Genomic DNA, 56,191 nt, shown 5'->3' on the forward strand with positions numbered 1-56,191 from the left:
AACTATGTCCCGGGACAGGCGTCAACTATTTCGTGGAATCAGACACTGCCGGGGCACCACACGTTTTCGCAGTTCAGACGCTATTTTCCGGCTGGCTGTGGACGATGCGCAGGCTCCTCGTCGCGGCCGTGGTCCGCAGATAGTCCGCAGAGCCTCAAGAGCGAACCTCCTGTAGGCGCTCAGCAACGAGGTCCAAGTCGCCGTCGGGTCAAGTCCGGATCGGTGGTGTACGACGGTGATCGGTCCGGGCAGCGAGTTCGCCACGAAGACTGTTCAGTGGCGTTTAGGCGTCGAAGGCCCGAGCGAAGGGGGCAAGGAATCGGCGGTCGCGGGACCAGCCCACGACGGCGAACACGACGTGCTGCAACGAGCCCGCCCGGTCGTCGAGGTGTCGCCTGAAGCTGTTGGCGGTCCGGTCAGGGTCGTTGCCGAAAGCACCGCAGCCCCACGCGCCGAGCACGAGCTCCGTGTAACCGTGGGCGTTGGCGACATCGAGCACGCGAGCGATCCGGGCGTCGAGCAGGTCTCCCGCTCGGGGCTGCCCAACGATGGGTGCGTAAGGTGCTGCGGCCGTGAGGAACGCCGCGGGCCAAGGCATCTCGATCGGGGTGCCGTCGTCGTCTCGGAACACTGGCGCGTCCGGGGAGAGTATGGCCCAGTCCGTCGAGTCGGGCTCGGGCCTCGTGGCGTGGCGCTGGTACATCGCGTCGCCTTCGAGGGTGGCCACCGGCGCAGTTGACCGGCACAGGTACTCCTCCTGTTCTCGTGCCCCGGCGAGGTACCCGCCGCCGGGATGCAGTCCATTGGCCATGTTGAGCACGAGGGGACGCAGACTCTGCTGAGTGAGTCGACGTGCCGCACCCAGGGACGCCTCGTTGGTGACCTCCACGACGCTGCCGGGCGAAGTCACGACCTGAAATACTGGCAGCTCGACCTCTGGTGGAATCGACACCTTGGCGCGGCGAGCATGATCGATCGCCTCACTCCAGCGGACCTGGCCGCCCGTGATGCCGGGGTATCAGCCCTGCCGGATGAACTCGCGTGCCTCGTTGCCCAGCCGCCGGGCCGTGTCGCGGTCGATGTCCAGCTCGCTGCGGCGGGCCTGGGCCATCTCGGGGGAGTCGATGACTCGGACGGAGAGACCGCGTGAGGCAGCTGTCGTCGCGGGTCGAAGCCTGCCTTCGAGGGGTGGCCGGTCATCGGGTCGGGCACCGGGGTGGGTCGAGATGCGCTCGAGCACCGCGTTCCATTCGTCCAGCTTCGCCCCGCCCTCGCCGAGGTCGTATCCGCCGCCGTGCCGGTCAGCTCGCGTGATGTAGAACGCCCAACCTCGAAGGAGATCGAGCCCGCACCACTCGGGCACTCGTTCGCTGGCCTGGTACTCACGCCAAGCCGGGTCCAGCAGCCGGGCCAGGGCGGCTGGGCTTGCTCGCCTCCGGCCAGTCGCTCGTACCCGTTGTAGGTGTGTGCCCACTCGATCTGCCGGTAGATCAGGGGCTCGGACTCGCCTGCCATCAACTCTCCTTCTTGGTAAACCCATCAGGCCCACTATTGCCGCAACTGAGCCACCGGGGCTGCCGGGGCTCGGTGCCAGCGCAGGGATCTCACGCAGTCGCACGCCTGATTCACCTGAATCGACCGCGGCCTCGTACTCCTTGGTCACGACCTGCAGCAGCTCGCGGTGACCTCGTCGGTGGTGTGGTCACAGTCCCGGTAGCCGCTCTCTGCACGCGGGCCGTGTCGGGGATCACGGGACTTAAGACTCTGGCGCGGCCCGGCACCTCCGACGCACGCTGAAACACCATATGGCCGGGGAGGCATGGACTGGCCGGCCTTGTCACGTACCACGAAGGCGTTGAGGCTCCACGAGTACGTCAGTCGGGCCGCCGCGAGCCCCGAGGGTCCAGAGCGGCCATCGAGCCAGATTGAAGCGAAGGGGCAAGCCCCGACCGCCGAGGCTGCTCCTGGAAGGACTGGAGAGAGACCATGAAAGGGACCAGCTCGCTCTCACGTCGCCTTCTGCACACCCTCGTCGTCGTTGCCGTAGCGCTCACGATGACGATTGGGACTGCGGGCGCCGCAGGAGCCCAGATCATCGACCAGCAGAACGACACGTTCGTCGTGGATGAATACGGATTCGCCCCGTCTTGCGTTCAGAATGTGGCGCCGTTCCTGCACCTCACCGGCGTCATGCACTACATGGTGAACTACGTTCAGGACGCCCAGGGCACTTTCCATTTCACCTCCACCGTGAATCTGCAGGGAGTAAAGGCAGTTCCTGCTGTGCTTGTCGGCACAGAGTTTGTCGACCTGACCACTGGACCCACCTGGGTCTCAACCAGCGCATTCAGCGCCACAAGCTCGAACACGTGGCCCCTGGGCAGCCCGGTCACGTTGACGCAGATCAGCCGCGGTGTGCTGGTCAGCCAAGGCGCGGAGCCGAATTTGCTCACGACTTTCACTATCCACACGACCATCAACGCGAACGGCGTGACCACGGTGGATCTCTTCACGGGAGATGCTGTCTGCCGCGGGTAAGAGGGCGCTGCTCTGGTCGCTGGGGTCCTCGGTCATGCCGGTGAACCCAGCGTCGAAGTGGTCGCGGGCATCGGCTGCAAGCCAGCGCGCGAGTGCCCCGCACCAGCTCCGCGCGCCTCCCAACTCTGCAAGCCAGACCCCTCCCGTAGGCCTCCGGCGCAGCTGCACGCGAAGAGCGGTAGGTTGCCGACTGGTGGCCGTTGCGCGGCACATTGATCCCAGTCGTAGTCGGCCCGCTCCTTCTCGTCCTGTTCCTCTGGGGTGGGCTTCGTCGCGCTGCTGTGGCGCGAGCGCCAGTGGGTCACCGCGGCCGCCCAGCGCGGCGGCGCCATAGCCGCCGGCCGGCACACCAGGCTGCCGACGCCGCCCAGCGCCGAGGGGTCGTGGCCGCAGACCGCGCGCCAGGCTGCCGTCTCCACCGTCCGGGCGAAGTACACCGCCGCCCGCGAGCAGGCAACCGGTGCCGTTCGTGAAGCCGACCGGCGCTGGAAGGCACGACGCAATGAACTGTCCCAGACAGTCGCACGCTGGTCCCGCCTCGGCCGCTCCCGGTCGTGAGTTGCGTCGCGGGCGGCGGCGATATTCAGGCGGCCGTGAACCTGGGTGCCGCTTCGCAGAGGGCCGCCACGTCGCGGCCGGCCCGCAGCACCGTGAAGTCGGGTCGGATGAGTGCTGCCGCACTCTTGCCGTCGGCAAGCCACCTGTGCAGCGGCGAACCAGGTCCCACCTCGAGCACCTCGGTCCCGCGGCCCGTCAGCAGCGCCCGTTGCCCGGGCGAGATGGGTATGCCGCTCACCAGCACGAACCCGCCACGGGTCACGTCGTCGTACCGGAGGTCGTCGGCGATGACCGCGTTCGGACACAACCGTCCAGTGAGGGCCTTTCGGGGTCCACGTCGATCCACCAGTGCGGACCGGCCCAGCGGCGGGGTCTCGCTGTCGACGAGTCGGCGACGCAAGCCGGGGACCCGGTGCATTCGCGGGGCAATAGCCCTGCGAAGGAGGTCACCGGCCCTGCCGCCCCGCGTCATTGAGGCACCGACGAGCTTGGCGAGCTGGATGAGGGCCCGGGCGTGCGGTTTGCGCTCCGCCTCATATGTGTCGAGCACCGACTCGGGCAGGTCCCCGGACAGGACGCCGGCCATCTTCCAGCTGAGGTTCATGGAGTCCCGGAGTCCCGCGCACAGCCCTTGACCGATGAAGGGCGGGGTCAGGTGGGCTGCGTCGCCGAGAAGGAACACATTGCGATCTCGCCAGCGGTCCGCCAACTGGGCCCGGAAGGTGTACTCCGCGACGCGCACCAGCTCGAGCTGATCGCACGGGATGCCCTCGACCCACGGCCCGACGAGGGGCAGGAGGGCTTCGATGGACTGGAAGTCAGTGGCGGTCTCCCCGTCAAGCAGCCGGAACTCCCAGCGGTAGCGCGTGTCCCCGATGCGCATGTAGGTCGCCGCGCGTCCGGGGTCGCAGAGCTGGTGCACGCCTTCCCACTGGTCGAGCTCGACCGCGCTGGCCACGTCGATGACCAGCCAGCGCTGCTCGAACTTGAGGTCCTCCATCGTCGAGCCGATCGCCGTTCGCACGACGCTGTTGGCTCCGTCGCAACCCAGCACGAAGGTAGCCAGCACGGACTCGGGCTCCCCGGTGAGCCGGTCGGTGAAGTCCACCCTGACCCGATCCTGGCCGTCCTGGGCGACGTCGGTGACCTCGACGTTCCCGCGCAGGCGGACTGTGGTCTGGGCCTCGAGGTTGGTGCGCATCAGCTGCTCGAGCTCGGGCTGGTCGAACATGTTCGCCCTGGGATGCCCGTGCCGGCCATGGTCGCCGGACCGGTCGAACACGGCGAACGCCCGGTGGTTCCGGTCGACCAGCTGCAGCCCCCGGGTGGGCCGCGACACCGCAGCGAACTGCTCGGCGATGCCGAGCCGGACGAGGACCCGGTACACCTCATCGTCGAGGTGAACGGCCCGCGGTTGGGGGTAGACGCCGTCCCAGCGGTCCAGGACGAGGCATTCGACGCCGTACTGCCCGAGGAGGGTGGCTGCGGTGACGCCGACGGGTCCACCGCCCACGATGACGACGGGAATCGTCTCCGCGCCGGTCGGCTGAGCCCGTTTCATCGCAGGTCACCGACCACGAGCAGGATGTAGCTGAGGGTCAGCACGCCCAGGACGACGGCCGGGGCCATCTCGCGTATGCCGTCGCCGTTGCGCACGTGGGCCACGACTGCCCCTGCGAGGAGCATCAGGAGTCCCGCGCCGGCCACGGCGCCGATCACCGGAACGAACGAGCCTGCGAGCAGGCCGACAACGCCGAGGACCTCGAGGAGGCCGATCCGTCGGTATGCCGCGACGCTGAAGCCGACGTGTTCGGCCTTTGCGCGCATGGCGGGCACGGCGGCGAGCTTCGCCGTGCCGACGACGGCGAAGACCACGACGAGGAGGGCGGCAAGGATCGAGGTGGGGTTCATGAGAGTTCCAATCTCCAGGTGATCGCGAAGCGGTCGAGTGCTTGCCTGACCGGCGCCTGGTCGGCGCCACGGGCCAGAGTGACGACGGCGACGACCGCACCGTCCTCGATGGTTCCTCGGACGCCGGTGACCGAGGCGATGTGGCCGAGCGCGTCGGCGACGGCCGCTCGGGTGGCCTCGGCGCGCAGGGCGGGTTTGAAGTGTTTGCCCACGAGGGTGACTGGGAGTGCGTCCAGTACGGTGACGGACTTGGGCGCCGCCGCCTGTTCAGGAACGTGGTCGGCGGTCCAGGCACGCAGTTCCTCGGGTGACGGGCTGGCGCCCGGGGCGAGGGTGACGAACGCGACGGGCACTTCGCCGGCGTGCAGGTCCGGGCGGCCCACCGCCTGCGCGGCGGTGACTGCCGGGTGTGTCAACAGCACGCTCTCGATGACTGCCGGGTCGATGTTGTGACCGCCGCGGATGATGAGGTCCTTGGCTCGACCGGCGAGGTGGATGAAGCCGTCCGGGTCGACCAGGGCCAGGTCTCCGGTGTCCAGCCAGCCGTCGCGCAGCTTGCCCAGCCCGTCCAGCATGGGCCCGTCGGCACTTCGGCCGGTGACGTAGCCGGGGAACACAGTTGGCCCGTTGACGGCGAGCACGCCGACCTGACCGGGCGGCAGGTCGACCCACTCTCCGGAATCGGTGGCGTGGACTGCCTTCACCTGCTGGTACGGCAGTCGCTGGCCGACGGACCCGGGACGCGGGCGGTGGGGAAAGCTCAGTGCGCTGACACAGGTGGCCTCGGTGAGGCCGTAGCCCTCGACCAGTCGGATGCCGGTGGCGGATTCGAAGCCGTCCCGGACCGCCTGCGGCAGGGGGGAGGCGCCCACCACGGCGAAGCGCAGGCTGCTGATGTCGGCGTCCACGGGACAGCCGGCGAGGACGGAGTAGACGGTGGGCACGGCGCTCATCGTGGTGACCCCGTAGCGCTCGACGAGCTTCCAGAAGTGTGCGTAGAGCCCCTGGTCCCGGTAGCCGTGGGGGCCCGCCCAGACGACGTGCAGTCCCCTGAACAGGGGGCCCAGAACGGTGACGAGGAGTGCGTTGACGTGGAAGAGCGGCAGGGCTGCGAACACCACCGCCTCGTCGTGCAGCAGGTTGCTGGCGGCGATCATCCAGGCGTCGGAGACCTCGTTGGCGTGGGTGTGCGCGGCGAGCTTCGGCGTGCCCGTCGTGCCACCGGTGTGGAAGAGCGCGGCGAGGTCGGTGGCGTTGGGCGCTTCACCCACGAAGGCGTCGTGCGGCTGCTTCGCCGCCATTTCGGATAGCTGGCCGACCCGGACTCCGTCGATCGGCCGCAGTCCTGCCTGCGACGAACCCGTGCCCGTAGGGCCCAGGGCCAGGAGGGCCTCGATCCCGGCATCGACGGCGATCTCTCGTGCACTTTCCCAGACCTGCGGCGCGAGGTCGGGGCCGGCGGCCACGAGGACCCGGGCGCCCGACCGGCCGAGCAGCTCGGTGATGTGCTCGCCGGAGAGGCCGACGTTCACCGGGGCCGCGATCCCTGCAAGCTCTGCAGCCAACGTTGCAGTGACGAGCTCGTCGCAGTTGGGGGCAACCAGGGCGACACTGTCGGTGCGGCGGACCCCCAGCGTGTAGAGCTCGTTGGCGTAGCGATGCACATCCATCAGCAGCTCGGCGAAGGAGCGCTCCGTCGGGCGCTCCCACCCTTCGCCGTCGGGGAGCACGGACAGGGCCACGCGGTCCGGCCACAGGCGCGCGGCGCGGACGAGGAGCTCGTACGTCGTGCCCGGAAGGCAGCGGTCGCTCAGCGGCACGGCCTCGATCGCGGCGAGGTCGCCCGGGCCGTCGTACGTCGGCCAGACCAGGTCGCCCATCAGGTGGTCCTCACTATCGTGCGCTGCCGACCGAGGTCGATCGCTCCGTCGTCAGTGCCGATGGATGCCTCGACGATGTCGCCATGCTTGAGGTACTTGGGGTTCTGCGCCTGCCGCTTGAAGAACATCTTCCACTTCAGTGCGGGCGGCAGGAACGCAGCCATGATCTCGACCGGCCTGGGGGGCGCGCTCAGGGCGGTCCCCTTCGGGGTCCCGGTCAGGAGCAGGTCACCCGGGTCGAGCTGCTGGAACCGGCTCAACGCCTTCAGCGCCTCGAGCGGGGAGTAGATCATGTCGCTGTCGACCCGTGAGTCCTGGCGCAGCTTGCCGTTCACCCAGAGGCGCAGGCGCAGGTCGCCCAAGCGCTTGAGCTCGTCGTCGTCGAGCAGGACCAGGGCCGGACCGACCGGCGTGAACGTCGGGTACGACTTGGACTCGTAGAACTGGGTCTTCGGAAGCTGCAGGTCCCGGGCCGAGATGTCGTTGGTCACCACCAGACCGGCCACGAACGACGTCCAGTTGTCTGCAGTCACCTGCGTCCCCACCGGCAGCTCCCGGCCGATGACCAGGCCGATCTCGACCTCGTAGTCCAGGAAGTGCACGTGGCTGGGCCGGCTGATGTCGTCGAACGGGCCGCTGATCGAGCCCGACGTCTTGCGGAAGAACGTCAGCGGGATGGTGTCCGGGTCGAGACCCGAGTCCTTCACGTGGCTGGCGAAGTTCGTCATCTGCGCGACCACCCGGCAGCGCGTCGTCACCGGGGACACCAGGTCGAGGGTGACCGGGTCCACGGTGTTCGTGCTGGCCCGGGCGGCCTCGATTGCCTCGCGGTCGGCGAGCAGCCCGGCGGAGGTGGCGGCGTCGGTGTCGATCCGTGCGGCGCCACCAGGAGTGCGGACCCACCAGGCGTCGGACGTACGAAGGATCGTGGTGCTCATGAGTTCGTCACTTTCAGCAGGCCGCGAAGGCGGGTCAGGTCGAACTCGTTGTCGTCATGCAGCGAACGAGCCATCGACACCAGCTCGTGCAACGCGTCTCGTCCCGGGGCGAGGCCCAGGAAGTCCTTGGTGGCAGGCGGCCCCCACTGGGCGAGCCCGGACGCCGTCATCGGCGACCAGCCAGGCTCCAGGGTGCAGTCGAACAGGTCACCGTCCGCGAAGTGCTCGACCAGGAGCCCGTCCGGATCACGCCAGTAGTCGAAGATCTGGCTGCCCTCGATGTGTCGACCGATCCCCCAGGAGCGGTAGAAGCCCAGCTCGCGCAGGTGCTCCCCGCCCGCGGCCAGCGCGTCGAGGTCACCTACCTGATAGGCGGAGTGGACGTATCGGTTGCTGGGCCCGAGCATCATGGCCAGCGTGTGGTGGTCGGTGGGCGTCGATCCGCGGTCACAGCGGATGAAGCTCATCGTGGGGCCCCGATCACGCTGCCCCTCGAAGTACTTGAAGTCGCTGACAATGAGACCGAGATGCTCCAGGTACCAGTTCAGGGTCTCGACGTACCTCGGCGTCTGCAGGACGACGTGGCCCAGTCGCTGGATCTTCGCGGGCTCATGCGGCGGCCGCTGCGTGGCGTTGGCGCGTCGCACGTCGTGCCCGAAGTTGAGCACCTGGGTCGGCTGGGAGGGCAGGGTCGCCAACTCGTGCGTGTCGGCCACCACTCGGACCATGACCCCACTCGGGTCGCTCAGGTCCACGGTGAGCCCGCCCAGGCTCTCGGGCAGCATCTCGACGTTGGTGCCGGTGGCACCGGCCAGCCGCACCAGGTCGGTGGTCTCCGCGGCCCGGAAGGCCGCTCCCACATACCGCGAGCGTGGTCCGCGACGCACGATCACACAGGGGGCGCCGGCGTCGGTCCCGCGAAGCTGGAGCTCGTCCGCGGTACGGCTCACGGTCGTGAACCCAAACGCCTGCGCGAAGCGCTCCGATGCGACCAGGTCGGGCTTGGCGAACTCGAGCCAGGCCAGGTCGAGCACCTTGATGACGGGGTTCCTTGCACGTCCCGGGTGCTCGGCGGGCAGCGCACCCTGCTCGCTGTGCAGGTCGTTGTGAGTCCCGCGGTGACTGCTCATTGTCGCTCCTCAGTTAGTCGCTGACGTAATCGTCACTCATGACCTATTACTCAGTCAAGGCATTTCTGAGGGAATCGTCATCCCTGAACGGAGCGCGCTAGGGTGGAGACACACCACCTGTGACGAAGATGCAGAGGAGCGCCCGTGAGCAACGCACCAGCGCAGCAGCAGACCAACCGACTGGATCGTCGCAAGGCCCGGACGCGTGCGGCGCTCATTCGCGCGGCGCAGACCCTCATCGCCGAGGGCAGGACGAATGTGCCGATCCTGGAGATCACCCAGGCCGCTGACGTCGGGATGGGCTCCTTCTACAACCACTTCGAGACCAAGGAGCAGCTGTTCGAGGCCGCCGTCGAGGCCGTGATGGACGCGTACGGCCAGCTGCTCGACACGCTGACGGCCGACATCGAGGACCCCGCGGAGGTGTTCGCCTGCAGCTTCCGGCTGACCGGGCGGTTGCACCGCAGGGAGCCCGAACTCAGCCGGGTCCTCCTCAACAACGCGCTCCGGCTGCTCACCACTGACAACGGCCTGGCACCGCGCGTCCGCCGGGACATCGCGGCCGCCGTGGATGCCGGCCGTTTTGACGTCGAGGACCTCGACGTGGCCGTCACGATGACCGCCGGAGCCCTGCTCGCCCTCGGACAGCTGCTGCACGACCAGCCGGACCGTGACGTCGAGGAGACCACCGATCGGGTGACCGAGGACCTGCTGCGAATGTTCGGCGTGCCCCGGCGCCGGGCCCAACGGATCTGCTCACTCCCCCTCCCGGATCTCGACCCGGCACCAGACAGCGACTCGGCGGCCTGACGGATCACACCCCCCTGCTCGGCGCCTTCCGAGAGCGCGCGCGCTTACCCCGGCCTGCCGGCCTGCGGAACGCGCGGGGTATGCGGCGGACGAGAGCGGGTGGACGGGTCTGGACGCGCGTGGCGACTGGCTCACATTCAGATGTGCGATCGCTCTCACATTCGCGGTGCGGCTTTGAGCAGTACTGACGCGATCGTCACTATCGAGGTATCTTTCAGTTCCTGTTGGGGTTGCGCCACACCCACGGTCGCCAGCCGAGACCCTGAGGAGACCCTTCGATGAGCACCGCCACCGCCAGCCTCGCAGAGAGCGCCACTCCCCTCGACGTCCTTCTCGTCGACGCCGCACTCGGCCCGCTGCACCGCTTCCTCCCCGACATGTCCACGGTGAAGTGGGCGCTCGCTCTCGCATGCAATCCGACGCCCACAGCTCGACGACTGGGCGAGCTGGGCGCCGAGGCGGGACGAATCCTGACCGGCACCTCGACGTTCGCGCCACGCCGCGGGGACCGGCGGTTCATCGATGTCGCCTGGACCGAGAACCCGTTGCTGAAGCGGCTCGTCCAGCTCTACTTGGCGGGCAGCCACACCGCCGAGCTGCTCGTCGCCGAGGCGGACCTCGACGCTCGCGACCGCACGCGCGTGCGCTTCTTCCTCGAGAACGTAGCCCAGGCGGTCGCCCCCAGCAATATCCCGCTGATCAACCCTGTCTCGACCAAGGCCGTCGTCGACACCGCGGGCCTGAGCATGATCCGCGGGGGCAAGCAGCTCGTGAGGGACCTGGCTTCGGCCCCCCGCGTGCCGGAGATGGTCGACGCCACCGGCTTCGTCGTGGGCGACAGCATCGCCGCCACGCCCGGTGCGGTCGTCCTCCGCACCGAGGTGCTGGAGCTGATCCAGTACACGCCCCAAACCGATGAGGTCTTCGAGGTGCCGGCGCTGGTCGTCCCGCCTACGATCAACAAGTTCTACGCACTCGACCTCGCCCCTGGGCGGAGCCTCGTCGAGTTCGGCCTCAGGCAGGGCCGGCAGATGTTCGTCATCTCCTGGCGCAACCCGGACACGCGGCATACCACCTGGAACCTCGACACCTACGTTCACGCGGTCCTCGACGCCCTCGAAGCCGTTGAGGAGATCACGGGCAGCGCGCGGACAGTGCTCGGCGGTGTCTGCTCCGGCGGCATCCTCGCGAGCATCGCGGCGGCCTACCTGACCAGTGTCCACCGGGAGGAGCGGCTGGCCGGGCTGTGCCTGGCAGTGACAGCGGTTGACAACCACGACACCGAGACGGTGTCCGCCCTCGTCGACGAGCGGTTGGCGAGCCGAGCCAAGGCGGCGTCGGCGCGCCAGGGGTACCTCGACGGGCGGAGGTTGGCGGAGGTGTTCGCGTGGCTCCGGCCGGGGGATCTGGTGTGGAACTACTGGGTGAACAACTACCTACTGGGAAAGCGGCCCCCGGCATTCGACATCCTGTTCTGGAACTCAGACACCACCCGGATGACCGCCGCACTGCACGCCGACTTCATCGACCTGGCGATGGAGAGCTCCTTGACCCGGCCCGGGGCCCTCAACGTCCTCGGAGTTCCCATCGACCTCGCCAGGATCACGGTGGACTCCTACGTGGTCGCGGGCATCGCCGACCACATCACCCCTTGGCAGAACTGCTACCGAAGCGCTCAGCTCCTCGGCGGGAGGACCCGCTTCGTGCTCTCAACAAGTGGTCACATCGCTGCCCTGGTCAACCCGCCAGGCAACCCCAAGTCGTCCTACCACACCAACGACGACATGACATGCGACGCCGAGGGCTGGCTGACGGGCTCTGATCTCCACCAGGGCACGTGGTGGGCCGACCTCGGGCTGTGGCTGGACGAGCGCTGTGGCCCGCGCCGTCAGGCACCCAGACAGCTCGGGTCGAGTCATCTGACCGTGCTCGTGGATGCCCCCGGCACGTACGTCTTCGACAAGTGACCCAGTTGCGACGGGTCCGGCTGTTTGGCCACGACGTCCGGGTTTCCGTCCGTCCGGGCACTGGCTCCGGCCCACCGCTGGTGCTCTGCAACGGCATCGGCGCCAACCTCGAGCTGCTCCAACCGTTCGTCGCGGAGGTCGATCCCCGGATCGAGGTGGTGCTGTTCGACGTGCCGGGCGTGGGTGGTTCCCCGATGCCAAGGGTGCCGTACAACTTCGCGCTGCTCGCGTGGTTCGTCGGCGCCCTGCTCGACCGACTCGGCTACGACCGGTTCGACACCCTCGGCATTTCCTGGGGCGGCGGCCTGGCCCAGCAGCTGGCATTCCAGTTCCCGCGTCGCTGCCGACGACTGGTGCTGGTCAGCACCGGAACCGGAATGCTGATGGTGCCGGCCCGCTTCAGCGTGCTCAGCAAGATGCTCACACCGCGCCGCTACCGCGACCCGTCATACGCGAAGGCCATCGCGGCCGAGCTGTACGGCGGCCGGATGCGCCGGCAGCCCGGCGAGGTGAGGCACGTGGCGAACGAGCAGGAACGCCTCGGGTCCGGGACCGGCTATCTCCTTCAGCTCCTCGCCGGCTTCGGCTGGTCGAGCCTGCCGGCCCTCCCACTGATCCGCCAGCCCACCTTGATCCTCGCCGGGAACGACGACCCATTGATCCCGCTGGTCAATGCGCGGATCATGCGTGCGCTGCTGCCCAACGCCTCGCTCCACGTCTTCAACGACGGCCATCTCGGGCTGATGACCTCCGCCGACGAGCTCGGCCGGCTCGTCTCGGGGTTTCTGACCTCGCCCGGAGACCAGGGCGCCTCCTCGAGTAGCTGATGACGCGCTATCCCGCTCTGCCGAGGTCGAGCGCGATGTCCACGATCATGTCCTCCTGGCCACCGACCAGGCCCCGGCGACCGACCTCCTGGAGGATCGAGCGGACGTCCACGCCGTACGTCGCCGAGGCTCGCTCGGCGTGCCGCAGGAAGCTGGAATAGACTCCTGCGTAGCCCAGGGTGAGCGTCTCACGGTCCACCTGGACCGGTCGGCTGATCAAGGGCCGGACCAGGTCGTCGGCCGCGTCCTGGAGCGCGAAGAGGTCTGCCCCGTGCCTCCAGCCCTGGAGTGTGGCCACGGCGACGAAGGGCTCGATCGGGCAGTTTCCCGCTCCGGCGCCGAGTCCGGCCAGGGACGCGTCCACCCGGGTGACGCCCTCCTCGACGGCGACGACGCTGTTGGCGACGGCCAGGGACAGGTTCTGGTGGGCGTGGACGCCGAGCTCGGTGCCTGGGTCCAGGACGTCGCGGAAGGCACGGACCCGGGCGCGGATGCCGTCCATGGTCAGGCGCCCGCCAGAGTCGGTGACGTAGACGCAGTGCGCGCCGTAGGACTCCATCAGCCTGGCCTGCCCGGCGAGGGTCTCGGGGTCGGTCAGGTGGCTCATCATGAGGAACCCTGAGACGTCCATGCCCAGCTCGCGGGCGGTGACGATGTGCTGAGCGGAGATGTCTGCCTCGGTGCAGTGGGTGGCAATGCGCACCGAACGCACGCCCAGGCGGTGCGCGTGCCTCAGGTCGTGGAGGGTGCCGATGCCGGGGAGCAGGAGCGTGGTGAGCCGGGCCTTGGTCAGGTTCGCCGCAGCCACCTCGAGCCACTGCCAGTCAGTGTGACTGCCGGGTCCGTAGTTCAGGCTGCCGCCTGCCAGTCCGTCACCGTGTGCGACCTCGATGGCGTCGACCCCCGCGTCGTCGAGTGCTCGCACAATGCGAGCGACGCTCTCGGGCGTGACCCGGTGCCGCAGCGCGTGCATGCCGTCGCGCAGCGTGACGTCCTGGAGGAAGACCCGGGTCATGCCGACACCTCGGCGGCGTGGTTCGGACCATCGACGTGCCCTGCGTCCTGCGCGGCGATCTGGCCGGCGATCTGCTCAGCGACGCGCAATGCTGCGGACGTCATGATGTCGAGGTTGCCGGCGTAGGCGGGCAGGTAGTGGGCCGCGCCCTCGACCTCGAGGAAGACTGTGACCTGGTGGCTGACTGGGTCGTCGCCCGCGAGCGTGTCCACGGGGTCCTCCGGGCGCACCTCGCTGAACTGGACCTCCTGCTTGAGGCGGTAGCCCGGCACATACGCCGCGACGTCCGCCACCATCCGCACGACCGACTCTCGGATCGCGGGCTGCTGCAGACCGCCCGGGTCGTGGATCAAGGCATGCACGGTGTCACGCATCAGAAGAGGCGGCTCGGCGGGGTTGAGGATGATGATGGCCTTGCCTCTGCGGGCGCCCCCGACCTCGGTGATGGCCTGCGCGGTGGTCTCGGTGAACTCGTCGATGTTCGCGCGGGTGCCAGGTCCCGCGGACTTCGAGGCGATGGACGCGACGATCTCGGCGTAGGGAACGTCCACGACTAGCGCCAGCGCGGCGACCACGGGGATCGTTGCCTGGCCACCGCAGGTCACCATATTGACGTCGACGGCGTCCAGGTGCGCGTCGATGTTGACCGCAGGCACCACGAACGGCCCGATGGCCGCTGGGGTGAGGTCGACCAGTCGCTTGCCGTAGGGCGCGAGCTCGGCGGCGTTTTCGCGGTGAGCCGCCGCAGAGGTGGCGTCGAAGACGATGTCGATATCGTCGAAGTCCGGCATCGCGATCAGGCCGTGCACCCCCGCGTGCGTCGTCGGCACCGCGAGACGGCGGGCTCGGGCCAGGCCGTCGGAGTCGGGGTCTATACCGACCATCGCCGCCATCTCGAGGGTGTCGGACAGGCGCAGGACCTTGATCATCAGGTCGGTGCCGATGTTTCCGGAGCCGATCACGGCGACCTTGGTGCGTCTCATGCTTGCTCTCCTGGGAACTCTGCGGTGACGGTGCCGAGAGGCCGGCCGTCGTTGCTGCACAGTTCGGCCCGGACCTGAGTCCCGGGCCGGATCGGCACCATGGGTCCGAGCGCCCCCGACAGCACCAGCTGACCGGCCGTGAGCGGATCGCCGAGGTCGCGGGCAGTCGCGGCGAGCCAGGTGAGGGCCCGCAGCGGGTCGCCGAGACACGCGGCGCCGGTGCCCATGGAGGTGGCCAGGCCATCGACGTACAGGGTCACCTTCGTGTCGAGCGGCTCGAAGTCCGCGAACGTCAGGCGCTGGGCGCCGAGCACGAAGAGCCCACTGGACGCGTTGTCCGCGACGGTGTCGCAGAAGGTGATGTCCCAGCCGGCGATGCGGCTGTCGACGATCTCCAGCGCGACCATGGCATGGTCGACAGCCGCTCGGACCGTGGCGGGGCTCACGTCGCCGTCGAGGTCGGCACCGAGGACGAAGGCGATCTCTGCCTCGACCTTGGGTTGCAGGAGTCGGTCAAACGGCACGGGCATGCACTCGGCCACCTGCATGTCCTCGAACAGCACGCCGAAGTCGGGCCGGTCCACGCCGAGCTGCGCCTGGACGACGGCAGATGTGAGACCGACCTTGTGGCCGACGGCCTTGGCGCCCGCCGCCACCCGGGCCTGGGTCAGCTGCAGCTGGACCGCGTATGCCGCCGCCACGTCGGTGGCGCCGATGAGGTCGCGCACGGGGGCGCACGGAATGCGGTCGACGGAGGCGGCTCGGAGCCGGTCGGCGGCCTCCGAGACCTGCTCCAAGGTGCCCGACGTCATCGGATGGCTCCTGCCTTGGCTCGGCTGGGCGCGGTGGCCGCCGCTGGCTTGAGGCCGAGCTGGGCCACCAGGGCCCGGGTGAGCTCGTCGGTCTGTCCATCGGAGACGCCGAAGACGAACTTGTCGGGGCGCAGCACCAGCACCGAGCCCTGCTTGGCGCCGGCCCGTCGCTGCCAACCTGTGAACGCGCCGGTGATGTCCTCGATATCGACCACGCCCTCGGCGCGCAGGTCGTCCCCTGCTCTGCCCTGCGGCCGCTCGCCGGCAGCGTGCAGGGTTGCGAACGTCGCGTCGACGCGCTGCCACGTCTCGGCGTCCTTGCCGAGCACTTGACGGGGGTCCACGCCGATGCCGACGACGGCCCAGCCCATGCCCAGCGCGTCGTCGAGGCGGACCGGCCGGCCGTCGTAGGTCCGCACCTGCGCCTGCGGCGCAAGCGTTCCTTCGACGCCTCGGAAACCGCGAGGAAGTCCGAGGTAGGCGCCCTTTGGGTACTTCGGCTTGGGCTTCATGCCCATGCTGCGGACATAGCCGCCCAGCCCCGGCGTGCGCAGTACCGCCCACATCGCGGCATCCCTGGCCTTCGCCTTGGCCGGGTGCTTCACCGAGACCAGGCTCTTGTTGAGGACCGAGAAGTCGATCATCGCCTTGGCGTGGGGCTCCCGCTCGCTCTGGTAGCTATCCAGGATCGCGGAGTCGGCGCCGTGCCTGAGGATCGCCTGGAGCTTCCAGGACAGGTTGTCCGCGTCCCGGATCCCCGCGTTCATGCCCTGTCCGACGAACTGCGGGGTCATGTGCGCCGCGTCCCCGGCCAGCAGCACCCGACGGTCCCGCCAGCGGTCGGCCACCAGTGCGTTGAAGGTGTAGACCAGGCTTCGGAGTACCACCACGTCGTCGGGATCGACGTGCCGAGACAGCAGCTGGCGGACGGTCGCCTCCGCCTCGAAGTGCTCCTTCTTGTCCCCGTCCGTGAGCGCGAACTCGAACCGGTGACGTCCGCCCGGCTGCGGGCAGCTGACCGTGGGCCTTACGGGATCGCAGATGAAGTCGAAGTACGGCCTGTGCCCGAAGGCGTCAACCCCTTCCTTGGCGGCCAGGTCGACGACGAGCCAGCGCTCCGGGAAGCTCTTGCCGGTCAGCCCGCTGCCCAGTTGGGCCCGGACGAGGCTGCGGCCGCCGTCGGCACCCACGAGGTACCGTGCCCGCACGGTCTGCGTCGTCGCCTTGTCGACAACGCCGATGGTGTCGCCGTACGACGCGCCGGTGGAGGCTGCGTGAGCGACGCAGACACCGTCGGCGTCCTGGGTGAAGTCGACCAGCTCGCGGGCGCGAAGGACCTCGACGTGGCGGTAGCGGCCCAGCAGCGCCTCCAGCTTGTTCTCCAGAGTCGGCTGGTAGAGGAAGTTCACCACCGGCCAGCCCAGCGGCTGCTTCGTGGGCAGGAACTGGATCATGACGTCGCCGTCCGAGCGCACCCACTGGACCGCGCAGTCGAGGTCCATATCGGCATGCACCTCGTCTGCCACGCCCGCGGTCTGGAAGACCCGCATGGCCTCGTCGTCGGTATAGACGGCGCGCGCGTTGCCATAGAAGGCCGGCTCACGCTCGAGAACGAGGACGCTCAGGCCGCGGCGCCCGAGGAGGTGGGCGAGGGTGAGTCCGGTTGGCCCGAGCCCCACCACTGCGACGTCGTAGGTCTTGTCGGTGTTGTGGCTCATCGGGGGGCTCCCGTGAGCTCGGGCACGCAGACCTCGGCATGGCGGGCGTTGCGCATGATGGTGGCGAACTGATGCAGCTTGCTGAGCACGTTCTCGCCCACAGGGGTGTGGCCCCAGATGCTGATGCCCTTGTACGTCGCGGGCTCCCAGGTGGCCTCCCGCTCCGGGCCGACAGTGACCGGATTCCATCCCATCTCCAACTCGAAGCCAGACGGCGTCACGCAGTAGAAGGACAGCGACCTGTCGTTGGTGTGCTGGCCCACCGACCACGCCATCGTGAAGCCCAGCTCGCGCACCCGCTGGTGCGCAGAGAGCATGTCGTCGAGCGTCGCTGCCTGGATGTTGACATGTTGCGCCTTGGTACGGACGGGGTCGATCTTGAGCTGCTGCACGTTGGCGATCGCGACCGAGTGGTGCCGCTCGTTGACGCGCAGGAAGCGGATCTTGAGGTTCATCCCACCGACGTTCTCGTCGATGTAGTCCGAGAGCCTGGAATCGAAGATGGTGTTGAAGTAGGCGTGCAGCCCCTGCGGGTCCCGCGTGGTGATGGCAACATGACCCATCCCGGCATCGCCGGTCACGAAGCCACTGGTGATCATGTGCAGGGGCCTCGCGCTTCTGACCGGCGCGGTGAAGATCTCCTGGGTGATGCCCTTGGGACCGGCGAAGCGCCAGAGGCGCTCCACGCCGCGCACGGCTGCCTCCTCCGTCGTGCCCTCCGCGATCGGGACACCGCGCTCGGTCACGCGCTTGACGACGCGGTCGAACGTCTGGTGGTCGTCGACCTGCCAGCCCATGGCCATCAGGTCCTCGGTGACGCCGCGCTGGATCAGGAACCGGCACTCACGGTCGTCCAGGCGGAACCGCATCACGTCCTGCGTCAGCTCGTCAACGTGAAGGCCGATCGCCTCCGCACCGAAGCGCCGCCAGTCGGTGAGATGCTGGGACTGCACCACGACGTAGCCGAGGTGGACCGAGCCGAATACCGAACCGTCGGTGTTGGGCAGCAGGAACGCCGTACTCATCGGGATGTCTCCTTTGCGCCGAGGAAGTCCAGGGCGAGCGAGTTGAACAGGTCGGGGCGCTCCCACTGGACCCAGTGGCCGGTCCGGGCAGCGAGGTAGAGGTCGCAGTTCGGCATCGTGCGGGCGAGCGACAGGCCGCCGGCCGGGCGGTTCACCTTGTCGTCCGCCCCCCAGATGACGAGGGTGGGGGTGCGCTGGTGGGCCAGCCGTCGGTCCCGCGTGAAGTCCATGCGTAGCAGGGTGCGCGGAGCGGCCGGGAAGGGGCGGCGCAGCGGCGGGTCGGCGACGACCTCGGGATGGATGCTGGCGTCGTAGCGGACGTCGATGAGCTCGTCGGGCACCGCCGCACCGTCATAAACCAGGTACTCGCGGATGAACGTGGCGAGCTTGTCGCGGCTCGGCCCCTTGCCCCCGTAATAGCGGAACAACGTCTTGAGGCCTTTGGTCGGAAGCGCACGGGTGGTGCCGACCCCGCCGGGCCCCATCAGGATCAGCCTGTCCACCTTGTCCGGCCGATCCAACGCCAGCCGCAGGGCAGCGGCGCCACCGTAGGAGTTGCCCACGAGATGGGCCTTCTCGACGCCGAGCTCGTCCAGCAGACCACGGACCGCGCAAGCGAGGTCACCGAACGGGTCACTGTGGTCGATGTCCTTCGACGACCGCCCATAGCCCGGCATGTCCGGCACGATGACGCGGAACTGGTCGGCGAGCGCGTCGATGTTGCGCGAGTAGTTCGACACTCCGGTCGCTCCGGGCCCGCCGCCATGGAGCAGGACCACAGGGTTCCCGTTCCCTGCCTCGGTGACGAAGAGCTTGCGGTGACCGACGTCGACCACCGACTCGGTGCGTGGGACGCGCTCCAGAACTTCCATGTGCTGTACCTCCGACTCGCTGTATCTGATGAGATCATCAGTGACGATGAAACCATCTGTCAATGGCTCTTGACGGAATCATCAGAAACTAGCGGGCCCCTCTCCAATGGCTTCTTCTGACGAACCAGTCAGATACGATGCAGACTCCAAGAGCGTTCGAGCGGGAGCGGAGTCCGGCATGACCGGTCAGGCGACAGGGGCACCGAGCCGCGTCGACCGCCGGAAGCAGCGCACACGCAGCGCGCTCCTGAGGGCTGCACGTCAACTGCTCGCCGACGGCAGGACGAACGTGAGCATCCAGGAGATCACCGACTCGGCCGACGTGGGCTTCGGAAGCTTCTACAACCACTTCGAGAGCAAGGACGAGCTCTTCGAGGCCGCGGTGACCCAGACGCTGCAGGCGTACGTCGACCTACGGGACGCCGTGGTGGCGGGACACGACGACCCCGCGGAGATCTTCACGGTGAGCTTCCGGATGACCGGCCGACTCCAGCGGCTGCATCCCGAGCTCGTGCGCGTGCTGCTCAACACCGGGCCGCGGATCCTCGTCCACGACGCCGGACTCGCACCAAGAGCCCGGCAGGACATCGCAGCCGCGAAGGATGCCGGTCGCTTCGACGTCGACAACGTCGACCTCGCGCTCATGGCCGCCGGTGGTGCCATGCTCGGACTGCTCCAGCTCCTGGAGTCCCAGCCCGAGGCAGACGCCGCGACCCTGACCGATCAGATGACCTTCTCGGTACTTCGAATGTTCGGGATGACCAAGCGGGAGGCAACCAGGCTCTGCAGCCGCCCGCTGCCGCCCCAGCCCGACCTTTGATCGGTCTCCACGCCGCCTGAGCCGGCCTTGACCACATGACCGCACCGGGCGAGAGCTCGCGGGACTGATCGACAGGGGTGTCGATTCCGGTCGACCGAAGGAACATCCATCCCCGCGACCTGAACCTGTTCGGATGGCCGCTCAGATGCCCTCTGCGAGTCCGTCAGAGCGACCTAGGAGCACAGCGTGGACTCGACTCGCGGACCGACGCTGAGCCAGGTGAAGCAACCGGGCGGGTCGGGAATCTCATGGTGTGACCCCGCCCGAGGCGGAACGCAGTCGTCGGCGACCCGCGCACTCCTCCGGGGGGTCTCCCACAACGCGGCCGACCGCCCAGAGGCAACTGACCGAGGATCGGGTCACAGCATCGCGCAATCGTTGACTTCGTGCAGTACTGACGATATCGTCAGTACTGCACGAAGTACCCAGTGGCCCACATCGGGCCAGAATTCATCGAAGGTGGTAACTCATGACACAGCACACGAACTTCTCCTCGCGGCTGGACGATCTGCAGCAGCGGGTCGCGGCGGCCAAGTCGGCGGTGCAGACGGCCGCGACCGAGTCCGAGGCACAGCTCAGGGAGCGGATCACCCGGGCACAAGACGACCTGGACCGGTCGGTCCAGAACGCTCGGCAGGAGGCCTCGGAGGCCGCCGAAGGCGCTCGGGGGAAGTGGGCTCAGCTGAAGGCGGATGCCGCGGCCAAGAGGAGTGACGTCAAGGCAGACATGGACAAGCGATCCCGGCACATGGACGCCAAGGTTGCTGCGAACGACGCAGCCTGGGCAGAAGGTGACGCGGCCGACGCCCTCGACTTCGCCGACTGGGCCGTCGAGAATGCCCAGCTGGCGATCCTCGACGCCGTCCACGCGCGCGCCTACGCCGACAAGCTCATCGCCGCAGACAACGCGTAGTCCCCTCGGGGCTGGTGGCAGCCAGCCCCATCTCATCACAGTAGACGCGCCGCCGCGGGCAGGACTCGTCGTGTGCCCTCCGCTCGGCACCACCCAGAAGCGAGACTGATCGCGGTGGCGACGTTCGCTGACATGGGTCTCCTCCACGGCAGCGAGGGGCCGGACAGGCCCGCACTCGGCGCCACGCAGTACCGCGCGAGGCCGTCATCTCAAACGCCTCGGGCCGGCTCGCGTCGCGCACCGGGCAGAGGAACAGAAGTGAGAACACACCAGCCGGAACCGGCCAACCCTGCGCTGCTGCAGCATCTCCGGGAGCGCAGCAAGCGCCGCGAGAACCGGGTTGCCGACCAGATCACACGATTCGCCGGTTCCATGAAGTTCGTGTACATCCATGCCATCTGGTTCACCTTGTGGATCGCACTTGGCCTCGAGGACTATCCGTTCGGACTGCTGACGATGATCGTGTCGCTGGAGGCCATCTTCCTGTCGACATTCGTGATGATCAGCCAGAACCGCGCCGACGAGAAGCGTCAGGTGATCGCGGACGAAGCCTGGCGTACGGTCCAGCAGGAGGAGGAGCAGAACGAGAGGCTGCTCCTCCTGGCCAACGAGATCCTGGATCTGACCAGGGAGATCCACGCGACGCGGTCTTCAGCCGTTCCGGCGACTCGCCCGCCAGCTCAGTGACGCCTGCGGCACCTCAGCCGCCTGGAGGCTGGCCGCCTCCTGGCTTGCGACCGGCTCGACCATGGAGCCTGCGGGTGACGGCAAGGGCAACGCTCGGAATCATGGACGCTGTCCTGGGCCTGTATCCAAGGCGTCCTCGGGCGTAACGTCACCACGGAGCACGACCAGCAGAGCCACGATGACGGGAGCAATGACATGAACCGTCCACGGCCTCCCGGGCGGCGGCGCTCGACGCTGATGAACAGCGGCTGGCGTCCGGTCGATCCACCTCGACGCCCTGTGCTGCTCGTCAATCCGAGGTCTGGTGACGGTGCTGCGGCGCGCAACCGGGTCCTCGACCGAGCACGTGAGCGCGGAGTCGAAGCAGTGACCCTCGGCTCCGGCGACGATCTGAGGACACGCGCCCTGGAGGTCGCGGCCCGGGGCGCAGATGCGCTCGGGATGGCGGGCGGCGACGGATCGCTCGCAGAGGTGGCTGCAGTCGCCTCGGCGTGGGGGCTGCCCTTCGTCTGCATCCCAGTCGGGACGCGCAACCATTTTGCGCTGGACCTCGGTGTGGACCGGCAAGACGTGCCCGGGTCTCTGGATGCGTTCACTGATGGCGTGGAGCGCCTGATCGACGTGGGCGAAGTGAACGGTCGGATCTTCCTGAACAACGTCTCCCTCGGCCTCTACGGGGAGGCAGTCAGGCAGGCAAGCTACCGCGACACGAAGGTCCGCACCCTGGCGGAAACGGCGCGCAGGGTGCTTGGCCCAAGTGGGCGAATCCCTTCTCTGCGCGTCACCGACGACACCGGGCGAGAGCATGCACGGCTTGCTGTGCTGCTGATCTCCAACAATCCGTACGCGTTGAACGGTCCCGGCCTTGGCACCCGTCCGACGCTCGCGAGCGGTCGACTGGGGATCCTGGCGCTCGACGCACCAGAGGAGAGGCAACACGCCCCGGGGCGGGCTTGGAGCGCTCCCCACGTGCAGGTCCAAGCGGCAGGGACTGTGCATGCCGGCATCGACGGCGAGGCGGTCGAGCTCGTTGCCCCGCTGGAGTTCGCCGTCCGCCCAGCGGCGCTGCGGGTCCGGATCTCCGCGCGCCACCCCGGTAGCTCGCCGTCAGCGCGGGTCCAGTCACCCACATCACGTCGCGGCAAGGCGCAACACCTCCCCCCGGTCGCCGACTAGTCTGCAGTGGCTCACGCCGGGCCTCCTGTGCGTATCGGTAGGCCCCTTCGGCATCGCGTACGGACCAGGCGGATCCGGGAGGAGCCGAAGTGCACCGGAGGTGGCGGCTCCCCTCGCGCAGCGCAGTGAGGACGACTCACTGCGCGACGTCACCGGAGGGGGCGCCGGACCGACTCCACCTCGCTGGGCCCGGGCGACCACGCGGCGATCCACGGTCCGGTACCCTCGCTCGGGTCGAGCACGCCATCCTCGAGCCAGGTGTAGTCGCCGGCCAGCACCCTCCGCGCCAGCCGCGAGTCGGTGGCATCGGTGTTGGTCCAGAGGGCGGCGAACAGTGTCTCCACGCGCAGACGGCTCTGGTCGCAGAACGCGTCGGCGAGCTGGTATGCGTGCCGTCCGCGCGCGTCGTCGTCGTCGACGCGCAGCATCTCGGCCCGGCTGCACGCGGCCGTCATGGCGAACAGCTCGGCGCCGATGTCCACGAGCCGGCCGAGGAACACCTGCCGGTACTCCAGCTTCGCCTGCCAGCGGGACATGCCGTAGAACGTGTGTCGTGCCAGCTTGCGACTGGACCGCTCCACGAACCGCAGGTGCTCGGCGAGAGGCCCGAACTCGGCGTACGATGCCCGCGCGGAGCCGCGGCCGACCACGAGGTGGGGCAGCCATTTTGCGTAGAACCCACTGGCTCCCACCGCGGCCCGCGCCTTGTCCTGGAACGTCGCGTCTTTGTCCGCCAGCGCGCCGGCCGCCTTGAGGTGGGCGTCGACCGCCTCCCGAGCGATGAGCAGACGCATGATCTCGCTCGAGCCCTCGAAGATGCGGTTGATCCGCGCGTCGCGCAGCATTTGCTCGGCGGGCACGGCTCGCTCGCCGCGGGCGCGCAGGGACTCGGCGGTCTCATACCCTCGACCTCCACGGATCTGCACGAGCTCGTCGGAGATCTTCCACGCCATCTCGCTCGCCCACAGCTTGGCGATTGCGGCCTCGATCCGGATGTCCTTGCTGCCCGCGTCGGCAAGCTGCGCCGACAGCTCCAGCACCGACTCCAGGGCGTACGTCGTGGCGGCGATGAAGGCGATCTTCTCGGCGACGGCGTCGTGCTCTCCGATCGGGCGGCCCCACTGCACCCGCTCGGAGGACCACTCGCGCGCAATCTTCAGCGCCCACTTGCCCGCCGCCGCGCACATTGCGGGGATGGCCAGCCGCCCCGCGTTGAGGGTGGTGAGCGCGATCTTGAGGCCGTCGCCCTCATTGCCCAGCCGGTTCTCGGCGGGGACCCGCACCTGGTGGAACCGGGTCACACCGTTCTCGATCCCCTTGAGCCCCATGAAGGAGTTGCGCCGCTCGACGGTGATCCCCGGGGAGCTGCCCTCGACGACGAACGCGGTGATCCCTCCCTTCCTGCCCTCACGTGCGGGCACTCGCGCGATGACCACGAGCAGATCGGCCACGACGCCGTTGGTGGTCCACAACTTCACGCCGTCGAGCTGGTATGCCGCGCCGTCCGCCGTGGGGATGGCTGTGGTTGCCAAACGGGCCGGGTCAGATCCCACGTCAGGCTCGGTGAGCAGGAACGCGGAGATGGCGCCCGCGGCGCAACGGGGCAGGAACGCCTCCTTCTGCTCGGAGGTGCCGACGAGCTTGACGGGCTCCGGGACGCCGATCGACTGGTGGGCCGACAGCAGCGCGCCGATGCTCGGGTGGGCGGAGCTAGCAAGCATCAGCGCCTTGCCGTAGGACGACGTGGTCAGACCGAGCCCGCCGTACTCGCGCGGGATCTTCATGCCGAAGGCGCCCACGTCTGCCAGGGCCTTGACGTCCTCATCAGGAATCTGTTCCTCGCGCTCGATGCGGGCGCCGTCGATGTGGTCGCACACCTCACGCATCCGGATCAGGAACTCGTCACCGCGGGCGTCGTCGGCAGGGTCGGCCCGGGGATGGGGGTGGACAAGGTCGAGGTCGAAGCGGCCGAGGTAGAGGCCCCTGGCGAAGCTCGGTCGCTCCCACCCCTTCTCACGCGCCGCCTCGACGACCGCGCGGGACTCCCGCTCCGTGGAGTCGACACGACGGGTGCGGTCGGCTCGCTCGGTGGACGGGTTCTCCCTGACGTCACTGCTCATTGGACTCGCCTCCAATATCCAGTGTTACCTCTGGGTAGCCGGAGCGAAAGCGCAAGGGGCCGACCTTTCGAAACCCCCAAGTGGTCCAGCACGCAAACTGCACCGACTCAGCGAGCGGTCCTGGCAGATCACGCGTAAACATGCAGATTCACCCGGCTCGCGGCGAAAGGCCGCACTTCGCCGTTCAGCTCAACCCACATCTGCAGACGGCCGACATCAGCCGGCGCATGATGGGCCCATGCCCAACGAGCCGTCGACGGAACCCGAGCCAGGGCCACCTCGTGGCACCGGTACCGGACAGATGGGTGTCGCCGCGGCGTCCGAGACGTACGGGTGGCCTCTGATCGCCCTCGTCGTGGTCATCCTTCCGCAGGTTCTGGTGCCGGCGAGAATGCGTGAAGGACCCCCGGTCGCCGTGCCCGCGATCGAGGCGGCGGTGGTCCTGATCCTCCTCGCTGTGGCTGCGAAGCCGGGACCGGTCCCACGGGCTGCTCGTCCCCTGGTCCTGACGCTCGTCGCCGTCTTGATCGTCGCGAACACCGGCGCCGCGGTCAGGCTCGTGGCACTCGTCCTGCGAAGCACGCCCGAAGGTGAGACGCCTCCCACCGTGACACAGCTACTGGTCACGGCCGTCACCCTGCTGGCCACGAACATCGTGACCTTCGGGCTGCTCTACTGGCAGATCGACGGCGGCGGCCCCGACGCGCGCCGGGTCGGCGCCGCGCCCTATCCCGACTTCCAGTTCCCCCAAACCGACAACGAGGGACTGGCGCCCCCCGACTGGCAGCCACGATTCCCAGACCACCTCTACCTGGCGTTCACCAACGTGGTCGCGTTCAGCCCCACCGACACGCTCCCACTGACCCATCGCGCCAAAGGACTGATGGCGATCCAATCGATGATCTCCCTGGCCGTTCTCGTCGTGGTGCTGTCCCGGGTGATCAACATCCTCCCGCCGTAGGCACTTCGCCACAGATCACCGTCGAATTCCCGCCGCAGCGCGGCCCAATCACACCGACGCATCGAACCGCGACCTTTGCTCAGGGTCGTCCTTCCGCGGGACAACTCAGCCTGGTACGGCGATGACGGCCCGCTACAAGCCCGGCTGACGCTCGGCTGACCTGCGCCCGCTCGTGTACACGCTCGCCGACCTCGACGCTTCTGCGCCGAACCGGTCTTGCTCGACATCCTCGAAAGCGGCATCACGGTTGCCGGAGAGCGGTCTTGGTCCCAGCGCCAGGTGCGCCCCCGAGAGCGAGGTAGTTCATGGGCACTCGAACCTGCCGCCCGGATGAGCGCCGCGGGCGGCTGGCCAAGGTGGATTCCGCCGATGACGTAGGGCTGCTGGACGACAACGACCAGCTTCGCGACGCCGTACTCACGCCCAACGTCCGCGCGGGCGTCGCCGCCTCCGATGTGATCTGCAGCGCACGCCTTGGGCTGCACGCCAACAGGGACAATCAAGCCACGGCCGTGCCCCTGCTGAAGGATGCAGACACGGCCTCGCACCGACACCCTGCCACGCTCGGGCTGAAGACCAAGGCCGGTACAGCCACGCCGCAGCAAGCGCCGCCGACGTCAAGAAGGGCGGCTCTGACGCTGGCGGGCTTATGCGCACCCACACCCATCTCGCGCAGTCAGCCGACCACGGGCTTGCCGAGCGCCTGGGCCAGAGCCTGCATGGCGCGATCAAAAGCTGGCCGCGCTGCAGGTCCGAACATGTATGCCGTCAGCACCCTGAGGTCCCGCACGGAGCCGTCCACCATCTGGAGGCGCGGGACAAGGCGTGGGACGGGCGGCACTGTGGGCGCTCGGCTCTCGACCACCGCGAGGCTAACGACGCTCGATGCTGCGATCCGGTTGCGTCCGCGCACAGCCGGAACGATCACGCCGTCCGCACCGAAGCCGACCCACAGCCGCGACGCCACCAGCAGGGCGATGGGGACACCCACGAACACGAGAAGCGGCCCGACTGGAGGGCCGGGAAAGCCCCACACAAGGGCGCCTGCAAACGCCATCCCGGCAGCCATCACGACAAGCGTCAGGGCCCAGAAGGACCAGATGCGTCGACCAAGAACCAAAGTCACGGGCGGAGTCTGGCACACGAACGCCTCGCCACGGCGCGCCGACGTCGCCCACTCAGCATCACGTTCGAAAGCCAGAAGTGCCAAGCCGAAGGGCGTAGTGATACGGGCGCACCCGATCAACCGACCCGCCGACCCGACGCTTCACTGTCCGCGCGCCTCCGGGCTCCCAGCTCGTAGGGCCCCAAGAAGGTCCCACATCTCCGAACGCAGACGCGCGAAGTCAGCGTTGACAACGCCAATCTCAGATTCGTCGATGCGGTGACCGTTGACCGGATGGATGACCAGGTCGTTGAGGCTTCCCATCCCGCCGAACGCGCCTAGAAGGTCCAAGCCCTCCCCGCCCCCCGACAGCCGATGCAGGTGACCAGCCAGAGCGCGAGCCCAATGATCCTCGCCGTGTGCCCGCAGGAGGGCGATTGCCTCGGCCAGGACTCCTTGCAGCGCCCTGCCAGTACGAGACGGGTCGACCGCGTGCATGGCCGCAGCGTAGGCCGCGGACCTACTTGAGGGCATCCTGACATGAGCGGAAGGAAGTGCCGCGCAGGTACCCGCAGCGTCAAGAACCATCGCAAACCACTTGTCTGGTGCTGTACGAGAACCATTGCAGCACAGGCACTTCCGAGCGACATTCACACCGTCGGACTCTGACGGGGGTGTCGCGGGTGGCGTCGAGGTCACCACGGACAGACCCGCCTCGGCCAGGCGCGGGTGAGCACGGCATACGACCTGTCTCTGTTCGGCCGCGCGCTGACGCCGTCGTCGACCTTTACTGGGCGGGGCCGGGTTGTCTCCGAATTGGGCTTGCTGCGACGCGGGGATCCCCCAAGTAGTCCATTTGGCCAAAGGCCCGCAGCCCTTCCGCCACGATGTCGAGACAGCGGTGTGAACCGATCAGACGACTCGATGGCACAAGGAGACGTGACACTCGACCAAGGGTCTCCCACGGACCAGGACCTCCTTGCGCAGATCGCCGAGGGCGACCGCGGGGCGCTCCACACGCTCTTCACCCGGCACCAGCCGTGGCTGGCCGCTCGGGTGAGACGGCGGTGCGCCGACCCGGCGATCGTCAGTGAGGTCCTCAACGACACCTTCCTCGTGGTCTGGCAGCACCCTCGCCGTTACAAGGGGGACGGCGAGGTGGCTGCCTGGCTCTGGGGGATCGCCATCCGCACGCTGCTGCACCGGCTGCGACCGAGGAAGTCGGTCTTCGAGCGGCTGGTCCACGCCCGCCAGGAGCACCAGCCCTCCGCCGAGGAGGCAGTCCTGCTCCAGGTCGAGCACAGCGACGTCGGGACCGCGTTGCAGCGGCTCTCGCCCGAGCTCCTCGCCGTCGTGCAGGCCACCGTCATCGACGGCCTGTCCACGCGCGAGGCAGCAGCACTGCTCGGCATCCCGAGCGGAACCGTCAAGAGCCGGATGAGCCGAGCCCGGCTCGAGCTGAGGGAGGCCCTGCGATGACCGGACCCCGCACACCCCGCACCCCGTGGCACGTCGACGACCAGATCCTCGCCGCATACGCGGCAGGCACGACGCCACCCGTCCTCTCCGCCTCGGTCGAGGCGCACGTGCTCGGCTGCGCCGACTGCAGGCAACGACTCGGCGACGACGCGGACCCGCAAGGGCTCGACGAGGCCTGGGAGCGGCTGGCGAGCGCCATCGACCGGCCCTCCCCCGGCATCCTCGGCCGGCTGGGCTCGGTGCACGGGTCCATCCGGTCGACGATCGCCACCCCCGCGATGGTCCTCGCCGCGCTCAGCGCGGTGGCCCTCGTCGTGCTCGCGCCCTTGACCGCCGCGGCAGTCACCGGGGACGCCGGGCTGCTGGCGCTGCTCGTCATCGCCCCTCTTGCGCCGGTCGCTGCTGTCGCCCTCGCCTACCGCGTCCAGGCGGACCCCGCCGGGGAGATCAGCCTGGCGACTCCCGCCGCAGGACTCCGCCTCGTCGCGCTCCGGGCCGTCGTCGTCTCCGTCGCTGCCCTCGTCGCAACGATGGTGACCCTGCTCCTCGTCGACCTGTGGGTCGACCTTACGGCCGCGATGGTGCTCGCGTGGTTCCTTCCCGGGGTGGCCCTCTCGGCCGTGGTGCTGCTCGCCTGCACCACCCGGCTCGACCCGCTCCGCGTGGCGGGCGCGCTCGGCCTCGTCTGGGCCGCCGCCGTCGTCACCGGCTCGACAGCAGGCCGCCGGGTGCGGCCCGAGGTCGTCCTCGACATCATCGCCAGCCCTGCCCTGCAGACCGCGGCCCTAGTCATCGCGACCGCCGCTGTGCTCCTGACCGTCGCCCGTCGCGACACCGTCTCCTACCGGAGGACCGCATGACCACCAACACGTCGACCACGACGACCACCGCGACCATCGAGGCCGACGGCCTGGTCAAGCGCTACGGCAGCACACCGGCCGTCGACGGCGTGACCCTCTCCGCGGGGCGCGGGATCATCGGCCTGCTCGGCCCGAACGGAGCCGGTAAGACGACCCTGCTGCGGATGGTCGCGACCGTGCTCGCGCCCGATGCCGGCCGCCTACGGATGCTCGGGCTCGACCCCGCGGACCCTGCCCAGCGCACCGACATCCGCCGACAGCTCGGCTACCTGCCGCAGTCCCCCGGCCTCTACCCCGGCTTCACGCCGTTCGACCTCGTCGACTACGTGGCCGTGCTCAAGGAGCACACCGACCGGGACTGGCGCCACGAGGAGTCGCGCCGGGTCCTCGAGTCCGTGGGGCTGGCTGACGTCATGCACCGGAAGATCCGCAAGCTCTCCGGCGGGATGAAGCAGCGCGTCGCACTCGCCGCCGCCATGGTCGGCAGTCCACAGCTGCTCGTCCTCGACGAACCGGCCAACGGGCTCGACCCGGACCAGCGCCTTCGTCTCCGCTCGCTGAAGACCGAGTCGTCGACGGTGCTCATGTCGACGCACAACATCTCCGAGGTCGGTGCGCTCTGCCAGAGCGTCTACGTGATGTTCGACGGGCGGATCCGGTTCGCCGGGACGCCGGCGGAGCTGGCCGGGCTCGCGGCCGGACAGGTGTGGGAGGACGCCAGCCAGGACCCACGCGCCATCCGCAGCTGGATCACGGCCACCGGCGCCTACCGCCACCTCGGCGAGCCGCCGTCCGGTGCGCAGGTCGTCGACCCCACGCTGGACGACGGCTACCTCCTGCTGGCCCGTCGGGAGCAGTCGTGAGCACCACCGCCCCCGCGTGGGTGGCCCCAACCGCGCGAGCCGTGCCGTGGCAGCCACTGGCCGGAGTCGCGGTGTGTCTGCTCGGGGTCGTCGTGCTCGCCGCCGTCCGCGGCCGCTGGCCCGTGGGCGTGCTCGACGTCGCCGCGGCGGGCACTGCTGCCGCTGTCGTCGCCGGACTGCGCGACCCCGCCGCGAACCTGTTGAGCGCCATGCCGACCTCCGCCGCACGCCGCCAGGCCCGACGCCTGATGCTCCTCGTCCCGGCGGGGTTGGGCCTGTGGCTCGCCTACCTGGCCGCTGCCAACCTCGTGAGCCGCGGCGTCGGCTGGCCCCTCGGCCCCGCCGTAGCCCTGGTCGCGACCGGCTGCGCCGTGGCCGCTTGGACACCCGAGCGTTTCGCCGTCGAAGCGGGCGTCGCCGCCCCACTCGGCTGGATGGCCCTCGCCCGGGCCTGGAGCGGGCTGCACGACTCCGTGACCCCGGTCCTCACGGCATACCAGAGCCATCCGTGGGTCGTGACCGCCGTGGCCTCGGCCGCGCTGTTGATGGGAAGAAGCCGATGAGCACCACCACGACGACCAGGCCCCGTGGGGCCGACACGGCCCACCGGCCGTTCACGACCCTGGCCCGCCTCGAGGGGCGCCGGATGCTCCGGCACCCGGCTCCCTGGATCGGCATCCTGCTGTGGCTGGCGGCGAACTACGCCGCTCTCGCCAGTGCGCCCTCGTGGTCGAGTGCCCAGTACCAGGGCCTGCAGTCCTCCGCGGCGTTCCTCGCGGCCGGTGTCTCGATCGCCGCCGCGTATGCCGCCGGGCGCGACCGTCTCCGACTGGCCGAGGACGCCCCCATGAGGGCGGAGGACCGCGCTGCCGCACGGTTGGTCGGCGGCCTCGGACTCGTAGCCCTCGTGGCAGTCGTCGTCGCCGTGGGCGCTCTCTGGCTGCGGTGGACCGGTGGCGTCGCCATGGGCGCCGAGCCGGGCCGCACCCTCCACGCCCACTTCACCCTGCCCGAGCTCCTCCACCCCGTCGCCCTGGCCGCCTTCGCGGTCGCGGCTGGAGCCGCCGCCGCGCGGCTCCTGCGACATCCGCTGGCCGGCTCCATCGCGGTGTCCGTGCTGTGGTTCGTCGCCGGCCCGGCCTACTGGACGCTCAACGGTCCCGTGCTGCGGCTGTTCGCGCCGCTCATGGTCCAGCCCTACAACATCGAGGTCGCACCGGCCGCCACCGACCCGCTTACCCTGCCCTCGACCTGGCTCCTCGAGGGCCCGGGGCCGTTCCAGCCCTACTGGGCCCGGCTCGTCATCGTGCCCGAGCTCGGCGCGTGGCACGACCTCTACCTCGTGGCCGTCACCCTGCTCGCGGCCGCCGTCGCCCTGCCCGGGCGGTACCGCCGGCCCCTCCTCGCCGCCGGAGCCGTGCTCGCCGTCGTCACGGTGCTGCTCCAGGCTCGGGTCTCCCCCTGACGACGTGCGTGTGTCACCGGCCGTCTCCGACCAAGAAGCCTCCCCAACGGCAGGTGCCGCTGGAAGGATGTGGAGAGTCGAGACCTCGGGTGGAGGAGAATCCCATGCCCAGCGCAAGCCGCACCATCAGCATCGACCGCCCCGTCGAAGAAGTCTTCGCCTTCTTCACCACGCCTTCGAACGATCCGAAATGGCGCCCGCACGTCAAGGAGATCAACGCCCTCGGACCGCCCGCCACGGGCTCCAGGATTCACCAGGTGGTCCAAGGACCCGGCGGTCGCGGCATTCCGGCCGACATCCAGGTGACAGCCTACGAGCCACCAAACCGTTACGCCTTCAAAGCGATCGCCGGCCCGGTTCGGCCCGAAGGCGAGTTCCGAATGACCGCTGCCGGGGAAACCACAGAAGTGACCCTGTCGCTCAACGCCGACCTCGGGGGCCTCAAGAAGCTTGCGCTCTCCCGCTCGGTTCAGAAGGCCATGGAGGGCGAAGTAGGAGGACTCGACGCCGCCAAACGCCTCTTGGAAGGGCACTGACCGCAGGCGGAAGGGGCGACATCAGGTCGACGGGCCGGCTCTTCCTCGGCGTGGACGACCGAACCGGCCTCGCCGCCCGGACGCCTGAGATCTCAGGACGCGCGGGGGTCGGGTCGCGCGCGAACGCGAGCCCAGCGGCATACCAAGGGGGTCGAATGCCGCTGGGCTCGCTCGCAGCGGGCGCGCGGCCCGCGGGCGGCTCCGGTCAGGACGCCTCGACCTTCGGCATGATCTCCTCCTTGAGGCGCTTGAGGTCGTCGAGGGTCTTCGAGACCGGCACGTCGGCGAACGGAGGCCACAGCAGCGGCATCGTCAGCCCGGCCTCCTGGTAGCGCTTCAGCATGTCGGTGATCTGGTCGGCCGTGCCGACGAGGATGTTGGACACCTTGCCGTTGTCGGTCTGGTCGACCTTCTCGTCGGTGATCGTGAACCAGATCATGCTGCACATGTCGAGGTCGTCGATCGACTTGCCGAGCTCCTCGAGCTCCCGCGCGATGGCGGTCCGCCACTCGGTCAGCTCGCGCGGGGTGTCCTGGATGCCGATCCAGCCTGCGAGGCCGTACTTGGCGACGCGGTCGGCCGACCGCTTCGGGTCGCGCAGGCCGCTGAAGTAGATCGGCGGGTGGGGCTTCTGCAGCGGCTGGTGGCCGAAGCCGCAGCGGTCGAAGTCGGCGAACTCGCCGTGGTACTCGAAGATCTCGTTGGTCCAGATGCCCTTGCAGATCTCGATCGTCTCGCGCACGTGGGCGTGGCGCCGCGGGAAGAGGTGCGTCGCGCTGGCTGCGGCGAACTCCTCGGGCATCCACCCGGCCCCGATGCCGACGTTGAGGCGGCCGTTGGAGAGGTGGTCGATCGTCGCGCACTCGGCCGCGAAGACACCTGGGGACCGGTACGGCGTGTCGGTGATGCTCATGCCGATGCGGACCTTCTCGGTGCGCGCAGCGAGCCACGGCAGGATGGGCCAGCCCTGGAACCACTTGCCCGTCGACGCGACCGGCAGCTGCGTCGGGAACTCCTTCATCATGCCGAAGGAGTACTGGAGCTCTCCGCGGTCGGAGGCCTCGGGCACGACGATGCGGTCGAGGGTCCAGACGGAGTCGAAGTCCAGCTCCTCGGCCAGGTCGGTGAGGTCGGCGAGCTCCTGGACGGTGACGTGGTTGCGGAAGGTGGGGAGGTAGAGGGCGAGCTTCATCGGTCAGACATCTCCTCGTGAGCGATCACGTTCGGCGTCGACCGGGCGTGCTGCACGCGACCCGGTCTGGCCCCTTGTCGTTACTCAACCCACGGACCCGACCACCCGCAATGGGGTCGATGCTCATGGTTTCCTCAACGCGGCTGCGCCCGTGGGAGCCGGAGCAGCATCGAGGTCCCGGTGAGCGTGGAGCGACCCACGGTGAGGTCGCCGCCCATGGCCCGCATGAGGCCGTGCGCGAGGCCCAACCCGAGACCCACACTCTCGTAGTGCGCGGCGTCCTCCGGTCCGCCCCCTGCGCGCTCACCCGACGACGGGTCGGCCCGGGCGAAGGGTGTGAAGAGCCGCGGGAGGAGGTCCTGCGGGATCCCGGGACCGTCGTCGTCGACCGACACCACCACGCTCGCACCGGTCACGCTCGCACCGGTCACGCTCGCACCCTCCTGCGTGGCCCGGGTGCGCACGTCCACCCGACCCCCCACGTTGCCGTGCCGGATGGCGTTCGTGACGAGGTTGAGCAGCACCTGGCGGAACCGGCGTCGATCGGCGCAGACGACGTCGTCCGCGAGGTCGTGCGCCAGCTCGACCTGCCGCCGCTCGGCCGTGGCCGAGAGCAGCCCGAACACCTCGACCACGACGTCCCGGACGCGGACGCCCTCGAGCACGAGGGGCAGGGCGTTGGCCTCGATGCGGCTGAGGTCGAGAACGTCGGCCAGGAGGTCCATCACGTGGCCGGCGGCGGCGGTGATGTGGCCCAGTGCCTCGCGTCGCTGGGCCTCGTCGAGGTCGATCGTGCCGAGGATCTCGGCGAAGCCGACGATGGCCTGGATCGGCGTGCGGGCCTCGTGGCCCACGGCGGCGAGCAGCTCGGACTTGGCGTGCACGAGCTCCTCGGCCGTCCGTCGCGCCGTTTCCGCCTCCACCCGGGCTCGCCGGTCGGACTCGGCCGCGCGCCGCTCGGTGAGGTCGAACACGTTGACGACGTACTGGGCCGGAGTGCCGTCCCGACCACGAAGGAGTGAGATCGTCACCTCCACCTCGACGGTGCGGCCGTCGCCGCGCTGCAGCAGCGCCTCGAAGGTGATGGGTCCGCGGCCGCCCTGGCCGAGCTCGTCGAGCCGGGTCTCCAGCGATCGGCCCTTGGGGACCACCACGTCGGCGAGGGCGCTGCCGACCAGGTTTCGTGCCCCGAGCCTGGTCAGGGTGTTGTTGCTCGTGGTGACGGTGCGGTCGGGTCCGAGGATCGCCATCCCGAGCGAGTTGTCGTCGAAGGACCTGCGGAACCGCTCCTCGCTCTCCATCAGGTCGCCGAGCAGGCCGGCATGGTCGATGGCGACCGAGGCGAGATGGCTGAAGCGGTCGACCAGCAGCTGCTCACGCGGAGTCGGACGATGCGGTTGAGGGTGGTACACGGCGAAGGTGCCCACGGGCAGCCCGTCGCGCCCCTCGATCGGGGTGGACCAGCAGCTGCGCATCCCCGCCGCCAGGGCCAGGTCGCGGAAGTCGACCCACCGGGCGTCGGTACGCACGTCGGTGGCGATGACCGGGACGTTGAGCGACGCCGCCGTCCCACAGGAGCCGGCCCGTTCACCGATCGACATCCCGTCGATGGAGGCGACGTACTCGGCGGGAAGGCTCGGCGCCGCGCAGTGGTGGAGCGTGCCCCGCTCGCGGTCCAGCAACAGAACCGAGCACCGCGCGTCAGGGATGAGGTGCTCGAGCGAGGTGAGGATCTCGCCCAGCACGTCGGGCAGCGGGGTGGCGCCGGCCATCAGCTCGAGCACCTCGGTCTGCCGATCGAGCATCTCCTGCGCGTCGCCGGGCCAGAGCTCCGCGCCACGCTGTGGCAGTCCCGCCGCGGTCATTCGCCCTCCACCAGCTGGTAGCCGACACCACGCACGGTCCGCAGCAGCCGAGGCTTCGACGGGTCCTGCTCGAGCTTGAGGCGGAGCCGGTGCACGTGCTCGGTCACCGTCGCCTCGCCGAGCCATTCGGAGGAGCAGTTCCACACCCGGTCGACCAGCTGGCTGCGCGTGAAGACGTGGCTCGGGTGCATGGCCAGGAAGAGGAGGAGGTCGTACTCCCTCGGGGTGAGCTCGATCTCCTGTCCGTCGAGCTGGACCTTTCGGCTGGCCGTCTCGATGCGCAGTGCGCCGACGACGATCGCCTCACCGGACAGTTCCGGGGAGCTGCGCCGCAGCACGGACCTGACGCGCGCGGCGAGCTCACCGGGTGAGAACGGCTTCACGAGGTAGTCGTCGGCTCCGAGGTCCAGCCCGACGATCCGGTCGGTCTCGCCGCTGCGTCCCGAGAGCACGATGATCGGCAGGTCGGACCTGCCCGCCTGCCCCTCCCGCACCGACCGCAGGACGTCCAGACCGCCCAACCGCGGCAGCGAGAGGTCGAGGACGACCAGGGTCGGGTGGTCGTCGCGGATCCGGCGCAGGGCCGTGGCGCCGTCGTCGGCCTCCACGACGCGGAACCCGGCATCGTCGAGCTGCCAACGGACGACGGTACGGATCGCGGCGTCGTCGTCCACGACGAGCACGACTGGCGCTCTCGGGTCGGCCACCCTGCCGGCCGCGACCTGGCTCATGCCTGATGCCTATCACGCCGTGCCGGGACCGGTCACCACATCGTTCGTCACGGTGGCCCTTGTTCGGGGACGTGTTCGTCAGCCGGTCTTGGCCGGTGCGAGCTGGATCGGGCCAAGTCCTTGGTCACTGCCGGAAGACGATGTCCCTCACGGGCCGGATCAGTCCCGTGCAGTCTCACCACGGAAGCGCCGTGCCATCCCGGAAGAAGCCCCCTCGCGGGCCGTCGTCGGGAAGCGTGGCAGCCCACACGATCCCGGGGACGCTGTCGGCGACGGGACGTGCGCCCATCTGCTCGGCACCCGGCCACGTTGCAGTGAGGAAGGGGTCGACCGCATTGACGATGACGGGCGTGTCGGCGAGCTCGGCGGCGAAGGCGGCGGTGAGCGCCAGCACCGCCGCTTTGCTGACGCCGTATGACGCGGCTGCCCCACGGCGAGAGGTCAGCCCGAACTGCGTGTCGCCGTGCGATCCGGCTCCGCTTCCGACGTTCACGACCCTTGGATGGTCGGAGCGCTGGAGCAGCGGGAGGAACGCCTGCACCATGGCCCAAGGACCGAACAGATTGGTGTCCATGACTTTTCGTGTCTCCTCAAGGTCCGCACTGAGCGCCGTCTCCGTCCAGTCGACGTACGCCGCAGCGTTGTTGACGAGGACATCGAGCCTGCCGGCGCCGGCGTCCACGGCAGCGGCACCGGCTCGGATCGAGGTGACGTCGGAGACATCAACAACGAGCGGGCGGGCATCGCCGCCGGCCGCGGACGCCTCCCGGACGGAGCGAGCCACCGCGTCGGGGTCGCGTCCGGCAAAGAACACGATGGCGCCACTCCGGGCCAGGTCCCCGGCGACCGCGCGGCCGATGCCTCGGGTCGCACCGGTGACGAGGCAGACGGGGGCCTGCTTCCACGGCCATTGGTTCGCGATCTTGAGTTCTGCCATGGCTCACTCCTGATGTGACGGAACGGTCCGTTCCACCTAAAGTAGGTGCATGCCATCGAAGACCGCAACCGGAGCGTTCCGTCGCTCGCGCGAAGAGCGCGAGGCAGTCATCCTCGACACGGCGCAGGATCTCTTCTACGCGCGCGGGGTCCATGAGGTAGGCATGGACGAACTCGTGGCAGCCACCGGGCTGGGCAAGGCGACCGTGTACCGGTTGTATCCCACGAAGGACGCACTGGTCGGGGCCTACTTGCAACGGCTGGCGACGACGATCTTCGCCGAGATCGACGCCGTGCAGGAGCGGCACGCCGGTGCCGCCGCACCAGCGCTGCTGGAGATCCTCGATGCCGTCGAACACGACATCCGCCGCCCGGGGTTCCGCGGCTGCGCCTTCAACAACGCCAGCATCGAGTTCGACGACCGGGATCATCCGGCGCGGGCAGCGGCACGCTCCTACCGGGATCTGCTCGACACGCGACTCCGCGGCCTTTCGGTGGAGCTGGCCGGGCGGGCCGCCGGTGAAGCCCTGGGCGATCAGCTCGCCGTCCTCATCGACGGCGCCTACACCAATGCTGCCCACCTCGGGCCGGACGGGCCCGCCGCAGCAGGGCTGGGGCTCGCCCGCGAGCTCGTTCAGTCCCACACGGGCGGCCGATCATGAGCGAGCGGTACCTGTACCTGACGGTCACGTCACGGGCCCAGTGGCGTGGCTGGTTGGCCGCCCACGGTGCGAGCGAGCCGGGCGTCTGGGTCACGACATGGAAGAAGGGCAGCGGGCAACCCCACGTCTCCTACGACGACATCGTCGACGAGGCCATCGCCGCCGGATGGGTCGACTCACGTCCCCAGCGTGTCGACGAGAACCGCTCAGGCCTGCTCGTCACCCCGCGCAAGCCTGCCAGCCGCTGGTCGAAGAAGAACAAGGATCGGGTCGAACGACTTCTCGCTGCCGGCCTGATGCGCCCTGAGGGGCTCGCCGTCGTCGAGGCAGCCAAGGCGTCGGGGACGTGGAACGCCCTCGATGACGTCGAGGCACTCAACGAGCCGGACGACCTGAGCGCAGCACTCGACGCAGAGCCGGTCGCACGCGCCTACTTCGCGGCCTTTCCGAGGTCCGCCAAACGCGCCATCCTCGAATGGATCTCGGCGGCGAAGACCCCCGAGACCCGCGCAGCCCGCATCGAGCGCGCGGTCGGCGACGCCTCCCTCAACATCCGCGCCAACCAGTGGCGCCAGCCGAAGGGCTCCCAGCGCACCGCACCGACGCCTGAAGGCCGCAGCAAGCGCACAGAGTAGGACATCGCGGCCCGCCCGGTTCCCCCACGACTCAGACGCGAGCCGGGTCACGCCTCAGTGGATCCCCGCGGCCATGATGTCGAGCAGCCGGGTCATCGCGGCTTCACGCTGCTCCGCATCGAAGGCGACGAGGGGACCCTCAAGCAGCAGGTTGGCCAGGCCGTGGACGGCAGCCCAGGCCGCGACGTCGGTGTAACCGCGCAGCTCCGGTGCGAGCGCGCCAGCCTCGACGAGCTCGTCGATGCACTGCTGGACCAGCTGGAAGGGTCCGAGCCCGCTGTCCCCGCGAGCCTCCGGAGGCGGCGCCTCGGGCTGCCGGGGGTGGGCCTCGGGGAGAAAGGCGACGGCGAAGAGTCCCGGCTCAGACAGGGCGAAGTGGAGGTAGGCGCTGCCCGTGGCCCGGAACCGCGCCCGGGCCGCCTCCGCCCTGTCGCTCGTCGTCGGGATCTCGGCCATCTCGGCTTCCATGGTCCGGGCCATCTCGGCCGACGCGTGCGCCGAGATGGCGACGAGCAGCGCCTCGCGGTCGGCGTAGTGCCGATAGGCAGCGGTGTTGCTCACGCCGGCCCGGCGCTGGACGTCGCGGAGCGACACGGCTGCGGGCCCGCCTGCGCGCGCCAACGCGATCCCATGGGCGAGCAGAGTCGCCTTGAGGTCGCCCCTGCGGGACTGTCGTCCCGGTTCGGCCATTGCGCTTCCTCTCCACCGAGGGCACTTGTTGACAGTGCTAACAGACAGTGTCACTCTAGCCAAGTTGACACTGCTAACTCCACTTTCCGCGCAGGTCAGGAGCCCCTGGAATGTCGTCGACCACCTCCCCCCAACCACCGGGCGTCCCTCCAGCCGCCTTCCCTCCAACATCCGTCCCTCCTACCGCGGTCCCCGGCGGCTGGGATCCGCGGTCGTGGCGCCGCGCAGGCCCGACGACGGTCCTCACGGTCGTGCTGCTCGCCGTGCTGGCGATCAACGTCGAGACCACCGTCGTCAACGTGGCCGTCCCGACCCTCAATCGGGAGCTCGGAGCGACCACGACCCAGCTCCAGTGGATCGTCGACGCCTACAACCTCGCCTTCGCTGCGCTGGTTCTCGCCGGCGGAGGGATCGGTGACCGCGCTGGACGTCGGGGCACTCTCGTCGTCGGCCTCATCCTCTTCGGTGTGACCTCCGTGCTCGCCGCCGTGTGCACCACCCCGGACGCCCTCATCTGGGCGCGCGCAGGCATGGGGGTGGGATCCGCGCTCGTGTATCCGACGACGCTCGCGATCATCACGGACACCTTCCGCGACCGCCGGGCCCGGGCAGCCGCGATCGGCGCGTGGGGGGCGGTGGGCGGCCTCGGTGTCGCGCTCGGCCCGATCCTCGGCGGGGTGCTGCTCGAGCACTTCTGGTGGGGAAGCCTCTTCCTTGCCCTCGCACCCGCTGCAGTCGTCGCTGCTCTGTTGAGCTGGCTCGTCGTTCCCGAGTCGCGTGAGCCACACCGACCCCGCCTCGACCGGGCAGGAGTGACGCTGTCGGTCCTCATGCTGGGCAGCCTCGTCTACACGATCATCGAGGCACCGGATCGGGGCTGGACCTCGCTGTCGACGTTGATGGGATTTGCGTGCGCCGGAGCCGCTGCCGTGGCCTTCGTCGTGGTCGAGCTGCGGCAGGCCCAGCCACTCATCGACGTCTCCCTCTTCACCAACCTGCGGTTCAGCGCGGCCAGCGGCGCCGTCACCATCGCCTTCTTCGCCCTCTTCGGGTTCATCTTCCTCATCACGCTCTTCTTCCAGCTCGTGCAAGGACAGGGACCGCTCACCACGGGGATCCGGATCCTGCCGGTCGCGGTCTCGATCGCGGTCGGGTCCGTCGTCGGAACTCGGCTCGCTGCGTCCCGCCTCGGGACCAAGGCGGTAGTGACCGCCGGGCTGCTCATGCTCGCGATCGCCTTCGCCTGGGCGTCGACCGCCCACGCCGACATCGGCTATGGCGAGGTCGCCGGGCAGATGGTGCTCCTGGGCACCGGACTCGGCCTGACCAGCGCACCCGCCACGGAGTCGATCATGGGCGTCGTGCGCCCCGAACAGGCCGGCGCGGGCTCAGCCCTCAACGACGCCACTCGACAGGTCGGTGGCACCCTCGGGGTCGCGGTGCTCGGAAGCATCTACGCCACCCTGTACGCCCGGCACCTCGACGGCTCTCCCGTCGTCGCACAGTTGCCCGAGGCGGCCCGCACGGTGGCTGGTGAGGGGCTGGCACAGGGCCTCGCAGTCGCTCAAGCGGCGCCGCCGGGGGCCGGACTCGCCGTGCGCGAGACCGTCATCGCAGGCTTCCTGGACGGGCTTCAGGCCGGGTGCCTCACCGCCTCAGCAGTGTGCGTTGCCGGTGCGGTCGCCGTTGCCGCGCTGCTCCCATCGCACCCCAGCCCACCGGTCCGGGCGGGTCATGCTCCGGACCGCGAGCCCCAGGTCGCCCCGTGACCGCTCATCGCCCCGACGACGCTACTGCGACCCGGGCCGTCGCAGGCTCGCGGCTTCGGCAACGCTACGGCCCCTGGGCCGTCGTCACAGGGGCCTCCGACGGCATCGGACGTGCCTGTGCAGTTGCCCTCGGCGCAGCCGGCTTCAACCTCGTGCTCGTCGCCAGGCGTGAGCCCGAGCTCGAGGCGCTCGCCGCCGCACTACGCTCCTCCGGCGCCGAAGCCCTCGTCGTGGCGGGCGATGTCACGGACGTGCGGTTCACGGAGCGGCTCGCGGCGACCACCGCCACCCTCTCCGTCGGACTGGTCGTGCTGGCAGCGGGTTTCGGATCCCTCGGCGCCTTCGTCGATCGTGAACTGGCGGACGAGGTCGCCATGATCGAGGTCAACGTCGTGGCCGTGACACGGCTCGCGCACCTCTTCGCGGGCCGGCTCGCCGCGCAGGGCTGCGGCGGACTCGTCCTCTTCGGCTCCATCGTCGCCGGACAGGGAACGCCGCTGCAGGCAAACTACGCGGCGACCAAGGCGTACGTCCGCTCGCTCGGCGAGGCCCTCTCCGTCGAGCTGCGCCCGCACGGCGTCGACGTCCTCGTCGTCTCCCCCGGGCCCGTCGACACCGGATTCGCAGACCGGGCCGGGATGACCATGCCGTCGGCGGCCGCCCCCGAGGTCGTGGCTCGCGCCGCGCTCCGCTCCATCGGGCGGCGGGGCTCGGTCGTCCCCGGCGTCCGCGCCCGGTTGCTGACCTTCGGGCTCGCCCTCGCTCCCCGTCGGCTTCGGACCCGGATCATGCACCGTGTCATGCGCGGCATGCTGGGTCCCGAGCCCCCGGACCAGCGAGCCGTTGCTCCGAGCGGGAGCGGGGGCACCGTCAGACCATCGTCGGGCACCGAGTCGCGGCCGGGCACCTGAACGAGCCCGACTGGAGATCGGGGGCTCTCGTCCACGTCGCTGGATGCCGCCCTGCTGTGGGGCGACTGAAAGAGGGCACCCCGTGGGCCCCTTGACCCCCTGTATGCCGCTGAGGCACCTCCCGTCCTGCGGCTCGCCCGTCGGAGCCGGGACCGGAACGTGACGTCTGGGGTGCAGGTTGGCTGGCTCAGCCCACGGAGGCGACAACGCCGTCGACGCAGGCCAGGGGCATAAGGCCTCGTCGTGACGGGCGCCCCCTGGCCCTCGAGCCAGGGCCAACCGTTGCCCTGCCCCGTTACCTCCCGAGCGGAGGCGAGCGGGTATAGCGTGACACGGTTCGGTGGAAGCTCAAGGAAGTGCTCTCGACAGACCAGCTCACGGTCACTGGAGGCCCCAATGCGTCGATATCCGTTTATTGCCGTGGCCGTCTGCGCTGCAGCCTGGCTCGCGGTGGTCCCCGCCGCCCAGGCCCGCACGGCCGACATCAAGGTCCAGGTCACGGACGTTTCGCAGAGCACGCAGTCGGGGGACGTTCTCTCGCAGAATGAGACCCCGATCGCGGTCAACCCGGCGAACCCCGACAACATGATCACGGGCGCCAACGACTGGAACTACAACGACGGCTGCGCCGTGAACTCCACTTTCGATGGTGGGAAGACTTGGAGCCCAACGCTTCCCGATGGGTTCATCCCCGGCGTCACCAAGTACACCAACGACCCGGCCGTTCCCGGGACGGGTGCCTACGACGCCGGCGGCGACCCCACGATCGCGTTCTCACCGGACGGCAGGGTTGCCTACTTCGTGTGCCAGGCCTTCAACTTCACGCCTCCCTACGAGATCGCTCTGTTGCTCAACCGCTCCTATGACGGTGGGCGGACGTGGCAGCAGACCGGCCTGACCCAGGTCTCGACGGGCACGGGCAACGGCGTCTCCAAGGGGTCCAACGGGCAGTTCCCGGACCACGAGAACATCCACGTCGACCCGACGAACGGCTGGATCTACGTGACCTGGGCGCAGTTCAACGGCTCGAGCTCCCACTCTCCCGTCATCGTCGCAATCAGCCGGGACGGTGGCGACACCTTCGTGCAGACCCAGGTGACCGCTGGCAACGTGCGCAACAACCAGGACCAACGGGTCGTCACCGACCCACAGGGCAACGCCTACCTCACGTTCGACAACAGCGTCCAGGGCGGCAAGGGCACCGTGATCTATGTGAGCCGACTCCAGAGCGGGTCCAGCACCTGGTCGACGCCCTACGCCTTCACGACGCTGACCAACCCCCTGTGCCTGTTCCCGCCCTACTGCTTCACCATCTCCGGCGGCCAGTTCCGCGCCGGCGGGACCTACCCGGCACCGGCCTTCAACCCCGTCGACGGGCGGCTCTACGTCGCGTATGCCGACGCCAAGGGGTCATACGGCCAGCTGTACGTCCAGTCGGCGCCCGGCACGGACCTCACCTCCTGGACGCCGCCGAAAGCCGTCTCGCCGGCCCCCGCCGACCAGTTCTCCGGCGAGCTGTCGATTGCGTCCAACGGTCGGCTCGATCTGTCCTTCTACGACCGTCGCTACACCGGCAACGCGCTCGTCGACGTGACCTACGCGACGAGCTCCGACGGCGGAGCGAGCTGGCGCACGGCGCGGGTGACGGATCACGGGTTCGACCCCTCCGCCTGGGGAGTACCGTCCGGCGCAGGCTTCCGGCCCTTCATCGGCGACTACAACGGGATCGCCTCGACGCCCACGCACGCTGAGCTGACGTGGACCGGCGTCGCCGAACCCGCGCCCTACAACCTCGACATCTACGCCGCGACGGTCACGCCCTGACGGTCAGAGCCAGCCGTTGCCGTCGGCGATCAGCACCGCCTCGGCCCGGTTGCCCGCCCCGGTCTTGCCGATCGCACTCGACAGGTGGTTGCGGACCGTGCCCTCGGAGAGGAAGAGCTTCCGGGCGATCGCGGCCACCGACGAACCGTCCCGGGCTGCCTGGAGGACCTCCGCCTCCCGCGCCGTCAGCGGTGACTCGCCCGCGATCAGGCTGTCGGTGGCGAGCGCCGGGTCGACGACCCGCAGGCCGGCATACACCCGGCGCACGGCGTCCGCGAGCTCGGCGGCCGGGGTGTCCTTGACGACGAACCCCGAGGCTCCGGCCTGGAGCGCCCGACGCAGGTAGCCCGGTCGGCCGAACGTCGTGACGATGAGGATCCGGACGTCGGGGAACTCGGCTCGGACCGCGGCTGCGGCGGCGATGCCGTTGAGCCCCGGCATCTCGACGTCGAGGAGGGCGACGTCGGGACGGTGCTCACGCACTGCATCGAGCACCGCGTCGCCGGAGCCGACCTCGGCGACGACCTCGAGGTCCGGCTCGAGGGCGAGCAGCGCGGAGAGGGCGCCGCGCACGAGCGCCTGGTCGTCGGCCAGCAGCAGCCGGATCATGCCTTGACCACCTTCAGCGAGAAGCCGGGGTTCAGCGTGGTGGTGACGACCGTCGCGCCCACCGCCGCGGCCCGCTCACGCAGCCCGAGCAGCCCGTGCCCGCCGACCGGCATACCCTCGACGCCGGCGCCGAGGGCGCCACGTCCGTCGTCGGCGATCTCGGCCGAGGACGCCGTCAGCGTCACCGTGCAGCGACGCGCACCACTGTGCCGGACCACGTTGGTGACTCCCTCCCGGATCGTCCAGGCGAACAGCTCGCGCAACGACGAGGGCACCTCGTCCGTGGAGTTCGGCAGGTCTGCCTCGATCTCCGCGGCCTCCAGGGCGATCCGGGCCCGAGCGAGCTCACCGGGCAAGGTGAGCTCGCGATAGCCCTCGACGGCCCGGCGCACGTCGGCGAGCGCGTCGCGCGACAGCCGCTCGAGATCGGTGACCTCCGCGCGAGCGCGCGTCGGGTCGACGTCGAAGAGCTTCTGGGCGAGCTCGGCCTTGACCGTGATCACCGTGAGCGAGTGGCCGAGGATGTCGTGCAGGTCGCGGGCGAAGCGGTTGCGCTCGTCCTCCAGGGCGAGCCGGGCGTTCTCCTCGCGCACGGAGAGCATCTCGATGTTGCGGCTGATCGACTGGGAGATGCCCCAGATCGCGAGCGCCGCGACGAGCGTGCCGAAGAGGATGCCGCGGTCGGACTCCCAGCCGTCCACGAGCAGCGTGGCGGCGTAGGTGGTGCAGGCGACGGCGGCCGCGACGATCCACCCCCACAGGGAGGGCAGGGAGATCATGCTGAGGACGGCGATGTAGACCGCCGTCGCGGTCCCCGCCTGACCGATCGCCAGGCAGATCGTCACGGCGAGCGCGATCTCGACGGCCACGGCGACGACGCCGAGGGCCGGGCTCGGCGTGATCCGGAACGGCGTCCCCGCCCGGCGCCACCGCAGGAGCAGGAAGACCCCGAGGTAGATCGCGGCGAAGAGCACCGTGGCGACGATCGCGACCCAGCCGGCGACCGTGTCCCGCTTGGACCAGCCCGCCTCGAGCGGGTTGAGCAGGTAGAACATCCAGATCGCCGCGAAGACCCACCCCCACCGACGAGGACCGTCGCGCGGGTCGAGGTCGGCGCGGGTGGAGCTCATGCGGCTCACCGTAGTGGCGCTCACGCCGGTCGCGTTCACGCCCGAGCCGTGTCCTTGCTCATCCGCCAGGCCGCACCGGCGACGAACAGGACGAACCAGCAGACGGCGTTCACGACGGCATACCAGGGCAGGTCGTGCGTGAGCGGCGCGCGGGCGACCTCGGCGACGCCGTACATCGGGGTCCAGTAGGCGATGTTCCGGACGACGTCGGCGTACTGGCTGAGCGGGATGAAGACGCCGCCGAGGAACGACAGCAGGGCGAGTCCGGGGCCGAGGATCTGCATGGTGTTCTCCCCCGGGACCAGATAGCCGACGAAGACCCCGAGCGCCGCGAACGTCAGCGTGCAGAACAGTGTGACGACCGCGCTGAGGACCCAGACGTGGGTCGGCATCTGCGCCTTGCCTTGGGACACGCCGACGACGTTGACGACGGCGATCGCGAGGGCCCCCATGAAGAGGGCGACGAGCGCCTTCATGAGGATGTAGGCCACCGGGTTGAGGGGGGTCAGTCGCAGCTGCCGGGACCACCCGACGGCGCGTTCCATGGCGACCATCGTCCCCGTGGCCGCCGCCGTCAGCGCGGCCCCGTAGAGGGCCATCGACACGAGCAGGTATGCCGCGACGTTCCCCTCGCCGACCGTTTCCTCCCAGCCCCGCTGGCTCCCGATGCTCAGCAGCAGAGCCGCCGGGACGATGAGGGTCAGGACGACGGTGCGCCTGTTGCGCAGCATCCGGCGCAGCTCGATGCCGAGCACCGTGCGGTTGAAGCCACCCATCGCGGGCAGCTGGCGGGCTCCGGGGTCGAGGGTCATGGGCAGGTCTGTCATGGGCAGGTCGGTCATGGGCAGGTCGGTCATGGGCAGGTCGGTCATCGGGTCTCTCCTTCGTCGTCGTGGCCGGTCAGGCTGAGGAACGCCTCTTCGATGCCCTTGGCGGTGATCTCGACGTCCCGGGCGGTGGTCTCGGTGAGCAGGTAGCGAGCGACCGCGTCGCTGTCCTTGGCGTGCACGATCACGCTGTCGCCGCGGACCTCGACGCTGTCGACGCCGCCGAGCGACGTGAGAGCGGCGGCATCCGGGTCGGGCAGGGTTGCGCGGACCGTGCGGCCCGAGGCGAGCGCCTTGATCTCGGCGCCGGTGCCGTCGGCGACGATCCGGCCACGGCTCATGAGGACGATCCGGTCGGCATACTGGTCGGCCTCCTCGAGGTAATGAGTCGCGAAGAGCACGGTGCGGCCCCGCTCGGCATCGGCGCGGATCGCCGACCAGAAGGTCCGCCGGCCCTCGACGTCCATGCCGGTGGTGGGCTCGTCGAGCAGGAGCAGGGCCGGATCGGAGAGCAGCGCCATGGCGAACCGCAGCCGCTGCTGCTCGCCGCCGGAGCACTTGCCGACCTTCCGGTCAGCGATCGCGCGGATGCCGGCGTCGTCGAGGACCTCGTCGACCGGCCGCGTGTCGGCGAAGAGGCTGGCGGTGTAGGCGACGGTCTCGCGGACCGTCATGTCCTTGAGCAGGCCGCCGGTCTGCATCACCGCGGACACGAGCCCCCGCGCGATCGCCTGCCGAGGCCGGACGCCGAGCACGCTCACCTCGCCCGTCGTCGGCTCCGACAGGCCCAGGATCATGTCGATGGTGGTGGTCTTGCCGGCCCCGTTCGGGCCGAGGAAGGCGACGATCTCGCCCGGGGCGACGGTCAGGTCGATGCCGCGAACCGCGTGCACGGGACCGAAGTCCTTGGTGACCCCGCTCAGGCTGAAGGCGGACCGCGCGGATCGCTGCTCCAGGATCGTCTGTTCAGTCATCACTGTCATGGCTCCAGCGTGTCGGTCCGCGGACCCGGGCGCCTCGCCCGACCGTCACGACCGAGCCATGACATTTGTCAGGGCCGACTGCCCACGAGGGGAGGCGGATTCGGCCACGACGCCCGCCACCCGGCATACGACGATCCGCCCGACGACGTGCCCGCCGATCCGCGGAGCGATCCCGCGACGGTCGGCCGGGAGCTGCGCCTCGAAATCCGTGGGGAATGGGGCTTGACCTTGACGCAGGGTCAAGGTTGCACGCTTGCCGCATGACCACACGACACGCCATCGAGACAAGCGGACTGACCAAGTCCTACGGAGACCACGAGGTGCTGAGGGGCGTCGATCTCACCGTCCCGGCCGGCACCGTCTACGCCCTGCTCGGTTCCAACGGCGCCGGCAAGACGACCGCGGTGAGGATCCTCTCGACGCTGCTCAAGGCCGACGGAGGGGCCGCCACCGTCAACGGCCACGACGTCGCCTCCCAGGCTGACGAGGTACGCGAGTCGATCAGCCTCACCGGGCAGTTCGCCGCCGTCGACGAGGTCCTCACCGGCCGGGAGAACCTCGTGCTCGTCGCCGAGCTGCGACACCTCAAGGAACCCGGCCGGATCGCGGACGAGCTGCTCGCGCAGTTCGCGCTGACCGAGGCGGCCGGACAGCGGGCGGCGACCTACTCCGGCGGCATGCGCCGGCGCCTCGACATCGCGATGAGCCTCATCGGCCACCCGCCCGTGCTCTTCCTCGACGAACCGACGACCGGGCTCGACCCGCAGTCGCGCAACGAGGTGTGGCGGACGGTGAGGCAGCTCGCCGGCCAGGGCACCACCGTGCTGCTGACGACGCAGTACCTCGAGGAGGCCGAGCAGCTCGCCGACCGCATCGGGATCCTCCACGAGGGTCGGATCATCGTCGAGGGCACCCTCGCCGAGCTCAAGCAGATCTTCCCCCCGGCCACCGTCGAGTACGTCGAGAAGCAGCCGAGCCTCGAGGACATCTTCCTCGCGATCGTCCACGACGGCGCCACCACACAGGCGGCGCCCACCGAACCAGCCACCACCGACAGCGCCGCCACCACTGAAGGAGCCCAGCGATGACCACCCACGTCGTCAGCGACACCAGCGTCCTGACCAGGCGTTCCCTGCGCCACATCCTGCGCAGCCCGGACACGATCATCACCACCGCCGTCACGCCGATCGCCATGCTCCTGCTGTTCGTCTACGTCTTCGGGGGCGCGATCAAGGTCGGGACCGACAACTACGTCAACTACCTCCTGCCCGGCATCCTGCTCATCACGGTCGCGTCCGGCATCGCCTACACCGCCTTCCGCCTCTTCACCGACGTGTCGAGCGGCATCTTCGAGCGGTTCCAGTCGATGCCGATCGCGCGGTCAGCCGTGCTGTGGGGACATGTGCTCACATCTGTCGTCGCGAACCTGACCTCGCTCGTGCTGGTGGTCCTCGTCGCGCTGGCCATGGGCTTCCGCACGGGTGCCGGGATCCTCGCCTGGCTGGCCGTTCTCGGGATCATGGTCCTCTTCACGCTGGCGCTGACCTGGCTGGCCGTGATCCCCGGGCTGACCGCCAAGACCGTCGACGGGGTGAGCGGGTTCTCCTACCCGCTGATCTTCCTGCCCTTCGTCAGCTCGGCCTTCGTGCCGACGGAAGGTATGCCGGCCCCGGTGCAGTGGTTCGCCGAGCACCAGCCCGTCACCCCGATCGTCAACACGATCCGCAACCTGTTCGCCCAGCAGCCGGTCGGTGACGACGGCTGGCTGGCGCTCGCCTGGTGCGGCGGCCTCCTCGTCGTCGCCTACGCGCTCGCCATGCGCACCTACCGCAGCAAGATCGCCTGAACGATGCGACACGCTCCTCGTCGACACCACGATGTATGCCGCTGGGTGGCCGGCCGCGCTGAGCCGCAGCGGGTCCGAGAAGGTCGCAGACTAGGGCCATGCTGACCATCAGCCAGCTCGCGGCCTACGCCGGGGTCACTGTCCGAGCCGTCCGGCACTACCACGCCAAGGGGCTGCTGGCCGAGCCCGAGCGCGACCACTCCGGCTACCGGCGCTACGACGCGGCCGCCGTGGTGGAGCTCGTCCGGATCCGCACCCTGGCCGATGCCGGCGTGCCGCTGTCTCGGGTGCGGGAGCTGCTGGCGGCGGGCGACGACGAGTTCGCGGCGGCGGTCGAGGACATCGACCGCCGCCTGCGCGCCGAGATCCGCGAGCGGCAGCGGCACCGCGAGCGGATCGCCAAGCTCGCGGCCGGCGACAGCCTCGCTCTCCCGGCCGAGGCGGCCGCCTATGTCGAGCGGATGCGCGAGCTCGGCTTCGCAGAGCGGCTTGTCGAGGTCGAGCGCGACAGCTGGATTCTCATCGCCGCGCAGATGCCGGAGGCGGTGCCGGCGCTGATGGCCATCAAGCACGCCCAGCTCGAGGACACGGACCTGCGCCGGCTCTACCTCGACATCGGAGACCTCGTCGACTGCGAACCTGACGACCCGCACCTGCCCGAGTTCGCCGACCGCGTCGCCGCGTTCATCGAGGCGGCGGCTGCCGGCGCCGAGGGGATGGAGGACGAGCACCCCGTCAGCCCAGCGCTCGTCGAGCTGCTCGACGCGGCCTTCCTCGAGTCCTTCCCGAGCGCGCCACGCCTGTTGGAGCTGCTCGAAGAGCGTGGCTGGACAGGGTGGACCGACATCAGACGCATCGAACCCTCGTCATGACCCGCCGGGCCTACGCTGCCCGGGTGAACCCTGAGATGAGGCGGCTCCTGACCGCTCGCTTCCTGACGATGGTCGGCTGGCTCGTCCTGCTGGTGGCCGGTTTTGCCGTCTTCAGCGCCGTCACCAGCCACATCGACAGTGGTCCTCTCAGGTGGATCGCCAACGTGGCCACGCTGAGCGGCAGCATCACGTTGGGGCTGCTGCTCCAGGGCAGGGTCCTCGCCAACGTGGATCCGGACGGCACGCTGAGGGAGCAGGTCGCCAGGCTGGGCGCCGACTCAGAGGACCAGGCGGATCGAGCACCTGCTGGCCAAGGGGCGAGTGAGTGCATTTCGGGCGCGCACGAACGCCATGGATGTCGGTGTGACGTGCCATGGTCAAACCCGTGAGCGAGAGCCTGAGCGGTACGACCTTCCGTGACCTGACCCTGCGAGGGAGCCGGTTCGACAGCTGCGACCTGACCCGGGTGGTGGTGCGCGGCAGCGACGTCGCCGGGATGGAGATCGACTCACCGTGGCTGATGGAGGACGGCAGCCGGCTGCTCGTCAACGGCGTCGACGTCGTCCCGATGGTCGATGCGGAGCTGAACCGCCGCTTCCCGGGACGAGAGCTTCGCACTGCCGCTGATCCCGAGGGTCTGCGTGCCGCCTGGGCAGTGTTGGAGGCGACGTGGGCTGCCACGATGGGACGCGCCGCCGCCATGCCTGCAGGGACCGTGGACACGCGGGTCGACGACGAGTGGTCTCTGGCGGAGACTCTTCGCCACTTGGTCCATGCGACCGATGTATGGCTCGGGAAGGCGATTCTCGATCGAGAGCAGCCGTATCACCCCGCGGGTCTTCCCATGGACGACCACGACGACCCCGATGACCAGGACGACACCGACACCGAAGCCCGCGGGGAGTCCGCAGATCCGGCCGAGGCACCGTCCTTCGAGGAGGTTCTCCAGGCGCGCGCCGGCCGGCAGGCGATGGTGCGCACCTTCCTTGCCGAACTTGATCCCCAGGACCTCGCGGCGCCGCGGAGGAACCCTCACTCACCAACGCAGGCGACGACTGTGGTCTCGTGCCTGCACACGATCCTCGACGAGGAGTGGGAGCACCACCGGTATGCCGTGCGCGACCTCGACACACTCGCCGCGGGCCGCAGTGATTGAGCTCCATCGGCCAAGCGCTTCCCGCCGCTCCCGCGCTCAATCGAGACGCTCGCGGCGCACACCTGGACGACTGCGATCTCCTCCGACCAGAGCATCGCGCTCGACACCGAGCGCCACATCCACCTGTGGGTGGTCAGGTCGTCTACCCGCACCTATGCCGCTCAGCCGGCTCAGCGGCATACGTGCGGTCGGCTTCGGGCGACCGAGGTGAGCGGCGTGTCAGCGCGGCAGGGGCCCGCTGAGCCCCCGCAGCTACTCGACGCCGGCTTCGAAGAGTCGGGAGAGCGTCGTGCGACCCAGGTTGGCCATCGGGGGGTTGGTCTTCTCGTAGTACCAGACCAGGCCGGCGGCCTGCTGGAACGCCCAGGCCTTGCCGCGTTTCCACTCCAGATCGTCGGAACCGACGCGCGACCGCACGATCGACCGGCGCGGCCCGTCGAGGAGGTGCCAGGCCGACACGAGATCGAGCGCCGGATCGGCGGCCCGAAAGTCCCCGGTGTCGAGGATGCCCACCAGTCGGTCGCCCGACGCCAGCAGGTTCGGCGGGATGAGGTCGGTGTGGCTCATGACGTCGGGCCCGCTTCGAGGCAGCTCACGGAACCGGTCCCAGAGTCGTGCCATGGCCCGGGTGTCGAGGAGCCCGTCGGATCGTGCGATGCACAGCTGCACCCACTCGTCGTGGTCAGCCAGGTCTCCCCCGCGGCCGGTTCCCGCGAACGTGCGGCCCCCGGTGTCGCGGGAGCGGAGGGCGAGGATCACGGTGGCGAGGTCCGCGGCGAACCCGTCCGACGTCTCGTGCGAGCGGGGACCGGCCACCTCGCCGGGGACCCAGGTCTGGAGGGACCAGGGCAGGGGGAACCCGTGACCCGGCCGGCCACGGAGGACCGGGGCCGGTGAGGGGAACGGGCTCGCCTCACTGAACTCGGCCATGGCTGCCACCTCGCGTTCCAGCTGGGCTGCAACGACGCCCGGTCGGCCGGCACGGAGCGGGAACCGGGCGGTGAGAGCCTCGCCGACGCGGAAGATCGCGTTGACCGTGCCGCTGGCACGCACCGCCGTGATCGGCGCGTCCCCCCAGTCCGGCGCCTGGTCGCGCAGGAGGGCGCGCACCTGGTTCCTCGTGATGTCGAGCTGATCGTCGTGCATCGGCATGTCGGGCATCCCACTCGAAGGCCGCGGGCTTGGCAACCGTCTTTCGCCCCGGCTCCGGACGGGCGGCCCAGGCAATGCGCCGCTCGACGGCGGCGAAGGCTCCCCGGTCAGCCGGGTCTCACCGGACTCACACCAAACGCCCAGACAACGGCCGCCCCTGCCAAACGCTGACCGAAGCGAGACGGGATCTTGGCAATTCCTATAATCCCCAGTGCCTTTGCGCCCCCATACAGTTCCCTCACGCTTGGCGCGCCGGCCAGCGGCAGTTCCCTGAGTCGCGCCGGCACCACCGTGCCTCCGGCCGGTTCGGGTCCTTCGTCACTCCAATCGAAAGGATCCACCATGCTGTCCATCAACGCCCGTAGACCACGAGTGGCCCGGCTGGCAGCTTCGGCCCTAGCGCTGGTTGCCGCCGCGGCATTCACCAGTGCGGCGAGCGCCGGGGCCACAGGCACGGGAAGCGGTCACCGTCCGCCCCCGAACCCGTACTCGCCGCAGGTCGGCCACCCCTATCGTCACGGCGTCGTCCCCACCAAGGAGACCAACGCCCAGATGAAGGAGTGGGCGCAGTCACAGGCAGCGGCCGCCACCGGGAGCCAGACCCTGTCCTACGGGGGTGGAGTCGATGGGATCGGGGTCACGAGCGGAAAGCCGAAGGTCTATCTGGTCTTCTGGGGCACCCAGTGGGGCACCCAGGGCACCGACGCCAACGGCAACCTGACCTTCTCCAGCGACACGGCCGCGGGGGCCCCGAAGCTGCAGCAGATGTTCAAGGGCCTGGGCACGGGCAGCGAGCTCTGGTCCGGGGTCATGACGCAGTACTGCGACGGGTCCGGCGTCGCCAACGGTGCGACCTCGTGTGCATCGGGCACGGCGCACGTCGGCTACCCCACGGGAGGCGCGCTGGCAGGGGTCTGGTACGACAACAGCGCCTCCGAGCCCACCGCGGCCACGGGTGCGCAGCTCGCCACCGAGGCCGTCAAGGCCGCCAGCCACTTCGGCAACACGACGGCCGCGTCGAACCGCTACGCCCAGTACGTCGTCCTGTCGGCCAAGGGCCTCAACCCCGACAACTACAAGACCGGTGGTTTCTGCGCCTGGCACGACTGGAACGGTGACCTCTCCGTCTCGTCGACCGTGGGCGACGTCGCCTTCACGAACATGCCGTATGTCATGGATCAGGGCACGAGCTGCGGCCAGAACTTCGTCAACGCGGGATCGGCGGGTACGACCGACGGTTACACCATGGTCGAGGGCCACGAGTACGCCGAGACGATCACCGACCAGAACCCGGCCGGCGGCTGGACGAACCACACCGGCAACGCAACGTACAACGGCCAGGAGAACGCCGACGAGTGTGCGTGGATCTCGCCGGGGAGCGCCGGCGGCGCGGGCAACGTGTCCATGGGCAACGGCTCCTACGCCGAGCAGGCGACCTGGTCCAACGACACGAACCGGTGCGACATCTCGCACGCCATCGTCGGGGGCTCGACCTCCAACACGGTCACGGTCACCAACCCGGGCAGCCAGGCCGGGACCGTCGGCACGGCCACGAGCCTGCAGATCCAGGCCACTGACTCCGCCTCAGGTCAGACCCTGACCTACTCGGCCACCAGCCTGCCCACCGGTCTGTCCATCAACACCTCGACAGGTCTGATCAGCGGAACCCCCTCCGCGGCGGGCACGTTCAGCGTCACGGTCTCGGCCAAGGACACGACGAACGCGAGCGGCTCGGCGACCTTCACCTGGACGATCAGCAGCTCGGGTGGAACGGGGTGCACGGGCCAGAAGCTCGGTAACCCGGGCTTCGAGACCGGCTCCGCTGCCCCGTGGACGGCCAGCGCCGGAGTCATCGACAGCTCGACGAGCGAGCCGGCCCACTCGGGCAGCTGGAAGGCGTGGCTGGACGGCTACGGCTCGTCGCACACTGACAGCCTCTCGCAGTCGGTGACGATCCCGGCGGGCTGCAAGGCGACCCTGACGTTCTACGTCCACATCGACACCGCGGAGACGGGCACCACGGCCTATGACAAGCTCACCGTCAAGGCCGGCTCGACCACGCTCGCGACACTCTCGAACGTCAACGCCGCGTCGGGTTACGTCCTCAAGTCGTATGACGTGTCGTCCTTTGCCGGGCAGACGGTCACGATCGCCTTCACCGGGGTCGAGGACTCGTCGCTCCAGACCTCGTTCGTGATCGACGACACCGCGGTCACCCTCGGCTGACAGGACGGCGTTCCCGGCCACGGGTTCGGATGAGGCGGGGTCCCTTCTGGCGAAGGGATCCCGCTTCGCCATGCGCAAACCGGCTCCGCGCTCACGCAGCCCGTCCGCGAGGGCTACGGTCGCGCGCCGGGCTCGACCTCTGGTCCCGGGACGTCGACCGTGCGCTCCCGGGGGTCGACCTCGTCGAGGAACCGCAGCACGGCCTCCTGGAAGGCCGCAGGCTCCTCGAGCATCGGCAGGTGGGCCGACTGCTCGAAGATCACGCACCGGGAGTCGGGCAGGCTCTCGGCGAGGGCCTCCGCCTGGAGCGGGGTCACCTCGTCGTAGCGACCGTTCGCGACCAAGGTCGGAACGTGGATCTCGCCGAGCCGGTCGACGACGGACCAGTCCCGCAGCGCGCCGAGCGGCAACGGATCCGCAGGGCCCCACATCGTGTCGAACACCTGGCGGTTCACCCCCACCATGGCCTCGAGGAGCTCCGCCGGGAGCGGCGAGAGCCGGACGACGTGACGTCGCGCCCACTCGACACCGGCGATCCGGGTGGCCAGACCGGTCAGTCCCGGAACTGCGGACATCGGGTCCGCAAGCCGCTGGACCGGACGGGCAGTCATGACCGGCACGAGCCGGCGCATCACCGCGCTGCCGCGCTGCCGCTGGCGCAGGGTGCGACCAGGGTGAACCTCGCCCGAGCCTCGGCCTGTCGCCGGCCGCCACCGCGCCTCCATGCGGTCGAACACCCTCTGGGTGTAGGGAGGGAGGTCGGCCCGCAGCAGGCGGGCCTCCCTCTCGAACAGCGGCACGTCGGCCGGGGTACCGACGAGGATCATGCTGAGCAGCCCATCGGGCTGGGTGAGGGCGTACTCGAGCGCCAACATGCCGCCCCAGGACAGGCCGAAGAGGTGCACCGCCTCGAGGCCCAGCGTCCTGCGCAGTGCGGACAGCTCAGCCACGAAGAGCTCCACCGTCCACAGCGACGGGTCGTCCGGCCTGTCCGAGCGACCACACCCGAGCTGGTCGTACAGCACCAGCGGGCGCCCTGCCGCCACCAGGTCCTCGAACCAGTGGTGCCGATCCGGCCACGGCACGCCCGGCCCGCCGTTGAGGAACACGAGCGGCCGCCGCCCCGGTGCGTTCGCCGGGTCGCCCATGATGCGGTACCACGTGCGGTAACCGCGGAAGTCGACGTATCCCTCCACGCCCGAGCCATCCACCCCCATGGCTCCAGCCTGGACCGCGGGGCCGGTCGGCACACCGGTCGAAGGTCCCGTCGCTCGACAGAGTGAGCCCGCCCGTATGCCGCTCGGCCGGCTACGCGGGGACGGCCACCGGGTGCCACCCTGCGTCGGCGCCCACGACGGTGACGTGCGGGGCCAGGGCCCGGAGGAAGTCGGCCGCCTCGAACATCGCCCCGGCCGACGCGGCGCCGACCGTCCTCGTCCGGCCGGTCAGGATGCGGCTGACCGCCTCGACGGCCAGAGGGGCGGTCACGGCGTAGATGTCCTGGCCCGACGCCGTGAGCCGTCGCTCCTCGCCGCCCGCCCGCACGAGCACGTCGACGACGAAGGTCTGGTCCGACCGGCCGCGCTCGTCCACGGACACGGGCCCGGTGGGGCTCGCAGCAGCGAGGTCGGCCGCCGCCCGCGTGGCCATGTACGTGACGACCTCGCCGACCGTGACATGGCTCGGGATGGTGACGACGTCGGCCATGGTGAATCCTTCGACGACGGGCGTCACGCCGGTCGGCTCGGGAAAGGACCAGTCGCGGGTGGTCAGCTCGTCGTCGTGGTAGCCGAGTCGGCCGCCGGTGAAGCGGACGCGGCGACCGTCGCGCCGGTCGTGGGAGACCTTGCCCGCCTCGCGGGTGCCGAGCGTCGGCAGCCAGCTGCTCAGCCCGTAGGCGACGTGGACCTCGTCGGCCCTCGTCCGGCCGCCCAGGGCAGCGGTCGCGAGGAGGTCACCGAGGCCGCCGTAGAACGCCATCGCCGGGAGGACGTGGGTCCCCGTCTCGCGGGCTCGGTCGGCGAACTGGTCCAGGGTGTCGACGTTGGCCTCGATCTCGGCGGCGACGTCGACGTAGGGGATGCCGGCCCGCAGGGCCGCCTCGACGATCGGGGCGGCAGTCGTCGCAAAGGGTCCCGCGCAGTTGACGACCGCGGCCGCACCCGCGAGCGCCGCGTCGAGGGCGCTCGGGTCGTCGACGTCCGCC

At 69.5% G+C, this 56,191-nt stretch carries 55 protein-coding genes (1 of these 55 cut by a window edge); 27 read left to right on the forward strand and 28 right to left on the reverse strand.

The window, feature by feature from the left end; all coding sequences use genetic code 11:
* Positions 1–283 precede the first annotated feature (283 nt).
* Both N865_RS08520 and N865_RS23280 read right to left on the reverse strand, forming a co-directional pair.
* Positions 284–1,009 (reverse strand): TIGR02452 family protein, encoded by a 726-nt coding sequence (locus N865_RS08520; protein ID WP_157557623.1) that lies wholly within the window; start codon positions 1,007–1,009, stop codon positions 284–286.
* Between the two features lie 9 nt (positions 1,010–1,018).
* The gene (locus N865_RS23280) at positions 1,019–1,363 is read right to left on the reverse strand and encodes a hypothetical protein (protein WP_157557624.1); all 345 of its coding nucleotides are present in this window, start codon (positions 1,361–1,363) and stop codon (positions 1,019–1,021) included.
* A gap of 623 nt (positions 1,364–1,986) precedes the next feature.
* On the opposite strand from N865_RS23280, the gene N865_RS08530 reads away from it, so the two are divergent.
* Together N865_RS08530 and N865_RS08535 are read left to right on the forward strand one after the other, a co-directional pair.
* A complete protein-coding gene (locus tag N865_RS08530) occupies positions 1,987–2,538 on the forward strand; it encodes a hypothetical protein (RefSeq protein ID WP_034804170.1) in 552 nt (183 codons plus the stop codon).
* 261 nt (positions 2,539–2,799) lie between these two features.
* Complete coding sequence (locus N865_RS08535; protein ID WP_034804173.1) at positions 2,800–3,096, forward strand: hypothetical protein; 297 nt, start codon at positions 2,800–2,802, stop codon at positions 3,094–3,096.
* A gap of 25 nt (positions 3,097–3,121) precedes the next feature.
* Here N865_RS08535 and mhpA (N865_RS08540) read toward each other — a convergent pair whose 3' ends face one another.
* Genes mhpA (N865_RS08540) through N865_RS08560 form a run of 5 tightly spaced genes read right to left on the reverse strand, consistent with a single transcriptional unit; the run spans position 3,122 to position 8,955 of the window.
* Positions 3,122–4,657, reverse strand: coding sequence for a bifunctional 3-(3-hydroxy-phenyl)propionate/3-hydroxycinnamic acid hydroxylase MhpA (gene mhpA, locus N865_RS08540; RefSeq protein ID WP_034804176.1), 1,536 nt, complete (start codon positions 4,655–4,657; stop codon positions 3,122–3,124).
* On the reverse strand, positions 4,654–5,007 hold the full coding sequence (locus N865_RS08545; protein WP_034804179.1) for a DoxX family protein: 354 nt from the start codon (positions 5,005–5,007) through the stop codon (positions 4,654–4,656). Before N865_RS08545 ends, mhpA (N865_RS08540) begins: the two co-directional genes overlap by 4 nt.
* Entirely contained in the window at positions 5,004–6,887 is a 1,884-nt protein-coding gene (locus tag N865_RS08550) for an acyl-CoA synthetase (RefSeq protein ID WP_034804182.1), read from the reverse strand. Before N865_RS08550 ends, N865_RS08545 begins: the two co-directional genes overlap by 4 nt.
* Entirely contained in the window at positions 6,887–7,825 is a 939-nt protein-coding gene (locus N865_RS08555; RefSeq protein WP_034804184.1) for a fumarylacetoacetate hydrolase family protein, read from the reverse strand. The genes N865_RS08550 and N865_RS08555 overlap by 1 nt, the downstream gene beginning before the upstream one ends.
* Positions 7,822–8,955 carry a VOC family protein gene (locus tag N865_RS08560; protein WP_034804187.1) on the reverse strand — a complete coding sequence of 378 codons (1,134 nt, stop codon included), beginning with the start codon at positions 8,953–8,955 and terminating at the stop codon, positions 7,822–7,824. The genes N865_RS08555 and N865_RS08560 overlap by 4 nt, the downstream gene beginning before the upstream one ends.
* A gap of 144 nt (positions 8,956–9,099) precedes the next feature.
* Here N865_RS08560 and N865_RS08565 point away from each other — a divergent pair, with 144 nt between their 5' ends.
* From N865_RS08565 to phaZ, 3 genes are all read left to right on the forward strand, one after another.
* Complete coding sequence (locus N865_RS08565; RefSeq protein ID WP_034804190.1) at positions 9,100–9,765, forward strand: TetR/AcrR family transcriptional regulator; 666 nt, start codon at positions 9,100–9,102, stop codon at positions 9,763–9,765.
* Between the two features lie 278 nt (positions 9,766–10,043).
* Positions 10,044–11,732, forward strand: a complete 1,689-nt coding sequence (locus N865_RS08570; RefSeq protein WP_034804193.1) for a PHA/PHB synthase family protein — start codon at positions 10,044–10,046, stop codon at positions 11,730–11,732.
* On the forward strand, positions 11,729–12,559 hold the full coding sequence (gene phaZ, locus N865_RS08575) for a poly(3-hydroxyalkanoate) depolymerase (RefSeq protein ID WP_034804197.1): 831 nt from the start codon (positions 11,729–11,731) through the stop codon (positions 12,557–12,559). The genes N865_RS08570 and phaZ overlap by 4 nt, the downstream gene beginning before the upstream one ends.
* Positions 12,560–12,566: 7 nt before the next feature.
* On the opposite strand, the gene dmpG is transcribed toward phaZ, so the two are convergent.
* From dmpG to N865_RS08605, 6 genes are read right to left on the reverse strand one after another with little or no spacing between them, the layout of a single operon-like run.
* Positions 12,567–13,574 (reverse strand): 4-hydroxy-2-oxovalerate aldolase, encoded by a 1,008-nt coding sequence (gene dmpG, locus N865_RS08580; protein ID WP_034804199.1) that lies wholly within the window; start codon positions 13,572–13,574, stop codon positions 12,567–12,569.
* Complete coding sequence (locus N865_RS08585) at positions 13,571–14,557, reverse strand: acetaldehyde dehydrogenase (acetylating) (RefSeq protein ID WP_034804201.1); 987 nt, start codon at positions 14,555–14,557, stop codon at positions 13,571–13,573. The genes dmpG and N865_RS08585 overlap by 4 nt, the downstream gene beginning before the upstream one ends.
* Positions 14,554–15,369, reverse strand: coding sequence for a 2-keto-4-pentenoate hydratase (locus N865_RS08590; protein WP_034804203.1), 816 nt, complete (start codon positions 15,367–15,369; stop codon positions 14,554–14,556). The genes N865_RS08585 and N865_RS08590 overlap by 4 nt, the downstream gene beginning before the upstream one ends.
* A complete protein-coding gene (mhpA, locus tag N865_RS08595) occupies positions 15,366–17,087 on the reverse strand; it encodes a bifunctional 3-(3-hydroxy-phenyl)propionate/3-hydroxycinnamic acid hydroxylase MhpA (protein WP_034804205.1) in 1,722 nt (573 codons plus the stop codon). The genes N865_RS08590 and mhpA (N865_RS08595) overlap by 4 nt, the downstream gene beginning before the upstream one ends.
* Entirely contained in the window at positions 17,084–18,112 is a 1,029-nt protein-coding gene (locus tag N865_RS08600; protein WP_034804208.1) for a VOC family protein, read from the reverse strand. The genes mhpA (N865_RS08595) and N865_RS08600 overlap by 4 nt, the downstream gene beginning before the upstream one ends.
* On the reverse strand, positions 18,109–18,984 hold the full coding sequence (locus N865_RS08605; RefSeq protein WP_034804211.1) for an alpha/beta fold hydrolase: 876 nt from the start codon (positions 18,982–18,984) through the stop codon (positions 18,109–18,111). Before N865_RS08605 ends, N865_RS08600 begins: the two co-directional genes overlap by 4 nt.
* Positions 18,985–19,162: 178 nt before the next feature.
* On the opposite strand from N865_RS08605, the gene N865_RS08610 reads away from it, so the two are divergent.
* The 4 genes from N865_RS08610 to N865_RS08625 all read left to right on the forward strand — a co-directional run bounded on the left by N865_RS08610 (position 19,163) and on the right by N865_RS08625 (position 22,580).
* Positions 19,163–19,804 carry a TetR/AcrR family transcriptional regulator gene (locus N865_RS08610; protein ID WP_034804214.1) on the forward strand — a complete coding sequence of 214 codons (642 nt, stop codon included), beginning with the start codon at positions 19,163–19,165 and terminating at the stop codon, positions 19,802–19,804.
* Positions 19,805–20,273: 469 nt separating this feature from the next.
* On the forward strand, positions 20,274–20,717 hold the full coding sequence (locus tag N865_RS08615; protein ID WP_034804218.1) for a hypothetical protein: 444 nt from the start codon (positions 20,274–20,276) through the stop codon (positions 20,715–20,717).
* A gap of 258 nt (positions 20,718–20,975) precedes the next feature.
* Positions 20,976–21,404, forward strand: a complete 429-nt coding sequence (locus N865_RS08620) for a DUF1003 domain-containing protein (RefSeq protein ID WP_034804221.1) — start codon at positions 20,976–20,978, stop codon at positions 21,402–21,404.
* Positions 21,405–21,641: 237 nt separating this feature from the next.
* On the forward strand, positions 21,642–22,580 hold the full coding sequence (locus N865_RS08625) for a diacylglycerol/lipid kinase family protein (RefSeq protein ID WP_245603715.1): 939 nt from the start codon (positions 21,642–21,644) through the stop codon (positions 22,578–22,580).
* Between the two features lie 149 nt (positions 22,581–22,729).
* Here the strand turns inward: N865_RS08625 and N865_RS08630 are convergent, their stop codons facing one another.
* The gene (locus N865_RS08630; RefSeq protein WP_034804225.1) at positions 22,730–24,700 is read right to left on the reverse strand and encodes an acyl-CoA dehydrogenase family protein; all 1,971 of its coding nucleotides are present in this window, start codon (positions 24,698–24,700) and stop codon (positions 22,730–22,732) included.
* Positions 24,701–25,115: 415 nt separating this feature from the next.
* Here N865_RS08630 and N865_RS08635 point away from each other — a divergent pair, with 415 nt between their 5' ends.
* Positions 25,116–25,661, forward strand: coding sequence for a hypothetical protein (locus tag N865_RS08635; RefSeq protein WP_245603711.1), 546 nt, complete (start codon positions 25,116–25,118; stop codon positions 25,659–25,661).
* A 676-nt stretch (positions 25,662–26,337) separates the two neighbouring features.
* On the opposite strand, the gene N865_RS08640 is transcribed toward N865_RS08635, so the two are convergent.
* Entirely contained in the window at positions 26,338–26,787 is a 450-nt protein-coding gene (locus N865_RS08640; protein ID WP_157557626.1) for a hypothetical protein, read from the reverse strand.
* A 141-nt stretch (positions 26,788–26,928) separates the two neighbouring features.
* Positions 26,929–27,354: a DUF6966 domain-containing protein gene (locus tag N865_RS23910; RefSeq protein WP_407636750.1), complete on the reverse strand. Its 426-nt coding sequence runs from the start codon at positions 27,352–27,354 to the stop codon at positions 26,929–26,931.
* 351 nt (positions 27,355–27,705) lie between these two features.
* Here N865_RS23910 and N865_RS08650 point away from each other — a divergent pair, with 351 nt between their 5' ends.
* The 6 genes from N865_RS08650 (at position 27,706) to N865_RS08675 (ending at position 31,969) form a co-directional block, all read left to right on the forward strand.
* Positions 27,706–28,245: an RNA polymerase sigma factor gene (locus tag N865_RS08650; protein ID WP_211244882.1), complete on the forward strand. Its 540-nt coding sequence runs from the start codon at positions 27,706–27,708 to the stop codon at positions 28,243–28,245.
* Positions 28,242–29,105, forward strand: coding sequence for a zf-HC2 domain-containing protein (locus tag N865_RS08655; protein ID WP_051510368.1), 864 nt, complete (start codon positions 28,242–28,244; stop codon positions 29,103–29,105). The genes N865_RS08650 and N865_RS08655 overlap by 4 nt, the downstream gene beginning before the upstream one ends.
* Entirely contained in the window at positions 29,102–29,968 is an 867-nt protein-coding gene (locus N865_RS08660; RefSeq protein WP_034804236.1) for an ABC transporter ATP-binding protein, read from the forward strand. Before N865_RS08655 ends, N865_RS08660 begins: the two co-directional genes overlap by 4 nt.
* Entirely contained in the window at positions 29,965–30,531 is a 567-nt protein-coding gene (locus N865_RS08665) for a hypothetical protein (protein ID WP_157557627.1), read from the forward strand. Before N865_RS08660 ends, N865_RS08665 begins: the two co-directional genes overlap by 4 nt.
* The gene (locus N865_RS08670) at positions 30,528–31,433 is read left to right on the forward strand and encodes a hypothetical protein (RefSeq protein ID WP_034804244.1); all 906 of its coding nucleotides are present in this window, start codon (positions 30,528–30,530) and stop codon (positions 31,431–31,433) included. The genes N865_RS08665 and N865_RS08670 overlap by 4 nt, the downstream gene beginning before the upstream one ends.
* 104 nt (positions 31,434–31,537) lie before the next feature.
* On the forward strand, positions 31,538–31,969 hold the full coding sequence (locus tag N865_RS08675) for an SRPBCC family protein (protein ID WP_034804247.1): 432 nt from the start codon (positions 31,538–31,540) through the stop codon (positions 31,967–31,969).
* Positions 31,970–32,174: 205 nt separating this feature from the next.
* Here N865_RS08675 and N865_RS08680 read toward each other — a convergent pair whose 3' ends face one another.
* From N865_RS08680 to N865_RS08695, 4 genes are all read right to left on the reverse strand, one after another.
* Positions 32,175–33,161: an LLM class flavin-dependent oxidoreductase gene (locus tag N865_RS08680; protein ID WP_034804250.1), complete on the reverse strand. Its 987-nt coding sequence runs from the start codon at positions 33,159–33,161 to the stop codon at positions 32,175–32,177.
* A gap of 134 nt (positions 33,162–33,295) precedes the next feature.
* Positions 33,296–35,026 carry a sensor histidine kinase gene (locus tag N865_RS08685; RefSeq protein WP_034804253.1) on the reverse strand — a complete coding sequence of 577 codons (1,731 nt, stop codon included), beginning with the start codon at positions 35,024–35,026 and terminating at the stop codon, positions 33,296–33,298.
* The gene (locus tag N865_RS08690; RefSeq protein WP_051510369.1) at positions 35,023–35,757 is read right to left on the reverse strand and encodes a response regulator; all 735 of its coding nucleotides are present in this window, start codon (positions 35,755–35,757) and stop codon (positions 35,023–35,025) included. The genes N865_RS08685 and N865_RS08690 overlap by 4 nt, the downstream gene beginning before the upstream one ends.
* 175 nt (positions 35,758–35,932) lie before the next feature.
* Positions 35,933–36,694: an SDR family NAD(P)-dependent oxidoreductase gene (locus N865_RS08695; RefSeq protein WP_051510370.1), complete on the reverse strand. Its 762-nt coding sequence runs from the start codon at positions 36,692–36,694 to the stop codon at positions 35,933–35,935.
* Between the two features lie 49 nt (positions 36,695–36,743).
* Between N865_RS08695 and N865_RS08700 the strand changes: the two genes are divergently transcribed.
* Entirely contained in the window at positions 36,744–37,355 is a 612-nt protein-coding gene (locus N865_RS08700) for a TetR/AcrR family transcriptional regulator (protein ID WP_034804256.1), read from the forward strand.
* Positions 37,352–37,990, forward strand: a complete 639-nt coding sequence (locus N865_RS08705; RefSeq protein ID WP_051510371.1) for a YdeI/OmpD-associated family protein — start codon at positions 37,352–37,354, stop codon at positions 37,988–37,990. Before N865_RS08700 ends, N865_RS08705 begins: the two co-directional genes overlap by 4 nt.
* 54 nt (positions 37,991–38,044) lie before the next feature.
* Here N865_RS08705 and N865_RS22690 read toward each other — a convergent pair whose 3' ends face one another.
* Positions 38,045–38,680: a TetR/AcrR family transcriptional regulator gene (locus N865_RS22690; RefSeq protein ID WP_034804260.1), complete on the reverse strand. Its 636-nt coding sequence runs from the start codon at positions 38,678–38,680 to the stop codon at positions 38,045–38,047.
* A 251-nt stretch (positions 38,681–38,931) separates the two neighbouring features.
* Here N865_RS22690 and N865_RS08715 point away from each other — a divergent pair, with 251 nt between their 5' ends.
* The 3 genes from N865_RS08715 (at position 38,932) to N865_RS08725 (ending at position 43,184) form a co-directional block, all read left to right on the forward strand.
* Positions 38,932–40,449 (forward strand): MFS transporter, encoded by a 1,518-nt coding sequence (locus N865_RS08715; protein WP_211244883.1) that lies wholly within the window; start codon positions 38,932–38,934, stop codon positions 40,447–40,449.
* Positions 40,446–41,360 carry an SDR family NAD(P)-dependent oxidoreductase gene (locus N865_RS08720; protein WP_084328076.1) on the forward strand — a complete coding sequence of 305 codons (915 nt, stop codon included), beginning with the start codon at positions 40,446–40,448 and terminating at the stop codon, positions 41,358–41,360. Before N865_RS08715 ends, N865_RS08720 begins: the two co-directional genes overlap by 4 nt.
* Before the next feature lie 396 nt (positions 41,361–41,756).
* Complete coding sequence (locus tag N865_RS08725) at positions 41,757–43,184, forward strand: sialidase family protein (RefSeq protein ID WP_157557629.1); 1,428 nt, start codon at positions 41,757–41,759, stop codon at positions 43,182–43,184.
* 3 nt (positions 43,185–43,187) lie between these two features.
* Here N865_RS08725 and N865_RS08730 read toward each other — a convergent pair whose 3' ends face one another.
* Genes N865_RS08730 through N865_RS08745 form a run of 4 tightly spaced genes read right to left on the reverse strand, consistent with a single transcriptional unit; the run spans position 43,188 to position 46,724 of the window.
* Positions 43,188–43,793: a response regulator transcription factor gene (locus N865_RS08730; protein WP_034804265.1), complete on the reverse strand. Its 606-nt coding sequence runs from the start codon at positions 43,791–43,793 to the stop codon at positions 43,188–43,190.
* Positions 43,790–44,923: a sensor histidine kinase gene (locus N865_RS08735; protein WP_034804365.1), complete on the reverse strand. Its 1,134-nt coding sequence runs from the start codon at positions 44,921–44,923 to the stop codon at positions 43,790–43,792. Before N865_RS08735 ends, N865_RS08730 begins: the two co-directional genes overlap by 4 nt.
* Before the next feature lie 35 nt (positions 44,924–44,958).
* Positions 44,959–45,795: an ABC transporter permease gene (locus tag N865_RS08740; protein WP_245603712.1), complete on the reverse strand. Its 837-nt coding sequence runs from the start codon at positions 45,793–45,795 to the stop codon at positions 44,959–44,961.
* A complete protein-coding gene (locus N865_RS08745; protein WP_245603716.1) occupies positions 45,792–46,724 on the reverse strand; it encodes an ABC transporter ATP-binding protein in 933 nt (310 codons plus the stop codon). Before N865_RS08745 ends, N865_RS08740 begins: the two co-directional genes overlap by 4 nt.
* Positions 46,725–46,993: 269 nt before the next feature.
* Here N865_RS08745 and N865_RS08750 point away from each other — a divergent pair, with 269 nt between their 5' ends.
* The 5 genes from N865_RS08750 (at position 46,994) to N865_RS08770 (ending at position 50,607) form a co-directional block, all read left to right on the forward strand.
* Positions 46,994–47,821, forward strand: coding sequence for an ABC transporter ATP-binding protein (locus tag N865_RS08750; RefSeq protein ID WP_051510372.1), 828 nt, complete (start codon positions 46,994–46,996; stop codon positions 47,819–47,821).
* The gene (locus tag N865_RS08755; RefSeq protein ID WP_034804271.1) at positions 47,818–48,579 is read left to right on the forward strand and encodes an ABC transporter permease; all 762 of its coding nucleotides are present in this window, start codon (positions 47,818–47,820) and stop codon (positions 48,577–48,579) included. The genes N865_RS08750 and N865_RS08755 overlap by 4 nt, the downstream gene beginning before the upstream one ends.
* A 98-nt stretch (positions 48,580–48,677) precedes the next feature.
* Entirely contained in the window at positions 48,678–49,451 is a 774-nt protein-coding gene (locus N865_RS08760) for a MerR family transcriptional regulator (RefSeq protein ID WP_034804274.1), read from the forward strand.
* Between the two features lie 23 nt (positions 49,452–49,474).
* The gene (locus tag N865_RS08765) at positions 49,475–49,840 is read left to right on the forward strand and encodes a hypothetical protein (RefSeq protein ID WP_157557630.1); all 366 of its coding nucleotides are present in this window, start codon (positions 49,475–49,477) and stop codon (positions 49,838–49,840) included.
* On the forward strand, positions 49,837–50,607 hold the full coding sequence (locus tag N865_RS08770; protein WP_245603713.1) for a DinB family protein: 771 nt from the start codon (positions 49,837–49,839) through the stop codon (positions 50,605–50,607). Before N865_RS08765 ends, N865_RS08770 begins: the two co-directional genes overlap by 4 nt.
* A gap of 252 nt (positions 50,608–50,859) precedes the next feature.
* Here N865_RS08770 and N865_RS08775 read toward each other — a convergent pair whose 3' ends face one another.
* The gene (locus tag N865_RS08775; protein WP_034804373.1) at positions 50,860–51,759 is read right to left on the reverse strand and encodes an aminoglycoside phosphotransferase family protein; all 900 of its coding nucleotides are present in this window, start codon (positions 51,757–51,759) and stop codon (positions 50,860–50,862) included.
* 342 nt (positions 51,760–52,101) lie between these two features.
* Between N865_RS08775 and N865_RS21700 the strand changes: the two genes are divergently transcribed.
* Positions 52,102–53,985 carry a putative Ig domain-containing protein gene (locus N865_RS21700; RefSeq protein WP_051510373.1) on the forward strand — a complete coding sequence of 628 codons (1,884 nt, stop codon included), beginning with the start codon at positions 52,102–52,104 and terminating at the stop codon, positions 53,983–53,985.
* Between the two features lie 113 nt (positions 53,986–54,098).
* Here N865_RS21700 and N865_RS08790 read toward each other — a convergent pair whose 3' ends face one another.
* Positions 54,099–55,202 (reverse strand): alpha/beta fold hydrolase, encoded by a 1,104-nt coding sequence (locus tag N865_RS08790; RefSeq protein ID WP_084328077.1) that lies wholly within the window; start codon positions 55,200–55,202, stop codon positions 54,099–54,101.
* 91 nt (positions 55,203–55,293) lie between these two features.
* A protein-coding gene (locus N865_RS08795; protein WP_034804284.1) for a saccharopine dehydrogenase NADP-binding domain-containing protein crosses the window boundary here: on the reverse strand, positions 55,294–56,191 show its 3' portion. Its footprint extends 161 nt past the window's final position; only the last 898 of its 1,059 coding nucleotides appear in the window; the start codon falls outside the window, past its right edge; it ends in the stop codon at positions 55,294–55,296.

Source organism: Intrasporangium oryzae NRRL B-24470, assembly GCF_000576595.1.
In the GTDB taxonomy this organism is placed as follows: domain Bacteria; phylum Actinomycetota; class Actinomycetes; order Actinomycetales; family Dermatophilaceae; genus Intrasporangium_C; species Intrasporangium_C oryzae.

Coding starts and splice junctions, on each gene's coding strand:
- N865_RS08530 (WP_034804170.1), top strand. CDS start 1,987: ATGAAAGGGACCAGCTCGCTCTCACGTCGCCTTCTGCACACCCTCGTC.
- mhpA (WP_034804176.1), bottom strand. CDS start 4,657: ATGAAACGGGCTCAGCCGACCGGCGCGGAGACGATTCCCGTCGTCATC.
- N865_RS08545 (WP_034804179.1), bottom strand. CDS start 5,007: ATGAACCCCACCTCGATCCTTGCCGCCCTCCTCGTCGTGGTCTTCGCC.
- N865_RS08550 (WP_034804182.1), bottom strand. CDS start 6,887: ATGGGCGACCTGGTCTGGCCGACGTACGACGGCCCGGGCGACCTCGCC.
- N865_RS08555 (WP_034804184.1), bottom strand. CDS start 7,825: ATGAGCACCACGATCCTTCGTACGTCCGACGCCTGGTGGGTCCGCACT.
- N865_RS08560 (WP_034804187.1), bottom strand. CDS start 8,955: ATGAGCAGTCACCGCGGGACTCACAACGACCTGCACAGCGAGCAGGGT.
- N865_RS08570 (WP_034804193.1), top strand. CDS start 10,044: ATGAGCACCGCCACCGCCAGCCTCGCAGAGAGCGCCACTCCCCTCGAC.
- dmpG (WP_034804199.1), bottom strand. CDS start 13,574: ATGACCCGGGTCTTCCTCCAGGACGTCACGCTGCGCGACGGCATGCAC.
- N865_RS08585 (WP_034804201.1), bottom strand. CDS start 14,557: ATGAGACGCACCAAGGTCGCCGTGATCGGCTCCGGAAACATCGGCACC.
- N865_RS08590 (WP_034804203.1), bottom strand. CDS start 15,369: ATGACGTCGGGCACCTTGGAGCAGGTCTCGGAGGCCGCCGACCGGCTC.
- mhpA (WP_034804205.1), bottom strand. CDS start 17,087: ATGAGCCACAACACCGACAAGACCTACGACGTCGCAGTGGTGGGGCTC.
- N865_RS08600 (WP_034804208.1), bottom strand. CDS start 18,112: ATGAGTACGGCGTTCCTGCTGCCCAACACCGACGGTTCGGTATTCGGC.
- N865_RS08605 (WP_034804211.1), bottom strand. CDS start 18,984: ATGGAAGTTCTGGAGCGCGTCCCACGCACCGAGTCGGTGGTCGACGTC.
- N865_RS08610 (WP_034804214.1), top strand. CDS start 19,163: ATGACCGGTCAGGCGACAGGGGCACCGAGCCGCGTCGACCGCCGGAAG.
- N865_RS08615 (WP_034804218.1), top strand. CDS start 20,274: ATGACACAGCACACGAACTTCTCCTCGCGGCTGGACGATCTGCAGCAG.
- N865_RS08625 (WP_245603715.1), top strand. CDS start 21,642: ATGAACAGCGGCTGGCGTCCGGTCGATCCACCTCGACGCCCTGTGCTG.
- N865_RS08630 (WP_034804225.1), bottom strand. CDS start 24,700: ATGAGCAGTGACGTCAGGGAGAACCCGTCCACCGAGCGAGCCGACCGC.
- N865_RS23910 (WP_407636750.1), bottom strand. CDS start 27,354: ATGGTTCTTGACGCTGCGGGTACCTGCGCGGCACTTCCTTCCGCTCAT.
- N865_RS08655 (WP_051510368.1), top strand. CDS start 28,242: ATGACCGGACCCCGCACACCCCGCACCCCGTGGCACGTCGACGACCAG.
- N865_RS08660 (WP_034804236.1), top strand. CDS start 29,102: ATGACCACCAACACGTCGACCACGACGACCACCGCGACCATCGAGGCC.
- N865_RS08670 (WP_034804244.1), top strand. CDS start 30,528: ATGAGCACCACCACGACGACCAGGCCCCGTGGGGCCGACACGGCCCAC.
- N865_RS08675 (WP_034804247.1), top strand. CDS start 31,538: ATGCCCAGCGCAAGCCGCACCATCAGCATCGACCGCCCCGTCGAAGAA.
- N865_RS08680 (WP_034804250.1), bottom strand. CDS start 33,161: ATGAAGCTCGCCCTCTACCTCCCCACCTTCCGCAACCACGTCACCGTC.
- N865_RS08685 (WP_034804253.1), bottom strand. CDS start 35,026: ATGACCGCGGCGGGACTGCCACAGCGTGGCGCGGAGCTCTGGCCCGGC.
- N865_RS08690 (WP_051510369.1), bottom strand. CDS start 35,757: ATGAGCCAGGTCGCGGCCGGCAGGGTGGCCGACCCGAGAGCGCCAGTC.
- N865_RS08695 (WP_051510370.1), bottom strand. CDS start 36,694: ATGGCAGAACTCAAGATCGCGAACCAATGGCCGTGGAAGCAGGCCCCC.
- N865_RS08700 (WP_034804256.1), top strand. CDS start 36,744: ATGCCATCGAAGACCGCAACCGGAGCGTTCCGTCGCTCGCGCGAAGAG.
- N865_RS08705 (WP_051510371.1), top strand. CDS start 37,352: ATGAGCGAGCGGTACCTGTACCTGACGGTCACGTCACGGGCCCAGTGG.
- N865_RS22690 (WP_034804260.1), bottom strand. CDS start 38,680: ATGGCCGAACCGGGACGACAGTCCCGCAGGGGCGACCTCAAGGCGACT.
- N865_RS08725 (WP_157557629.1), top strand. CDS start 41,757: ATGCGTCGATATCCGTTTATTGCCGTGGCCGTCTGCGCTGCAGCCTGG.
- N865_RS08730 (WP_034804265.1), bottom strand. CDS start 43,793: ATGATCCGGCTGCTGCTGGCCGACGACCAGGCGCTCGTGCGCGGCGCC.
- N865_RS08735 (WP_034804365.1), bottom strand. CDS start 44,923: ATGAGCTCCACCCGCGCCGACCTCGACCCGCGCGACGGTCCTCGTCGG.
- N865_RS08740 (WP_245603712.1), bottom strand. CDS start 45,795: ATGACCGACCTGCCCATGACCGACCTGCCCATGACCGACCTGCCCATG.
- N865_RS08745 (WP_245603716.1), bottom strand. CDS start 46,724: ATGACTGAACAGACGATCCTGGAGCAGCGATCCGCGCGGTCCGCCTTC.
- N865_RS08750 (WP_051510372.1), top strand. CDS start 46,994: ATGACCACACGACACGCCATCGAGACAAGCGGACTGACCAAGTCCTAC.
- N865_RS08755 (WP_034804271.1), top strand. CDS start 47,818: ATGACCACCCACGTCGTCAGCGACACCAGCGTCCTGACCAGGCGTTCC.
- N865_RS08760 (WP_034804274.1), top strand. CDS start 48,678: ATGCTGACCATCAGCCAGCTCGCGGCCTACGCCGGGGTCACTGTCCGA.
- N865_RS08775 (WP_034804373.1), bottom strand. CDS start 51,759: ATGCCGATGCACGACGATCAGCTCGACATCACGAGGAACCAGGTGCGC.
- N865_RS21700 (WP_051510373.1), top strand. CDS start 52,102: ATGCTGTCCATCAACGCCCGTAGACCACGAGTGGCCCGGCTGGCAGCT.
- N865_RS08790 (WP_084328077.1), bottom strand. CDS start 55,202: ATGGGGGTGGATGGCTCGGGCGTGGAGGGATACGTCGACTTCCGCGGT.